Here is a 57671-nt window from a genome sequence, read left to right on the forward strand (position 1 = left end):
AGCGCTTCAGGCAGTTCAGGCAGCGGCCCGCGGGCCGCTGCCTGAGACGCGACGGTGCGTTTCTTTTTCATCGGCATATCCATGACCTTGATCCCCTCATGATATGCCCCGCCCACGAAATTACGGATAGGTCCCAGGTTTGTCGCGTTCCGGGCGCACGGCAGCTACGCATAAACCACCGACAACGCCCCGAGTTCTCTCATCAGCTCAGGTTTGCGTGACTCAATGACGTCCGCATGAATCTGATAAATGACCGACTTGATGACCTCCGTCTGACTCAAAGTCGTGTCGTGCATCAGCGTCTTCAGGTCTTCCACGATACGTGGCGTCACCTTCATGGAAAGCCGGCGGCGAGCCTCACCGCGGCGCTCCTTGAAGCGTTCCGACGTGGCGCGATGGGCCTTGATCAGCAGGGCTCGCGGGAACTCGCCGGAAGCAAACCGATGCAGATAAAGGATCATCAGGACCTTTCGGAATTCGGTTGAGCTGGTGCTGTCGACAATATAGGCGGCGAGGTCGAGCACATCCAGATAAATGGCCGGCAATTGCGCCTCGATCGGCCGGACTTCCTTGCGTCGCGCTTCCCGCACGGCCGGTGTGGATTGCGCCGGGACAGCCACCACGTTTCCGCACGCGTCGCACACCGCCGCGAGGATATTCTTCACCTCACCTTTGCCGTCGCTAAACGGTACGTCGCGCCGCGCAAAAGTTGTGCTCACGAGTTGTTTGCAATGGTGACAAACCGCCTTACTTTTCTCACCGTCCTCATACAGTTTCATCTTCATGGCTTCACTCACTGATGCACGCTGATAAACACGGTGTCTGGATCGCTCACAAAGTAAAACTTCACGTACCAGCCGCCTGATTCGATGACATGCACATCGATCGACGCAACGCTGTGGTGCGGTGACGAGCTGTACTGCGTGCCGTTGCTTCTGGCAACGAGCACCTCGACGAATTCGGCGGTCACTCGCCCCGTCGCCAGAAGGTTCTTTACGTTAATGCCGGAGCGCGCTTCGTGCTGGAACTGGCCGGATCGAAGCGCGGCAATAACCGTCCGCTTCACCTCCTTGTACTTGCTCGGAATCGACAACCGCACCTCCCATTATACGACAACTCTCGTAATAGATCCTTGATGGAGAGCGCTCACCATCTCGAGAAATTGTCGATGAATTTTTTTTTGGGAGAAGGTCCGGTAGACCAAAATCCGCAAGCTGGATGAACGGCAACTTACAATAAAAAACCCCGCCGAAGCGGGGTTTCCTTCACAACGTCAAAGCAGGCAAGTCTCTTATTTCCCACCCACGCTCTGCAACGTCGTCCACTTACCATCGACAACCTTGTACAGCGTGATACCGCCGTTCTTCAGGTCGCCCTTGCTGTCGTACGCGAGGTTCGCGGACGTCACCGCCGGCATCGACGTCTTCGCGAGCACCGGCAGGTACTTGGCCGGATCGGTCGAGTTCGCCTTCTTCATTGCATCGAACATGGCCATTGCGCCGTCGTAAGCGTACGGCGAGTACGTTTGCACGTCTTCGTTGAAACGCTTCTTGTACTTCGCGACGTAGTCCTTGCCGCCCGGCATTTCTTCCAGCGGCAGGCCGGCGAGCGATGCCACCGTGCCGTTCGCCGCGTCACCCGCGATCTGGATGAACGTCGGCGTGTGGACCATTTCGCCGCCCATCAGCGGCGCCTTGATGCCCAATGCCTTCATCTGCTTGACCATCGGTGCCGCTTGCGAATCCGCGCCGCCGTAATAGATCAGATCAGGTTGAACAGCCTTCAGCTTGGTCAGGATCGACTTGAAGTCGACTGCTTTGTCGTTCGTGTATTCACGATCGACGATCTGGCCACCCGCTGCCTTCGCTGCCTTTTCGAACTGATCGGCCAGACCTTGGCCATAAGCCGTGCGGTCGTCGACGATCACGATCTTCTTCATGCCCAGCGTCTTTACCGCGAACGTGCCGGCGACCGAACCTTGCTGCGTGTCGGACGTCATCATGCGGAACGTGGTCTTGAAACCTTGTTGCGTGTATTCCGGCGCCGTCGCCATGGCGATTTCGGGGATGCCCGCGTTCGCGTAAATGCGCGAAGCCGGAATCGTGGTGCCCGAGTTGAAGTGGCCGAGCATACCCTTGATGCCGTCATCCACCAGCTTCTGTGCAACCGTCGTACCGGTGCGCGGGTCGGCCTGGTCGTCGGCCGAGTCCAGCACGAAGCGGACTTGCTTGCCGCCGATCACCGGCTTGGTCGCGTTCATGTCTTCCACTGCCAGCGTAATGCCGTTCTGGAAGTCCTTGCCGTAGTGCGCCTGCGCGCCTGTCATCGGGCCGGCAAAGCCGACCTTCACATCTTCCGTCGATTGAGCATTGGCCGTCCCCGCCAGCGACATCGCTGCAACCAGTGCAGCGCCTGCCAGCTGTTTCATCTTGTGTTGCATAGCTTCTCCTTGGTACCAGGTGTGGATGGAGCGGTTTCGGGGTCGCCGTACCGCTTCCTTCTTTTTGAAAAGATCAATGAGGTTCGCTCAACCGATCGTCATCAAATTCGCATTACCGCCTGCTGCTGCCGTATTCACGCTGACCGAGCGTTCCGTCAACAGACGCTCGAGCGCGTAATCCTCGTCGCCGCTTTCCAGCGCGCCTGCCGCGACGCCCTGCACCGACACGATCGGGCCCGGACGCTTCGCGACTTCCTTCACCAGCGCCAGCAACTCGTCGCTATCGCCTTCGAACAGCACGGCGTCGAACGTTGCATCGGCGCTCTTCTTCACGCTCGCATGTGACTTCAACGACGCGGGCAACTGCGCCACCAGTTGTTCACCCGCCGCGCCTTCGAACAACGCGCGATTTCCCGTAGCCAGCGCCGCGGCAAACTGCACGCGCGCGCCGCTCGCCGTCGACGCAATACACAGCACCGTGCCGCGCGCGCCCAGCGTGTACGTGTTGCGCTCGCCAGTCGGTCCCGACAGTACCGCGGTGGCGCCCGCCGGCACATGCGACAGATAGCCGTCGCAGCGCGCGGCCAGCACCGGCTGTTGTTCGGCAATCAGCCAATCGCGATAAGCCGTCAATGCAGCGGACGGATTGTCGCTGTTTTCGGCTGCCTTCGGTACATCCACGACCAATGCCTGCGCGAGCGACTTCGGCAAACCGGGCGGACGCGTCGCCAGCAGACGCTGCAAATACAGCGCGCCGCCCGCTTTCGGACCCGTGCCCGACAAACCTTCGCCGCCGAACGGCTGCACACCCACCACGGCGCCGATCACATTGCGGTTCACATAAATGTTGCCGACGTGCGCGCGGCTGATCACGTGAGCGATGGTTTCATCGATCCGCGTATGGATGCCGAGCGTGAGGCCGTAGCCCGTCGTGCGAATCTGTTCGAGCAGCTTGTCGAGCTGGCTGCGGCGGTAACGCACCACATGCAGCACCGGACCGAACACTTCGCGCTTCAGTTCGTCGATGCTGTCGAGTTCGATCAGCGTGGGCGGAACGAAGGTGCCTTGCGCGCAACCGTCGGGCATCGGCAATTGCTCGACCTTGCGGCCTTTCTCGCGCATCGTCGCGACGTGCGCGTCGATACCGCGTTTCGCGTCGAGGTCGATCACCGGGCCCACGTCGATCGACAGACGGTCCGGATTGCCCACTGCCAGTTCGCGCATCGCGCCCGTTAGCATCTCCAGCGTGCGGTCGGCGACATCGTCTTGCAGACAGAGAACGCGCAGCGCGGAACAGCGTTGACCGGCGGAGTCGAAAGACGATTGCAGCACGTCCGCGACCACCTGCTCAGCGAGCGCCGACGAGTCGACGATCATCGCGTTCTGGCCGCCGGTTTCCGCGATCAGCGGAATCGGCTTGCCGTCCGGATCGAGGCGGCTCGAGAGCGTCTTGTTGATCAGGCGCGCGACTTCAGTCGAGCCGGTGAACATCACGGCGCGAGTGCGCGGATCGGCCACCAACGCGGCGCCGACCGTTTCACCATTGCCCGGCAGCAGTTGCACGGCCCCCGCCGGGACGCCGGCTTCGCGCAGAATGCGCACGGCCTGCGCGGCGATCAGCGGTGTCTGTTCGGCCGGCTTTGCGAGCACGGTGTTGCCGGCCGCCAGCGCCGCGGCCACTTGGCCCATGAAAATCGCCAGCGGGAAATTCCACGGGCTGATACAGACCACCGGACCGAGCGGGCGATGCGTGTCGTTGGAGAACTCGTCGCGAATCTGCGTGGAGTAGTAGCGCAGGAAGTCGATCGCTTCGCGGATTTCCGCGACGGCGTTGGCCAGCGACTTGCCGGCTTCACGCACCACCAGACCCATCAGCGTATGCATCTGCGCTTCGAGCAGATCGGCGGCACGCGCGAGGCAATCGGCGCGCGCTTCGACCGGCGTGGCTTGCCAGATCGGCGCCGCGGCGACCGCATGCGCCAACGCGGCGCTCACATGTTCCGGGGTCGCTTCAACGACCGTGCCGACGAGGTCACGATGATCCGCCGGATTGCGCACATCGCGCGCCACGCCCACGGCGATTTCGTTGTCCTCGAGCATCGGCGCGGCGCGCCACGGATGATGCGCGCTCGCCAGCAACGCCGACGACAACGACGCCAGACGATGCTCGTTCGACAGATCGAGGCCCATCGAATTGAGACGCTCGGCGCCGTAGAGATTGCGCGGCAGCGGAATCTTCGCGTGCGGCGCGCCGAGCGGCACGATCTTCGAGGCTTCGTCGACGGGGTCGGCGATCAGGTCCTTGATCGCGACGCTTTCATCGGCAATGCGATTCACGAACGACGTGTTCGCGCCGTTTTCCAGCAGACGGCGCACGAGGTACGCGAGCAGCGTTTCATGCGTGCCGACCGGCGCGTACACGCGGCACGGACGGTTCAGCTTGTCGCGGCCGGTGACTTCCTCGTACAGCGGCTCGCCCATGCCGTGCAGGCACTGGAACTCGTACTGGCCGGGGTAGTAGTTGTTGCCCGCGAGATGATAGATCGCCGAGAGCGTGTGCGCGTTGTGCGTGGCGAACTGCGGATAGACCGCATCCGGCGCGCTCAGCAGTTTCTTCGCACAAGCGACGTATGAGACGTCCGTATAGATCTTGCGCGTGTACACCGGATAGCCTTCGAGGCCGTCCACTTGCGCGCGCTTGATTTCGGTGTCCCAGTACGCGCCCTTCACGAGGCGCACCATGATGCGGTGACGGCTGCGGCGCGCCAGATCGATGATGTAGTCGATCACGAACGGGCAACGCTTCTGATATGCCTGCACCACGAAGCCGATGCCGTTCCAGCCGGCCAGGTCTGGATCGAAGCACAGCGCTTCGAGCAGATCGAGCGAGATTTCGAGGCGGTCGGCTTCTTCGGCGTCGATGTTCAGGCCGATGTCGTAGCGGCGCGCAAGGATCGCCAGCGAGCGCACGCGCGGCAGGAGTTCGCTCATTGTGCGTTCCTGCTGCGAACGCGAGTAGCGTGCGTGCAGCGCGGAGAGCTTGATCGAGATGCCAGGGCCTTCGTAAATGCCACGGCCGCCGGCAGCCTTGCCGATCGCGTGGATCGCCTGTTCGTACGACGCGTAGTAGCGCTGCGCGTCGGCTTCGGTGGTGGCCGCTTCGCCGAGCATGTCGTACGAGTAGCGGAAGCCGCGCGCTTCGTATTTGCGGCTGTTGGCCAGCGCCTCGGAGATGTTCTCGCCCGTCACGAACTGCTCGCCCATCAGGCGCATCGCCATATCGACGCCCTTGCGGATCAGCGGCTCGCCGCCCTTGCCGATCAAACGCGTCAGCGCCGACGAGAGGCTCGTTTCGCTATTGGTCGTCACCAGCTTGCCGGTGATCATCAAGCCCCAGGTCGCGGCGTTGACGAACATCGAGGGCGCCTGGCCCATGTGCGATTTCCAGTCGCCCTTGCTGATCTTGTCGCGAATCAGCGCGTCGCGCGTGGCGCGATCGGGAATGCGCAGCAGCGCTTCGGCGAGGCACATCAGCGCCACGCCTTCCTGGCTCGACAGCGAGAACTCGTGGATCAGACCTTCGACGCCACCGCCCTTGCTCTTGGTGCGCAGCGTTTCGACGAGCTTGCCGGCCATTGTCTGCACATCGCCCGCGAGGTTGGCCGGCAAGCGAGCCTGACCGACCAGGAACGGCAAGCATTCCGGCTCGGGACGACGGTAAGCGGCCGTGATCGCCGCGCGCAGCACCGACTGCGGTTGCACGTTTTGCGCGAACTCGAGGAATGGGTGCGACGCGCCGTCTTCTTCCTGCTCGACCGTGGCGCCGTCGGCGAGATCCGCCGAGCCCGTCACGCCCGACAGCTCGGGCGGCAACTGGCCGTGCTCGATCTTTTCGAGGTACGCGAAGATGGCCTGCTTGATGAGCCAGTGCGGAGTGCGTTCAAGACGGGTAGCGGCATCTTTCAGCCGTGAACGCAGGAGGTCGTCGACCTTGACGCCAAGGGTGGTGCTAGCCATGTTTCCTTCTTCGGATACCAAACGAATGCGCTGGGAAAGACTAAAAGTTGGGCGAATCGTACGCCTCCCAATAAAAAGGTGCAACCATGTTCAGCGCATGGTTGCACCCTGCTGGGAGCCTTGTGCGGCGAGGGTTTGCGCCAGATGGCGCTGGCCGCTGGCGCAGTGGTTGCGCTTAGTACTTTCCCTGGCGTGATTCTTTTTGCATTTACCCTTATCAGAACGGGTCGGCGCGCCGTTATACGGAACATAGCGGCACGCGGCCTCCGGGCACGCACAAAAAAACGGTACGGGGTTTTAGAAGACAGGCGAGGACAGGTGAAATGGAAAAGTGGCTGGTAGTACTGGGCATCTGGGCGATGTGCGCGACTTGCGCGGTGTTGTTCATGCGTGGCGCGACGAGTGGCCCAGGCAGGCGCGAGCCCGACGAGGAACACGTGCCCGCGGCGTCGCGCGCATCCGTGGGTGACGCGCGGACCGCGTTAAACGAGTGAACTGAACGGGTGAATGGGCGCGTCCGGCGTTCCGTGCGGGACAGAGCGACGACTATCTTCGGCTGACGCACTGGCGGAACGCTGACATCGCCGGGCTCGGCGCCGCGGCTGGCTTAGGCGCGCGTCAATGTTGACGAACCGGTTCGAAGCGCGCGCAACTGTCGCCAGGCGAGACGAGTTGGTCGTGCAACCGGCAGAGCCGGCTGTTCGCCACGCTCGCGCCGAATGCGGAACCAAACACGGCGAGACCCGGAATGCCCTGCTCCAACGAGCCCCGATTCTCAGCGCGATGCCGGCAGCCCGCGCAGCACGGCGCGTGCGTTTCATCGCGCGCCTGCGCCGCGCTGTCGAGGCGGACCGTGCGCCTCATCACGAGCCCTGCCCCAAGCTATTCCAGTACGGCGCGAACACGTGCGCGGACAGCGCGTAACCGATGGCGATATTGACCACCACGCCCACCGTGAATGCGAGGAACGGCTTCAGACCGGTTGCAGTGAGCGAGCGCAAGCGCGTGGTCAGCCCGATGCTCAGGAAGCAGAAAGTGAACGCCCACGTACGCAGCGCCGTGATCGGCGCGACGAATTCGGGCGTCACGACTTTGCGGTAATCGGCCAGCGAATAGTGGCTGGCGATCCACGTCACCAGCGCCGACGCGATCACGAAACCGATCACGAACTTCGGGAAGCGCGCCCAGATCTCGCCGGCGTTGGCCTTGGCCTTGACGCCGCTGTCCTGCGATTCCCAGCGCGTCGTCGCGACGATCGCCAGCACGAATGCCCAGATGCCGATCCAGATATCGCGGCCGACCACTTTCATCAGCGTGAACGCCTGCAACGACGCCTCCGGCGCGCCGGCAATCGCGCCGCCCGCGTGTTTCGCAAAGTCGCCGTAGGCTTGAGCGGCTGCGATGCCGGCGGCGTCGGCGAATTCAGACGTGCCGATCCAGGCGCCGGCGACCGCAGTCGACAGGCCGAGCGAGCGGGATGCGAACGGCAATACGAAGATCATCACGATCGCCCAAAGCACCACCAGCGTGATCGCCACCGAGGCCTGCTCGCGCTTGGCGCGCACTGCGCCGGCAATCGCGATGGCCGCCGAGACGCCGCACACCGCGCCGCCGACGCCGAGCACAGCGGCAAAACGCCGGTCGAGGCCGAAAGCTTTCGCGGCAAAGAAGATCACGAAGAACGTGACGAGCGAGACGATGGTGGCCTGCCCGACCGCGACCGGTCCCGCCCACACCAGCAACGTAAACGGTAACGTCGCGCCGAGCAGCACGATGCCGACCTTGATATAAAACTCGACGCGCAAGCCGGCCGAAAACCATTCAGGCAGCGTGAACACGTTCGAGATCAGCAGGCCCAGCGCCAGCGCGACGAGCGGCGGCTCGAGGTTGTACTTCGACGCGTTGACCCACGCGCCCAGCGTAAAAATCAGCGCCGACGCGATGAACAGAATCAGGAACGACGCCAGGAAGGCGCCGACCCGCTGCTTGAGCGCCGCCAGGCTTACGCCGAATAGAAGCGCGAACGCGATAAACAACGCGGCGTAGTTCGGCAAATGCTTGCCGACGTCCTGTGCGGCCAGCGCCACGCTCGACCATTTGGCCGGCGCTACCGCCAGCCATTTGATGCTGCTGCCCGACGCGAACAGCGCCCAGGCGACTACGATCACCAGCAGGCCGACCCACACCGCCCACCAGTCTTCAGTCGAAAAGAGCCCGCCACCTTGCGTGCCAGGCCGGTTCGTCGGCGCCGCGCCGGGTTGTAGTGCTGGGTTCGTATCGCTCATCGCCATACCCCGAGGAAATTGAGGTGCCTCGGCGCCGGAGAGTTGAAGTTTTGCCCGAAAGCGCGCCGATTCGGCGAAATATAGGCGAGCGGCGTTGCAAAACGAAACGACCATTCGCTCTAAGAATATGACCGAAAGAAGTAACGGCGGCGTCGCCCCGGCAATGCGACTTAGATGTGGAGCGGATCGACTTCCAGATTCCAGCGCAGCACACCTTTCAGGCCGCGCAGCAGCGGCTGCCACGCACGCAAGGTGGCCTGCAGGGCGGCCCGCGACGCGCTCTCGATCAGCAATTGCGCGCGGTGCACGTGCATCACTTTCACGATGGTGAGCGGCACGGCGTCGTAGACGGTTACACGTTCGGCAGCCGCAATGCCGGTCAACTCGGCCGCCGCCTGTTGCAGGAAGGCGAGCGCGGCTTCGAGCGTGCGGCCTTCGGCGCGCAGCAAAGCCTGATAGACGAACGGCGGCAAATGGGCGTCGCGTCGTTCGGCCAGCGTGGAGTTGGCGAAGCCGACGTAGTCGTGGCGGCCCAGCGCGTGATAAAGCGCGTGGCGCGGATAGCGCGTCTGCACCAGCACTTCGCCCGGCAAACCCGCACGGCCTGCGCGGCCGCTCACTTGCATCAGTTGCGCGAAAAGCCGTTCGCTCGCGCGGAAGTCGTGGGAAAACAACGCGGTGTCGGCGTTCAGCACGCCGACCAGCGACACGCGCTGAAAGTCGTGGCCTTTGGCGATCATCTGGGTGCCGACGAGGATGTCGACTTCGCCCGCGTGGACGTCGGAGAACAGCGCCTGCGCGCTGCCTTTACGACGCGTGCTGTCGGCGTCGATGCGCAAGATGCGGGCGCCGGGCACCGCGCTCGCCAGCGTCTCTTCGACACGCTGCGTGCCACGGCCCATCGGCGCGATATCGACGTTGCCGCACTCCGGGCACGAACGCGGGATGCGCGCTTCCCAGCCGCAGTGGTGACAGCGCAGCGCGCGCTCGGGCTTATGCAGCACGACATACGCGCTGCATCGTGGACAACCGGCGACCCAACCGCAGGCGTCGCAGGCAAGCTGCGGCGCATAACCGCGGCGGTTCAGGAATACGAGGCTTTGCTCGCCGCGTTCGAGCCGCGCCTTCAGCGCCGCGATCAGCGGCCCCGACAAACCTTCGACCGATGCCCGCCCGCGCCGCCGCTCCTCTTCCAGATCGATCAGTTTGACGGTAGGCAATACGGCCTCGGCGACAGCACGGCGCGACAGCGTGAGCCGCTTGTAGCGGCCCTGGTCGGCCTGCCACCAGCTCTCCAGCGACGGCGTGGCCGAACCCAGCACGACCGGCAGGCCGAGTTGTTTGGCGCGATAGATCGCCAGGTCGCGCGCCGAATAGCGCAGACCTTCCTGCTGCTTGTAGGCCGGATCGTGCTCCTCGTCGACAACAATGATCGCGAGCTTCGGCAGCGACGCCAGCACCGCCAGCCGCGTGCCGAGCACGATCCGCGCGCGGCCGGTGTGCGCGGCGAACCAGTTGCGGGCGCGCTCGCCTTCCGCGAGTCCGCTATGCAGCGTGACGATCGACGTGCCCTCGAGCGCGGCGAAACGCGCGCGGAAGGCCGCTTCGAACTGCGGCGTCAGATTGATTTCAGGGACGAGGACGAGCGCCTGGGCGTCGGGCTTCGCGGCCAGAATTTCGGCGAGCGCGCGCAAATAGACCTCCGTCTTGCCGCTGCCCGTCACGCCGTGCAGCAGGAACGGCGCGAAGCCGTCGGCATCGCGGATAGCTTCGACGGCGGCCGCCTGCTCGTCCGTGAGCGTGGGTAGCGTGGGCGCGGGCGCGCCAGGCGAAGCGACCGTGACCAACGCCGCCGCGGCCTCGACGATGTTCAGCGTGATCCAGCCTTCCGCCTGCCACGCGTCGAGCGTTGCCATTGCTTTGGGGTGCAGCGCGCGCGCATCGGCGGCAAGCACGAACTCGGTCCCGGCCAACGCCTGCGCCAGTTTCCGCAACGCGCTCGCCCGAGCCGGCAGAGCTTCGGGCAACGCGGCGCGGCCTGCGGGCGTGAGACTGTAGCGCTCTTCCGGCGCGAACAGGCGCGACCAGCGCGACGCATCGCGCAGCGCCTGCGGTAATGCGGGCAATGCGACCTCGCCGAGACCACGCTGGTAGTAGTCGGCGGCGAACGCGGCCAGCTTCAGCCATTCCGACGACACCGGCGGGCAAGCGGTGCACACGCCACTCACCGAGCGAAGACGATCGGCCGGCACGTCGCTGTGAGCGGTCACTTCGCAGACGAGCCCCACGACATGGCGTTTCCCGAACGGCACGCTAACCAGCCTGCCCGGCGCGACAGGCTCAGGCGTGTCGCAACGGTAGTCGAACAGAGTCGGCAGCGGATGGTCAAGCGCGACGCGGACGAACACGTCGCTCACGCGTCAGCAGCGGTCAGGGGAACGAGCGCGACACGATGCCACATCGCGAGGCCCATCGAGCAGACGGCGAATCCGTAGAAGTTAAAGTAAAACTTCAATTTCGGCGCTAAGTTTTGGATTCGGCTGAACAATTGCAATCGGTCCGCGTGCCTGTGGATAACTTTGTTGAGAACTTTGCCCGGACGGCCCGGGAACCGCGCCGCAGCGGCCTTCTGTGGGATTCCGCACAGTCTGTCCCGAACCCGGGAAACCCTTGCCAGACAAGGCTTAGATCAAATGCGCCTGCAAAGTGCAAGGGCCAGGACACGACTAAAGCTTCTACCGCGCCGCAGCGTGATGAATGTGCATAAGTCAAGTCTTGACTTTCGCAAGACCGCCATCTGACGGCCTGTTAGCTGCGAATTTGCCCTTAGACCGAGAGCCCAGTTCGCTGCAATGCAACAAAAAATGGTAACGATTACGGCTTCAGGCCGGTGCATGAGCGCCGCTGCGGATCGCCCGGCTATGACGGTGTACTTCGTCCACCAGCTCAGCGACATTCTCCGGCGGCGTGAATTGCGAAATACCGTGGCCGAGATTGAACACGTGGCCGGGATGATTACCGAAGCTGTCGAGCACCGCACGAGCTTCCATGCGGATCGAAGCCGGCGGCGCGAACAACACCGAGGGATCGATATTGCCCTGTAGCGCCACCTTCCCGCCCACACGCTCGCGTGCCTTGCTCAGGTTGACCGTCCAGTCGAGGCCGACCGCGTCCACACCGGTTTCGGCGATCTCGTCGAGCCACAGGCCGCCACCTTTCGTGAAGGTAATGACCGGGACTTTCTCGCCGTCGTGCTCGCGCCTCAGCTGATTCACGACCTGCTGGATGTAGTGCAGCGAGAAACGTTGATACACACCGTCTGCCAGCGCCCCGCCCCACGTGTCGAAAATCATCACGGCTTGCGCGCCGGCTTCGATCTGCGCGTTCAGATACGCCGCGACCGAGCGCGCGTTGATGTCGAGAATGCGATGCATCAGATCCGGACGGGCGTAAAGCATCGACTTGACCGTGCGGAAATCCGCCGACCCGCCGCCTTCCACCATGTAGCACGCGAGCGTCCACGGACTGCCCGAAAAGCCGATCAGCGGTACGCGTTGACGGCCTTGCGCGTCGGTCAGCGCCGTGCGAATTTCGCGCACGGCGTCGGTCACATAGCGCAGCGTGGCGTCGATGTCCGGCACAGCGAGCCGCGCGACGTCGTCTTCCGTGCGAACCGGGCGAACAAACTTGGGACCCTCGCCGGTCACGAACTCGAGGCCGAGACCCATGGCGTCGGGCACGGTGAGGATGTCCGAGAACAGGATCGCGGCGTCGAGCGGATAACGCTCGAGCGGCTGCAATGTGACTTCCGTCGCGAACGACGGGTTCTTCGCCAAACCGAGGAAACTGCCCGCGCGACCACGCGTGGCGTTGTATTCCGGCAGGTAGCGGCCGGCTTGCCGCATCAGCCAGATCGGCGTGTAGTCGGTCGGCTGGCGCAGCAGCGCGCGCAGGAAAGTGTCGTTCAGGAGTTTATGGGCCACGTTGCGTACGACTGAGGGCAAAGGGGCATTTTACCGGAGCCGGCTCGCCGCATCGTGCTTGATCCGGCCAATAACTGTCGGACACGTCGTTCGCGGCCGGTTTTCCGCGCGCTGGCCGCGGCGTCATGACTTGGCTGAACGGCCAATGTTCAAGCGCGAATTGCCGGGCTATCATCCAACGGACTTACCAGACAATTACATACAACCAAGGAGACTCGATGAACAAGGCAGCACTCGCACTGCTCGGCGCACTGGCCGGCGTTTTGATGCACGCAGGCGTGGCCGGGGCACAGGCCAGCGCCGCCACCGCAACGCCCTCGCGACTCGACGAAATTCTCGCGCGCGGCACGCTGCGCGCCTGCACGACGGGTGACTACAAGCCGTATTCGTTTTACAAGGCGGACGGGCAGTTTGAGGGCATCGATATCGACATGACCGAGTCGCTCGCCAAGTCGCTCGGCGTCAAGACGGAGTATGTCAAGACGTCGTGGTCGAATCTGATGAACGACTTTGTCGCCAAGTGCGACGTGGGAGTGGGCGGCGTGTCGCCGACCCTCGAGCGGCAGAAGCGCGCGTTTTTCACGGAGGCCTACATGGTCGACGGCAAGACGCCGATCGTTCGGTGCGACGACGTCAACAAATATCAAACCGTCGCCCAGATCGACCAACCGGCGACACGCGTGATCGTCAATCCCGGCGGCACCAACGAGCGCTTTGCGAAACAGTACTTTTCGCATGCGAACTTGACCGTCTATCCGGATAACGTGACGATCTTCAAGCAGATCCTCGCCGGCAAAGCGGACGTGATGGTGACGGACGCGTCGGAGACCCTGCTGCAGCAGAAGCTAAACCCCGGCCTTTGCTCGGTTCACCCGGACAAACCCTTCCAGTATGGTGAAAAGGCTTGGCTGCTGCCGCGTGGCGATGTGTCGTTTCAGCAATACGTCAACCAGTGGTTGCACCTTGCGCGAGCGACGGGCGAGTATCAAGCCATTTCAGACAAGTGGCTGAAGTAGCCTGAAGCGCTTCTTGGCCGCCCCTTTTTCACTGTAAAACAGCGGCGGTCGAGAAACGCCAAATGATCACGCTCGCGCGCCAATCATGTAACTTACGGGGCGCTTTTAAGTAAAACCTAAAAATAGTGCCATCGCAGCTGGCTGCGAACGCATTCTTTGCGCCCCAATTGCGTGTCCGGACGGATGCTGCAACGCAATGCGGCTGCGTACGTTGGATCGCAGAAGTTGGTGACTGCGGGCCAGCACCTGCAAAGCGGGGAATTATTCGTCTAAAAGATGAACGTGCAACCATTTCATGCGGCATCGACTTAACGGATTACGCCGCATTATGCTTCGCGAATAGCATCAATCATGCGTATGAAATTGCGACTGAGTCATCGGTAAAAATTGCGTTTAAATCGTCGCTTTTTGGCAATATATCCTGCAACGCCTTATCCGGCGGGCGTTACAACCTGAAACACTTTGTTACCGCGCTCGTAGATTAATTCGCCCACAATGCCCTCAACGGTTTCAACACGGATGTGGCTGTGTGCGTGGTGTGAGCGGATACGATGCACTTGCCGGTCGGCCTATGCCGAAGCCCTGTGAAGGGGCATCCCTGCTGGGGCCGTAGTCGACGTAGGGTCGTCGTCTCAGTCGGTTCCTTCTTTGGTCTCCTCGCGCTAACCCCGTAGCGTGTGGTTTTTAGCGGGCTCCAGGCCCGCTTTTTTTTCGTCTGGCCAAACGTTTGCGCGGCGCGGTAGCGCGCTGTTTCGGGCACGTTCGCGGGTTTTTAGCGACTTGCACGGCGAACGATTGGTTCCACTTGGTTTGCTCCTCGTGCCCTATCGGCTGATCCGGGTCGCGCAATGATTTTGCCGCGCGGACCAGCCGTTTAGTGTCACGCCGTCTTGTCTTCCCGCAGCTTCAACTCGCTGATCATCCGCTCGCGCATGATGAACTTCTGCACCTTGCCGGTTACCGTCATGGGCAGTTCGTCGACGAAACGGATGTACTTGGGCACCTTATAGTGCGCAATCTGCCCCTGACAGAACTGCTGGATCTCTTCGGCTGTCGCCTGCTCGCCGGCGCGCAATACGACCCACGCACACACCTCTTCGCCGTACTTCGTGTCGGGCACGCCGAACACCTGCACGCTCTGGATCTTCGGGTGGCGGAACAGAAACTCCTCGATTTCGCGCGGATAGATGTTCTCGCCGCCGCGAATCAGCATGTCCTTCAGACGGCCGACGATGTTGCAGTAGCCTTCTGCGTCGAGCGTCGCCAAGTCGCCCGTATGCATCCAGCCATCGACAATGCTTTCGCGCGTCTTCGCCTCGTCGCCCCAATACCCCTGCATCACTGAGTACCCGCGCGTGCAAAGCTCACCGGTTTCGCCCACCGGCACGATCTCGCCGAGAGGATCGACGATTTTCACTTCGAGATGCGGCTGGATGCGGCCCACCGTCGTCGTGCGCTTGTCGAGCGGATCGGTCGTCGAGCTTTGGAACGAGACCGGACTGGTTTCCGTCATGCCATAGGCGATGGTGATTTCGCTCAGATGCATTCTGGAAACGACCTTCTTCATCGTCTCGATCGGACAAGGCGAGCCCGCCATGATGCCGGTGCGTAGGCGCGAGAAGTCGTAGGTGGCGAAGTTCGGATGATCGAGTTCGGCGATGAACATGGTCGGCACGCCATGCAACGCAGTGCACTTCTCTTCCGCGACCGCGGCCAGCGTCGCGGCCGGGTCAAAGCCTTCGCCTGGAAATACCATATTGGCGCCGACCGACACGCACGCTAGCACGGCCAGCACCATGCCGAAGCAGTGGTACAGCGGCACCGGAATGCATAAGCCGTCCTGCTCGCTCAGCCGCATTGCCATGGCAATGTAGCGCGCGTTGTTCACCACGTTGCTGTGGGTCAGCGTCGCGCCCTTCGGGTTGCCTGTCGTGCCGCTGGTGAACTGGATATTGATCGGCTCATGGCACGAGAGCGTCGCGCCGATCGCGTCGAGCCTGGCCACGTCGAGCGACGCGCGTCCCTGCTCGATCACATCGGAAAAGGTCAGCATGCCAGGCGTTTCCGTGTCGCACATGCGAATCACGTAGCGCAACTCGGGCAACCTTGCCGCGTGAAGTTCACCGGGCGCCTGCGTGGCCAGTTCGGGCGCGAGCTCCTGCAACATCTCCAGGTACATGGATGCCTTGAAGCGCTCGGCGGCGATGATCGCCTTGCAGCCAACCTTATTCAGCGCGTACTCGAGCTCCGCGAGCCGATAGGCTGGATTGATGTTGACCAGTACGGCGCCGATTCGCGCAGTCGCAAATTGGGTCAGCAGCCACTCCACGCGATTCGGCGACCAGATGCCCACGCGGTCACCCTTCGCAATACCGAGTGTGAGCAGCCCTGCCGCCAAAATGTCGACTTCTTCAGCGAACTCCCTCCAGGTCCACCGAATGCGTTGCTCGCGAAACACCACGGCCGGACGGTCCGGAAAGCGTGTCGCGGTGTCGCACAGAAACCGGCCGACCGTCGCTTCGCTCAGCGGAATGTCGGTCGACCCGCGGACATACGACAGCCCGTCTTTGGGTTCGATCAGTGCACCTTCGCCTGACACATGCGTTGCCATGGTGTTGTCTCCGTGAGCTCAGCGGAAGCTCGTCTATTGAAATGAATTTGAAATCGATTGTGCCACCGGCGTATGTCGGTCCGGCATCAAGTGTTACCCGCACCGCATTGCCGAACCGGCCGGGCGAGGAGCCGATTGCCGCGACAACACAATTTTGCTTACCTTTCCGTTAACGTCAAGTCGAGGTCAAAAAAAAGCAGCCACGAAGGCTGCTTTCTCTCTGATACGTATTGCTTAGTTCTGACCGCGCAGCTTGCGCAGGCGCTGGATCGCAGCGAGCTGAGCCGTCGCGTACGCCAGCTCCGCTTGCGCGGTCGCGTATTCGAGGTTCGAACCCGTGTTCTGCAGCGCTTCTTCCGCACGCTTGCGTGCATCTTCAGCCTTGGCTTCGTCGAGATCCTTGCCGCGAATAGCCGTGTCGGCGAGAACCGTCACAGCGCCCGGCTGGATTTCGAGGATGCCGCCGGCGACGAAGACAAACTCTTCTTCACCGTTTTCAGCTTCGATGCGCACCGCACCCGGACGAATCCGCGTGATCAGCGGCGTGTGGCCCGGCAGAATGCCGAGTTCACCTGCTTCGCCCGGCAGCGCGACGAACTTCGCCTGGCCCGAGAAGATCTGCTCTTCCGCGCTGACGACGTCTACTTTAATGGTTGCCATATCGACTCCTGGTGAGCGTAACTCGAGGGCACCGACATTGGCCGGCGCCCGCTTCTATACACCCGACCTTTACTGGATCTTCTTGGCCTTTTCGAAGGCTTCGTCGATCGTGCCGACCATGTAGAACGCTTGTTCCGGCAGGTGGTCACACTCGCCGTCAACGATCATCTTGAAGCCACGGATCGTTTCCTTCAGCGGCACGTACTTGCCCGGCGAGCCCGTGAACACTTCAGCGACGTGGAACGGCTGCGACAGGAAACGCTGGATCTTACGAGCGCGCGCCACGGCGAGCTTGTCTTCCGGCGCCAGTTCGTCCATGCCCAGAATCGCGATAATGTCGCGCAGTTCCTTGTAGCGCTGCAGCGTTTGCTGCACGCCGCGCGTGATCGAGTAGTGCTCTTCGCCGATCACGTTCGGGTCGATCTGACGCGAGGTCGAATCGAGCGGGTCGACTGCCGGGTAGATACCCAGCGAAGCGATGTCACGGGACAACACAACCGTTGCGTCCAGGTGGCCGAAAGTCGTAGCCGGCGACGGGTCGGTCAAGTCATCCGCAGGGACGTACACGGCCTGAACCGACGTGATCGAGCCGGTCTTGGTCGACGTAATACGCTCTTGCAGCTTACCCATTTCTTCAGCCAGAGTAGGCTGATAGCCCACTGCCGACGGCATACGGCCGAGCAGCGCCGACACTTCCGTGCCTGCCAGCGTGAAACGGTAGATGTTGTCCACGAAGAACAGCACGTCGAGACCTTCGTCACGGAAGTGCTCAGCCATCGTCAGACCGGTCAGCGCGACGCGCAGACGGTTGCCCGGCGGCTCGTTCATCTGGCCGTACACCAGCGCGACCTTGTCGAGAACGTTCGAGTCCTTCATTTCGTGATAGAAGTCGTTCCCTTCACGGGTACGCTCGCCAACACCGGCGAACACGGAATAACCACCGTGTTCTTTAGCGATGTTGTTGATCAGTTCCATCATGTTCACGGTCTTGCCGACGCCGGCGCCACCGAACAGGCCCACCTTACCGCCCTTGGCGAACGGGCAGATCAAGTCGATAACCTTGATGCCGGTTTCGAGCAGTTCCGTCGACGGCGACAGCTCGTCGAACGCCGGAGCCTTCTGGTGAATACCGCGAACCACGTCCGAGTTGATCGGGCCAGCTTCGTCGATCGGACGACCCAGCACGTCCATGATACGGCCAAGGGTCGGCTTGCCGACCGGCACGCTGATCGGCTTGCCAGTGTTCTTCACCGTCGTACCGCGGCGCAGACCGTCCGATGCACCCAGACAGATGGTACGGACGACGCCGTCGCCCAGCTGTTGCTGGACTTCGAGGGTCAGTTCCGAACCTTCGAGAATGAGCGCGTCGTAAATCTTCGGCATCTGGTCGCGCGGAAATTCCACGTCGATCACCGCGCCGATGCACTGTACGATCTTGCCTTCTACCAAAGCAGTAGTACTCATCGCTTTTCCTTTAGATACTCAATTCTTCACTCGCGCAAAGGCGCAGTTTCGATGGGGTGCGCCGCGAAGGCGCACACGAAGCGGCGTGCCTGACCGTCAAGGTCAGACTGCCGCCGCGCCACCGACGATTTCCGACAGTTCTTTCGTGATCGCGGCCTGACGGCTTTTGTTGTACACGAGCTGCAGTTCGTTGATGACCGTCTTCGCGTTGTCCGAAGCGGCCTTCATCGCGACCATGCGTGCCGACTGTTCCGATGCCATGTTTTCCGCGACGGCCTGATAGACCAGCGCTTCGACATAACGCACCAGCAGTTCGTCCACCACTGCCTGCGCATCCGGCTCGTAGATGTAGTCCCACTGCGTGCTCGGCGTCGTGCCGTCCTCTTCCTTGCGCTCGAACTGGTCTGCCGACAGCGGCAGCAGTTGCTCGATCACCGGCTCCTGCTTCATCGTGTTGACGAAGCGCGTGTACGCGAGGTACACCGCCGAAACCTTGCCTTCGGAGTACAGGTCGAGCTGCACCTTCACCGCGCCAATCAGCTTTTCCAGATGCGGCGTGTCGCCCAGATGCACGACATTCGACACTACCTTGGCGCGCAAACGGTTCAGGAAACCCAGACCCTTGGTGCCGATCGCAGTTGCTTCGATCGTCTTGCCCTGGCCTTCCAGTTCCTTGAACTTCTGCAGCGACGCGCGCAGCACGTTGGTGTTCATACCGCCGCACAGACCTTTATCAGTCGTGACGAGGATGATGCCGGCCGCCTTCGCGCCTTCGTTCGACACCATGAACGGGTGACGATACTCCGGGTTCGCACGGCTCATGTGCGCAGCGATATCTCGGACCTTGTCGGCGTACGGGCGAGCAGCGCGCATGCGCTCCTGAGCGCGGCGCATCTTCGATGCGGCCACCATCTCCATCGCTTTCGTGATCTTGCGCGTGTTTTGCACGCTCTTGATCTTGCCGCGAATTTCCTTCATTCCAGCCATTGCTTGCTCCTTGTCGGCCCGAGTTAGCGCTTCAGCGCTTACTCGGGTCCCATGCAAAGCGATCGAAGCAGCGCGGGTTCAGTTGCCTGCGGCCCGCGCCGCTTCAAGGTCCGTTTATGCCTTGCGGGTCACTCGCGGATCAATAAGCGCCGGACTTCTTGAAGTCTTTGAGAGCCGTGTGCAGCAGGGCTTCGTCGTCCTTCGAGAGTTCCTTGGTGTCTTCGACGCGCTTGATCAGGTCAGCGTGCTTCGTCTTCAGGTAGTCGCGCAGGCCCTTTTCGAACGGCAGCACTTGCGCAACTTCCAGATCGTCGAGGTAGCCATTGTTCGCTGCGAACAGCGCGACAGCCAGTTCCCACACTTGCAGCGGCTGATATTGCGGCTGCTTCAGCAGTTCCGTCACGCGACGGCCGCGCTCCAGTTGCTTGCGGGTGGCTTCGTCGAGGTCCGACGCGAACTGCGCGAACGCAGCCAGTTCACGGTACTGCGCGAGGTCGGTACGGATACCGCCCGACAGCTTCTTCACGACCTTCGTCTGAGCCGCACCACCAACGCGCGACACCGACACGCCGGCGTTAATTGCCGGGCGGATACCTGCGTTGAAGAGGTCGGTTTCCAGGAAGATCTGGCCGTCGGTAATCGAGATCACGTTCGTCGGAACGAATGCGGTCACGTCGCCGGCTTGCGTTTCAATGACTGGCAGTGCCGTCAGCGAACCGCTCTTGCCCTTCACTTCGCCGTTGGTGAACTTCTCGACGTAGTCTTCCGACACGCGAGCAGCACGCTCCAGCAGACGCGAGTGCAGATAGAACACGTCGCCCGGATACGCTTCACGGCCCGGCGGGCGGCGCAGCAGCAGCGAGATCTGACGGTATGCCCAAGCTTGCTTGGTCAAATCGTCATAAACGATCAGTGCGTCTTGACCGCGGTCGCGGAAGTATTCGCCCATCGTGCAGCCGGCGTACGGTGCCAGATATTGCATGGCAGCCGATTCCGAAGCCGAAGCGGCCACGACGATCGTGTATTCCAGCGCGCCGGTCTCTTCCAGCTTGCGCACCACGTTCATGATCGACGAAGCCTTCTGGCCGATCGCGACGTAGATACAGAAGAGGTTCTTGCCCTTCTGGTTGATGATCGCGTCGACTGCAACTGCGGTCTTGCCGCACTGGCGGTCGCCGATGATCAGCTCGCGCTGGCCACGGCCAATCGGCACCATCGCGTCGATCGACTTCAGACCGGTTTGGACCGGTTCCGAAACCGACTTACGCCAGATCACGCCCGGAGCAATCTTTTCGATTGCGTCGGTCTTTTTCGCGTTGATCGGGCCCTTGCCGTCGATCGGGTTGCCGAGTGCGTCGACCACGCGGCCGAGCAGTTCCGGACCCACCGGCACTTCCAGAATGCGGCCCGTCGTCTTGACGATGTCGCCTTCCGAAATGTGTTCGTACTCACCCAGAATCACGGCGCCGACCGAGTCGCGCTCGAGGTTCAGTGCGAGACCGAAGGTGTTGCCCGGGAATTCGAGCATTTCGCCCTGCATCACTTCCGACAGGCCGTGAATACGCACGATACCGTCGGTCACGGAGATCACAGTGCCCTGGTTGCGAACGTCTGCGCTCGCTTCAAGGCCCTGGATCCGGCTCTTGATCAGCTCGCTGATCTCAGAGGGATTGAGTTGCATTATTCGCTCCTGATAGTCAATTCTGTTGCGTGCCAGCCGCTTCAGCGCATAAGGCGCTTCAGGCCGTCAGAGCCGTTTGCATGCTGGCAAGCCGCGCGCGGACCGAGGTATCGAGCACTTCATCGCCGACCGTCACGCGCACGCCGCCGATCAACGACGAATCGATCTCGACCGTCGGCTTCAGCTTGCGTTTGAACTTGCGTTCGAGACTTGCGACGAGGTCGTTCAACTGCGCGCCTTCGAGCGGGAATGCGCTGACGATCAGCACATCGGCCGCCCCTTCGCGGGCGTTCTTCAACTCTTCGAACTGCACAGCAATTTCCGGCAGCAATTGCAGACGATGGTTGTCCACCAGCATTTGCACCAGATTCTTCGCTTGGGCGTTGTCCTTGAGCGGCGACTTGACCGCGGCCAGCAGCAGTTCGCTGACCTGGGCGCGGCTTACTTTCGGGCTCGAGGCGATCGACAGCACTTCGGGCAGACGCGCAACCTGTGCCAGCTCCTGCACGAGCGTGGACCAGGCGGCGATGTCACCAGCTTCGGCCACGCCAAACAGCGCTTCTGCGTACGGACGGGCGATGGTTGCAAGTTCGGCCATGATCAGAGCTCGGCTTTCAGTTGATTCAGCAGGTCAGCGTGAGCTGCCTGGTCGACTTCGCGCTTCAGGATCTGTTCAGCGCCCTTCACAGCGAGTGCGGCGACTTCACCGCGCAGCGTTTCGCGCGCCTTCACGACTTGCTGGTCCGCGTCGGCCTTCGCTTGCGCGATGATGCGAGCGGCTTCAGCCTGTGCTTGAGCCTTGATTTCGTCAGCGACTGCCACAGCGCGCTTTTCTGCGTCAGCAATACGTTGCTGACCGTCGTTGCGTGCCTGAGCGAGTTCCTGGTCGACGCGCTTGTGAGCGGCTTCGAGTTCTGCCTTGCCCTTTTCAGCAGCCGACAAACCGTCAGCAATCTTCTTCGAGCGCTCGTCGAGGGCGTTGATCAGCGGCGGCCACACGAACTTCATCGTGAACCACGCGAGGATCAGGAACACGACCATTTGCGCAAACAGGGTTGCGTTGAGATTCACGGTGTTTCCTTAAACGTTGCTAGTTCGGAAAGTGAAACGGCAAGGCGCTCATCGATTCTGTTCGATCAGCGCCCGAGTGCCCGTTCCGCCCCGCGCCCTCACTAGTTATAGCTCAGGCGCAAACTTCCGAGGAACCTCAGCCTGCCAGCTTCGACAGCAGCGGGTTCGCGAACGCAAACAGCATTGCCACACCAACGCCAATCAGGAACGCCGCATCGATCAGACCAGCCAGCAGGAACATCTTGGTTTGCAGCGGGTTCATCAGTTCCGGCTGACGTGCACATGCTTCGATGTACTTGCCGCCCATCAGGCCGATACCGATACAGGCGCCGATTGCACCCAGGCCGATGATGATGCCGATACCGATGGCGGTCAGACCCTGGATGTTGGCGATGAAAGCTTGCATGATCACTCCTTTGTGAAAAGTCTTTTAGAACTGGTTGGAACTGGGATTTAAATGAAACGAAACTAAAACGTCGTTCGACAAGCCGCGATTAGTGGCTGTCGTGTGCCTGGCCGATGTACACCAGCGTCAGCATCATGAAAATAAATGCTTGCAGCAGAACGATCAGGATGTGGAAGATCGCCCAAACCGTGCCAGCGATGACGTGGCCGATGAAGCCGAGCACCGACGCGTCCGCGCCGAAACCCCACATGCTGCCGAGCAGGGCAATCAGCAGGAACAACAGTTCGCCCGCGTACATGTTGCCGAACAGCCGCATGCCGAGCGAGACCGTCTTTGCGACGAACTCGATGATGTTCAATGCAAGGTTCGGGATCCACAGGAGCGGATGCGCACCGAACGGAGCGGACAGCAATTCATGTACGAAGCCGCCTGCGCCCTTGATCTTGAAGTTGTAGTAAATCATCAGCGCGAACACGCCGAGTGCGATGCCGAGCGTGCCGTTCAGGTCGGCGGTCGGCACGATGCGGTGATGGGGGATGACTTCCGACAGACCCAGCCAACCGATCACGCGGCCCGGCAGATCGACGGGGATGAAGTCGAGCGAGTTCATGAGGGCAACCCAGACGAACACGGTCAACGCCAGCGGCGCGATGAAGGTGCGCGTGCCGTGGATCATCGACTTCGATTGGTCCTCGACCATTTCAACCAGCATTTCGATCGCGCACTGGAAACGGCCCGGCACGCCGGACGTTGCCTTGCGGGCAGCGAGATGCAGAATCAGGATCGTGGCCAGACCGCAAACGATCGACCAGAAAAGGGTGTCCAGATTCCAGACGTGAATGTCGAAAATCGACGTCTGGTGCGCGGTGGAAAAGTTCTGCAAGTGGTGCGCGATGTACTCGGACGGATCCAGAGCGCGCGTGCCTTCGCTAGCTGCCATATCGTTAATGCCACCCAAATTGTCGAAAATCGTCTTAGGCCGCTCCCGCAGCAATGCTGTATTGCGGGAACACGCCGGGTGCGGATCGTGTCATATCCGCACTCCTGATGCCGGCGCTGCGCGCCAGCCTGAATTTATTGCTGCTACTTTCGTTGCTGCTACCTTAGCGCCAGGCTAAGGCGATCCAGTACGTCTTGAGCGCGATGAGGTAGGTCACGAGCAGCGGAACCCAGCGTACGTCGTGATACCAGAAGGCGATGGCTACAAACATCGCGATCGTTGTCCCCATCTTGAGCGCTTCGCCGATCATCCAGCTCATTGCTGTTTCGGCGCCGCTCAGCGTTCTCAGTCGTGCCGCGAACAACGCGCTCGGCACCCAGCAGATCGCTCCCCCCAGGAACGCGGACAGCGCAGCAGCGCCCGGCGGCTTGTAGAACAGCCACCACACCAGCGTAGCACCCAGGGACAAAACCATTTGCGCTGCCACGACCTTGAAAGGCGTGACGCGCGATGGACGGCTCACAGTGGGACCAAATAGCTTTTCAGCTTCGGCCCGCGTGAGCGGAACGATATTGTTATCTTGCTGCTCGACATCCCACGCTTCGTCAGGTCTTGCTTGCTGACCGGTGGACGCAACGGAAGCCTTGCGTTCAGCGCGGTGTTCGTCGTGCCCATTCTTCGGCGCTTGATTCGACGTTTTGACCGCCATCGCAGTGTTCCGAAAGTCTTGTTCCAGCCCGCGAGCTTACGCTGCGCTTACGGGGTTCCCGTGCAATTAAATCCGGGCGATTGTAAGCGATAGTTGCAGGCAATTCAAGACTTTAGGCCGTTCAATAACCAGCGTGAAAAGGCTCCTCACCATGCGGGAGCGCCGGTTTCACCGGGCGAAACACGTCAAATGTAAGGCTGCCGGGCAGTGCCAAAACGCGCTGCCTAAGACGGAAGAATTTGTCCTCGCTGATGGCTCGTTTAAACGCCGCAGCAGACGTCTCGAAAATGCAACAAACGCCGATTTTTGCCTAAGCATATGGACATCGCGGGCGCTGGCGGGTAGGCGCGAACGGGAAGATCCCACGAGAAAGGGTTGTCGAGAAGTATCCCCGCGTTTGCGCTGAATCAATGTGCCGGCGAGGAGGCAGTGAAGTTTCAGCGTTTGCTTCGGACACGCCCTCCTCGCCAAAGTTGTCCCGAGGAGATTGCGGCCTGGCCGCTTCGCGGCTCCTGACACCAGTTGGGCTCAAATGCCCGTATCGCGACGCCGACGTGGCCGTTACGCGCGCCGACGGCCCCAATCCACGCGGCCAGCAAGCAGCCGTGAAATGACCGGATATATGAGTAATCCTGATTATCCCACGCCACTTTATTTAGGAATCCGTCGGACGTTGATATGGATCACTGGTAGGTCGCAAAATCCGATCAAAGAAGCCATGCGCCTTTTGCAAACCCGCCGCGTCAAATGATCCACGGTGAATCCAACAGCTTGCGATCGGCAGCAGGCCTTATCGCAAGCTATCAGGTGCCCTTGCCGGTCAACTCGTCAATCAGGCGGTGGCGTTACCACGCAACCGGACCAGAATGCCCTCCAACGCATCCAGATCGCCGAAGTCCACCAGTACCTGGCCGCGCCCGCGTCGGCCGAGTTTGATCTTGACCGTCGCCGCCAGCAAGTCCGACAGTTCTTCTTCCAGCCGGCGAGTATCGCGGCCGCCATCGCCATTCGCACGCGCCTTCACCGTCGGCGCGGCCTTTGTAGTCGCCGTCACAAGCTTTTCGGTTTCGCGCACCGACATGCGTTTGTTAACCACCTGGTTGGCCAACGTGATTTGCGTCGCGGCGTCGACGGCCAGCAGTGCGCGGGCGTGACCCATGTCGAGATCGCCGGCCAGCAGCATCGTTTGTACGGGAGTTGCCAGGTTAAGCAGACGCAGCAGATTCGATACCGCGCTGCGCGAGCGGCCGACCGACTCCGCTGCCTGTTCGTGCGTGAAATTGAACTCGTCGAGCAAGCGCTGGATCCCCTGCGCTTCTTCCAGCGGATTCAGATCTTCACGCTGAATGTTCTCGATCAGCGCCATCGCGGCGGCGGCCTGGTCCGGCACGTTCTTCACCAGCACCGGCACTTCTTCGAGGCCCGCTAGACGCGCCGCGCGAAACCGCCGTTCGCCGGCGATGATCTCGTACTTGTCCGCCGAGATAGGACGCACGAGAATTGGCTGCATCACCCCTTGCGCACGGATGCTGGCCGCCAAGTCCTGCAATGCGCCCTCGTCCATGCGCGTACGTGGCTGATATTTGCCCGCTTGCATCTTGCTAAGCGGTAGCACATTCGGCGCACCTTCAATCGTTACTGCCTCGGTAATGTCTGCCGTACCGCCCAGCAAGGCTTCCAGACCGCGGCCCAATCCCTTCTTTCTCGCTACTGCGTTCATCGTGCTTCCTCGATCCGCTTAGGATGCCTGGGGCGCGTCATTCAATGCGCGCACCCGCTCAATCATTTCCGCGCCGAACTGCACATACGCCTGCGCACCGCGCGATGCCCTGTCGAACACCACGCCCGGCAAACCGTAGCTCGGTGCCTCGGCGAGACGCACGTTGCGCGGGATCACCACGTCGAACACCTTGTCGCCGAAATGCTCTTTCAGCTGATCCGAGACTTGCTGCTGCAGCGTGATGCGCGGGTCGAACATCACGCGCAACAGACCGATCACCTTCAGGTCGCGGTTGAGGTTCGCGTGCACCTGTTTGATGGTGTTGACCAGATCGGACAGACCTTCGAGTGCGAAGTACTCGCACTGCATCGGGATCACGACGCCGTGCGCGGCGCACAGGCCATTGAGGGTCAGCAGCGACAAAGCCGGCGGGCAGTCGATCAGCACGAAATCATATTCGTTTTCGACTGCCGCGAGTGCAATCTTCAATTGACCCTCACGGTTCTGCACACTGACCAATTCGACTTCAGCGCCGGCGAGTTCGCGGTTCGCGGGCAGCACGTCATAACCGACAGCCTCCGGCCGCACTCGCGCATCGGCCACCGCAACACCGTCCACCAGCACTTCGTAGACGGTGTTTGCGCACGCAGCCTTATCGATGCCGCTGCCCATCGTGGCGTTGCCCTGCGGGTCCAGGTCGATGAGTAGGACTCGCTGTCCCTGCGCTGCCAAGCTCGCGGCCAGATTGACTGTGGTCGTCGTTTTGCCGACGCCGCCCTTCTGGTTCGCAACGCAGAAGATTTTTGCCATCGTTGGAGTGTCCCTTTTGCAGCTTGGATGAAGTAAAAATCGTGGGTGATGCCGGTGCGGCTAAGAGGCCGGTACGTGCCAGCCGCTAGTCTGCTAGCTGGCGACGTCCACCAAAACTTTGATCAGATGCCGCTCGGCATCGAGCGACGGCACGTTCAGCCGGATAACCCGTTCCACGTGGGCGCCCGCCGGCAAGCGTTCGATCTCGCCGTCCGGGCGCACCCCTTTCATGGCCCAGATCGCGCCCTGCTCCGCAACCAGATGACGGGCCAGTGTAACGAAATCCGCGAGCTCTGCGAATGCGCGCGAGACAATTACGTCGAACTTTGCCGGTACTTCGGCGCCTGGCTGCAAAGTCTCGACCCGGCCGGTCACCACGGAGAGATTCGCAAGGCCGAGTTCAGCCTTGGCCTGTGCCTGGAACGCCGTCTTTTTGTGAACGATGTCGTTCACGGTCACGGTCCATTCTGGCAGGACAATCGCCAGCACGATGCCCGGCAGACCGCCACCCGAGCCAACATCGAGTACTGAGGACGGGCCCAGCGGCGCGAGGTGCGGCACAATCGAAAGTGAATCCAGAATGTGCTGAACCAGCATCTGGCGCGGATCGCGGATCGCCGTGAGGTTATAGACGGCGTTCCATTTCGACAACAACGCGACATAGTCGAGCAGTTTGCCGAGTTGCGCGTCACTCAACTTGAGCCCGAGTTCGCGAACACCGGCCTCAAGCAACGGCGCCAACGCTTCCCGGCCACTCCCCTTCTGGCTCACCGTCATTGCGTCACCGGCGTGCTGTCTGTGCCAGGCTCGGCGGGTTTCGTCGGACGACGGCCCAGCCCGCGCTTCAGATGGACCATCAGCAAGGAAATCGCCGCCGGCGTGATACCCGAAATACGCGATGCCTGGCCAATGGTCTCAGGGCGGAATTGCGTCAGCTTCTGGCGTGCTTCGAATGACAACCCGCGAACTTCCGCATAGTCCAGCCCGTCAGGCAAGCGCGTGCTCTCGTGCGCCTCGTTTCGCTCGATTTCGCCGGCCTGGCGCTCGATATAGCCCTGATATTTGATGCCGATTTCAATCTGTTCCTTGATCTGGGCAAGCAGAACATCGTCTTCGGCCAAGGTCTCCGGCGCGGCGCAGGCGCCGGCGCGCAAGCCGCAAACGCCGTCGTAGGACACACCCGGTCGACGCAGCAGGTCCGCCAGGCTGTACTCATGGTCGATCGGCTTGCCCAGCAACGCAGTCGCCTCGTCCGCCGGTAAGGTCTTAGGATTAACCCACGTCGTGCGAAGACGCTCTGTTTCACGTGAAACAGCATCGCGCTTGCGGCTGAAAGCGTCCCAGCGGGTGTCGTCAACGACACCGAGTTCACGACCAATCTCCGTAAGGCGCATATCCGCATTGTCTTCGCGCAAGCTCAAGCGATATTCCGCGCGGCTTGTAAACATGCGGTACGGCTCGGACACGCCGCGCGTCACCAGATCGTCGACGAGCACACCAAGATAAGCTTCATCACGGCGCGGGCACCACGCTTCCTTGCCTTGCACAAACAGACCTGCATTGATGCCCGCCAGTAGACCCTGCGCCGCCGCCTCCTCATAGCCAGTCGTACCGTTGATCTGACCGGCGAAGAACAGACCATGGATCACCTTGGTTTCCAGCGATGACTTCAGCCCGCGCGGGTCGAAGTAGTCATACTCAATCGCATAACCCGGCCGCAGGATGTGTGCGTGCTCCAAGCCGCGCATCGAACGCACGAGTTCCAGTTGCACATCGAACGGCAGGCTTGTGGAAATCCCGTTGGGATAGAACTCGTTGGTCGTCAGGCCTTCCGGTTCGAGAAAGATCTGATGCGATTCCTTCGACGCGAATCGGTGAATCTTGTCTTCGATCGACGGGCAGTAGCGCGGCCCCACCCCTTCGATCACGCCGGTGTACATCGGCGAACGGTCGAGACCGCCGCGGATGATGTCGTGCGTGCGCTCGTTGGTGTGCGTCACCCAGCACGGCACTTGCCGCGGATGCTGCTCAACGCGCCCAAGAAACGAGAAGACCGGCACCGGATCCAGATCGCCCGGCTGCTCCTCGAGTTCGGAAAAATCGATCGTGCGGCCGTCGATTCGCGGCGGCGTCCCCGTCTTAAGGCGACCTTGTGGCAGCTTCAGTTCCTTCAGACGCGCGGACAACGACACCGCAGCCGGATCGCCGGCGCGGCCGCCGGTGTAGTTGTTCAAACCCACATGAATCTTGCCGTCAAGGAACGTCCCGGCCGTCAGGACCACCGCGCGCGCCCGAAAACGAATTCCCACCTGCGTCACGGCACCAACGACGCGATCGCCTTCCACCATCAGATCGTCGACTGCTTGCTGGAAAAGCCACAGGTTCGGCTGATTCTCCAGCCGATGCCGGATAGCCTGCTTATACAGCAGACGGTCAGCCTGGGCGCGCGTCGCACGAACGGCCGGACCCTTTGACGAATTAAGGATGCGGAACTGGATGCCGCCCTCGTCCGTCGCGGCCGCCATTGCGCCGCCGAGAGCATCCACCTCCTTCACGAGATGGCCCTTGCCGATTCCGCCGATCGACGGATTGCAGCTCATCTGGCCGAGGGTTTCGATATTGTGGGTCAACAGGAGAGTGGTATTACCCATGCGCGCCGAAGCTAAAGCGGCTTCGGTGCCGGCATGACCACCGCCGACGACGATTAAGTCAAATTCTGTGGGAAAGAGCATCGCGAGATCTCACGCCAGATCATCGCGTGAGCCTTCAAAAGGAAAGTATGAGCGAATTATAACGGGTTCGGTTTAGGCCCGAATTCGTCCGAATGGCCAATCTACAAAAAAGCGGCGTGTTTCACGTGAAACACGCCGCTTCGAACAAGCCGGAAACGCAAGCAAACCTAGTCGCTAAGCCACTTTCTTCGCCAGCCCAAGATAGGTTTCGATCACGCGCGGATTCTGCGCCAAGTCCGCCGCCGGTCCTTCGAGTGCAAGTTCACCGGTTTCCAGTACATAGCCGTAATCGGAGATTTGCAACGCGGCGCGCGCATTCTGTTCGATCAGCAATGTCGCAACGCCGGTCTGCCGCAGCGCGCTGATGATGTGGAAGATTTCTTTCACGATCAACGGTGCGAGACCGAGACTCGGCTCGTCCAGCATCAGCAGGTCCGGTTTGCCCATGAGCGCCCGGCCCACTGCGAGCATCTGCCGTTCGCCACCGGACAACGTTCCGGCAGCCTGCTTGCGCCGTTCTTTCAGCCGCGGGAACAGGGTAAAGACCGGTTCGAGTTGATCCAGGAAGTTGCGCTCCCGTGCCCGTTTGCGCCGATAGGCACCCAGGACGAGGTTGTCTTCCACTGTCATCGACGCAAACAACTCGCGCTTCTCCGGCACGAGACACATACCGCGCGACACGCGCTTCTCGACCGGCACGGCGCTAACGTCTTCGCCCTGGTACAGGACGGTGCCCTTCGCATGGCCCGTGGTCGGCAACGCGCCCATGATCGCGTTCAACAGCGTGGACTTGCCCGCACCGTTCGGGCCGATGACCGAGACAATCTGGCCGGCCCGCACCTTGATCGCCGCGCCGTGCAGCGCCTCCACCTTGCCATAGCGGACCGACAAACCGTCCACGTCGAGAATCGGGCCGGCAGCATTCATCGTGTTCTCCATCACTCCACCCCGCCGAGATAAGCTTCCAGCACTGCCGGGTCTTGTTGTACCTCTTGCGGCAGACCTTCGGCGATACGAGTCCCGAACTCCATGACCACCAGCCGATCGGTGAGATTCATCACGAAGTCCATATCGTGCTCCACCAGCAGCACGCTCATGCCTTCAGCCTTCAGGCGACGCAGCAGGTCGGCCAGTTGCAGCTTTTCCTGATAGCGCAGACCTGCGGCCGGCTCATCCAGCAGCAGCAGCGTCGGATCGCAACACAGCGCGCGAGCGATTTCGAGAATCCGTTGCTGTCCCAGCGCGAGGCTCCCGGCTTCGTCGTACATGTGCTGCTCGAGGCCGACGCGGCGAATCTGACGAGCCGCCTCGGCCATCAAGCGCGCTTCTTCCGCGCTGTTCAGGCGCACGACGCTGCGCCAGACACCGGCTTGCCCGCGCAGATGCGCACCAATCGCGACGTTCTCAAGCACCGTCATCCCCGGCAGCAGCTTGACGTGCTGGAACGTGCGGCCGATTCCGCGTTTGACGATTTCACGTGAACTCAGCGAATCGATGCGCTCGCCGCAGAACGTGATCTCACCGCTCGTCGCCTGCAACACGCCGGTCACCAGATTGAAGGTCGTCGACTTGCCGGCGCCATTCGGACCGATCAGGCCGATGATCTGCCCCGCCTTCACCTCGAAGCTGACATCGTTCACCGCGACCAGACCGCCGAATTGCTTGCGCGCTTTATTCACCGTCAACAAGTCTTCACCGGCCGCCGGCTTGCTGCGCTGCGCCAACGGCTCGGCGTGATCAGCGACGTGAGCGCGCGGGCCCTTCGGGAAAAATCGCGCGACGAACGGCCAAACGCCCTGCCGCGCGTATTGCAGCAGCAGCACCATCAAAATGCCGAACACGATCACTTCAAAGTTGCCGTTCTCGCCGAGCAGCTTCGGCAGCAAGGTTTGCAAATAATCTTGCAGCACCGTCAGGATCGCCGCGCCGAGCACCGCGCCCCAGACGTGCGAGACGCCGCCCACGACGGCCATGAACAGAAATTCGATGCCGTGATTCAGACCGAAAGGCGTCGGGTTCACCGCGCGCTGCAGGTGGGCGTAGAGGAAACCCGAGACGGAGGCCAGCACCGCCGCGTACACGAAGATCACCACGCGCATCCATCCGGTGTTGACGCCCATTGCCTCGGCCATCATGCCGCCGCCACGTAACGCGCGGATCGCCCGCCCCGGACGACTATTAAGCAGATTCTGAACAGAAATGACCGCACCGAGCACCACCAGCCAGATCAGGTAATAGATATGGCGGCCGGATTCGAGGTTGATGCCAAATACATTCAGCACCGGAATCCCGTTGATACCGTCGTATTTGCCCAGCATTTCAAGATTGCCGAACAGGTAGAACAGCGCGAGTCCCCAGGCAATCGTGCCCAGAGGCAGAAAGTGTCCCGACAACCGCATCGTCACCAAACCGAGCATCAACGCGATCAACGCCGTCACGATCACGCCGGCGATCAATGCGAGCCACGGCGAAACGCCATACCGCGTCGTCAGATAGGCGGTCGCATAAGCGCCGATCCCGACAAACGCGGCTTGCCCGAAGCTCGTCATCCCGCCGATTCCGGTCAGCAGCACAAGACCGATCGCGACGATCGAATACAGACCGATGTAGTTGAGCAGCGTCACCCAGTACTCAGGCACGTGAATCGGTTGCGGCAACACCGGCAGCGCGAACAGCACCACGAGGAACAACCAGAAGAACTTGTTTTGCATGATCCGTTTCATCGCGTCACTCCTCTTCCTCTTCGGCGTGCGGACTGGCGAGACTTCGCCAGAGCAACACGGGGATGATCAGCGTGAACACGATCACTTCCTTGTAAGCGCTCGCCCAGAACGACGAATACGACTCCAGCAGGCCGACCAGGATCGAGCCCGCGGCCGCCAGCGGATAGCTGACGAGCCCGCCGATAATCGCCCCCACGAAGCCCTTCAAACCGATCAGGAAGCCCGAGTCGTAGTAGATGGTGGTCAAGGGTGCGACGAGGATGCCGCACAGCGCGCCGAGGCCCGCCGCCAGCGTGAATGCGAGCCGCCCTGCTTGCGTCGTGCCGATGCCGACGAGCCGCGCGCCGAGCCGGTTCACCGACGTCGCGCGCAACGCCTTGCCCGAGATCGAGCGATCGAAGTAAAGATACAGCGCGCCGATCAACACCACCGCCGTGCCGACCACCCACAGGCTTTGTCCGGAAATCGTCAGTGTGCCGATGTTGAAGGTCGCATCGGAAAACGCTGTAGTGCGTGAACCTTCCGCGCCGAACATGACGAGACCCAGGCCGACCATCGCGAAGTGCACTGCCACCGCCACGATCAACAGCAGCAGCGTGCTTGCCTCCGCGATCGGCTCATACGCGAGACGGTACACATAAGGACCCATCGGAATCACGATCAGCAGCGTCAACGCGATCTGCGCGATCATCGGCAGCGTATGCATGAAAACGCCTTGTGTCAGCGCATAGACCGCGATCGGAAACAGCAGATATTTGCCGACCAGCATGACCAGCGTGCGCGCCGCATGCCGGCGCCGTTCGGGATGCCGCACCAGCCCCGCTATCTCGACGACGAAGCAGGCCGCGCCCATCGCCATCAGCAACCAGCAGGTGGCTGGAAATTTCTGCGTCTGCAGTGCGGCGAGCGTCAACGCGCCGTACGAAACAAACTCCCCCTGCGGGATGAAGATCACCCGCGTCACGGAGAACACCAGCACCAGCGCGAGCGCTAGCAGCGCGTAGATCGCGCCCGTGGTGATGCCGTCCTGCGCGAGGATCGCCGCAATTGATAGATCCATACTTCCTCGTCCTGAAGCGTCGAAATCGAAACCGGGAAACCGTCGTGGCGGCAGAACTCGTGGCCGTCCATCGACCCGCTATGCCCTGAAAAGGCGACCGCCGCGCCGGTACGCGGCGCGGCGGTCGATGCCATTGTCATCGAACAGAATGGCAATGCGGCGTCACGTGCCGCACGTTGCGCGAGAGGCGCGTACCGCTTTTGTCGTTAGTCGTTCTGCAACTTCCACTTGCCGTCGACGATCTGCACGATCACGCGTGCGCGCTTGTCGAGGCCGTTGTGGTCGGTCGTCGTGGTGTTCATGATGCCGTGCGAGACCGGCAGTTCCTTGATGTTCTCAAGCGCCCCACGCAGTGCCACGCGGAACTGTTCCGTGCCCGGCTGAGCGGTCTTCAGTGCGACCGGAATCGCTGCTTGCAGCATCTGACCGGCGTCCCATGCGTGCCCGCCGAACGTCGCCACCGAACCCGCGCCATACGCTTTCTCATACGCCGACTTATAAGCCAGCGACGACTTCTTCACCGGGTTCGAGTCAGGCAGTTGATCCGCCACGAGGATCGGTCCGGCCGGCAGGAATTCGCCTTCGCAGTCCTTGCCGCACACGCGCAGGAAGTCGTTGTTGGCGACGCCGTGAGTCTGATAGACCTTGCCCTTGTAGCCGCGCTCCTTGAGCGTCTTGGCCGGCAGCGCCGACGGCGTGCCCGCGCCCGCGATCAGCACCGCGTCGGGGTTCGCGCCCATCGTCTTCAGCACCTGGCCCGTCACCGATGCATCGGTGCGGTTAAAGCGCTCGTTCGAGACGATCTTCAGATTGTGTGCGGCGGCCGCCGCGGTGAAGACGTTGTTCCAGCCGTCGCCGTACGCATCCGCGAAGCCGATGAAGCCCACCGTCTTTACGCCGTGATGCTCCATGTAGTCGGCGATGGCGTCGGCCATCAGGCTGTCGTTCTGCGGCGGTTTGAAGGCCCATGCGCGCTTCGCGTCCATCGGCGAAATGATCGCCGCCGATGCCGCCAGCGAGATCACCGGCGTCTTGCCTTCGGCAGCGGCGTCGAGCATGGCGAGCGAATTCGGCGTGACGGTCGAGCCGATGATCGCGTCGACGTGGTCTTCATCGATCAGCTTGCGCGTGTTCTGCACGGCTTTGCCGGTATCGGACCCGTCGTCGAGAATGATGTACTGCACGGTCTTGCCGCCGATCTCTTTCGGCAACAGTGCAATCGTGTTCTTTTCAGGAATCCCGAGCGATGCGGCCGGCCCCGTGGTGGAAAGCGTCACGCCGATTTTCACCTGAGCGAACGCCGCGCCCGCACTGCACATCAACGCCATGGCAATGCCGGTGCGTACCCATTGCTTTGTCTTTTTCATTGCAAGTCTCCAAACGCTTTGAGGCGCGTATCTGAAATCCGACTCGTGGGCCGGGTGTCTGAATCTAGTTATAGGGTTCTGGCGTGCCAAGCATGGTTTTCCCTGCTCAGCGCGAATACCGTCGCCGCTTTGCTGCTACTTCACTGCGCATACCACGACTGCAAACTGCTGCGATATCCTGTGAACAAAACACTAACATGTTAGTAGTATTGCGTTCTGCATGATTGACGGTCAATAGACTGCAACCCAAATGCGGGTTTGTCCTGAAGCGGCGGAGCCACACTTTTTCACGCGATGCGGACAATAAAAAAGACGCGTCAACTGCACGCGTCTTTTGTTTATTGAAGGTCCATATCGCTTTGCCTTCGCTTAGTCGCCGGACAACTTCCACTTGCCGCCGACAATCTCCACCATCACGCGTGCCCGTTGGTCGAGACCAGCATGGTCGTTCGCGCTCATATTGAAGATGCCGTGCGACGCGGGCATGTCTTTGGTGCTTTCGAGTGCGGCCCGCAATGCTTCGCGGAATGCAGGCGTGCCCGGTTGACCCTTCTTCAACGCCAGCGGAATCGCGCGTTGCAGCAGCAGGCCCGCGTCCCACGCGTGGCCGCCGAAGGTCGACACCGAGCCGGCGCCGTAAGCGGTTTCGTACGCGCGCTTATAGGCAAGCGCACTCTTCTTCACCGGATTCGAATCAGGCAATTGCTCGGCAACGAGCAACGGACCCGCCGGCAGATAGGTGCCTTCGCAATCCTTGCCGCAAACGCGCAGGAAGTCGTTATTGGCGACGCCGTGTGTCTGATAGTACTTGCCTTTATAGCCACGCTCCTTGAGCGTTTTCTGCGGCAGCGCGGCCGGTGTGCCGGCACCCGCAATCAGCACCGCGTCTGGATTCTGCGACATGATCTTTAGCACCTGGCCGGTCACCGATGCGTCGTTGCGTGCGAAACGTTCGCTCGCGACGACCTTGATCTTCGCGAGATCGGCAGCCTTGCCGAATTCCTTGAACCAGCTCTCGCCGTAGGCGTCGGAGAAACCAATAAAGGCCACCGTCTTCACACCATGGTTCGACATGTGCTGCGCGATGGCCGTGGCCATGAGAATGTCGTTCTGCGGCGTCTTAAAGACCCACGCGCGCTTCGCGTCCATCGGCTCGACGATGCTCGCCGCGGCCGCCATGGAGATCATGGGCGTGGTGGTTTCGGCGGCGACGTCGATCATGGCAAGCGAGTTCGGCACGACGGTCGAGCCGATCAGCGCATCCACGTGATCTTCGCTCGTGAGCTTGCGTGCGTTCTTGACGGCCTGGGTGGAATCCGTGGCGTCGTCGAGCACGATGTAATCGATCTTCTGACCTGCCACCTCTTTAGGCAGCAGTGCGATCGTGTTCTTTTCCGGAATGCCGAGCGACGCGGCCGGGCCGGTTGCCGACACGGTCACGCCGATTTTCACGTCCGCGAATGCATGGCCGCTCCATGCTGCGCTCACTCCGGTGGCGACCAATGCCGCGCTGATCCAACGCAATGCCGACTTCATCCCGCTCCTCTATCAACCCCGTTATTCATTCGAATTTAAATGCACAGATTTAAATCCCGACCACGCGGTCGGTGAATAGCGAGTTTAGCGGACGAAAGCCACACGCGGCAAGCGTTTTGCAGGGTTGTGACGTGTGAAATAGAGACGTGTTCGGCGAATGAAAAAGGGTCACCGAATTAGCGGGGAATTGGAATGGCGAATAACCGGAAATACAAATAAAAAGCGCTGTTGGATATCAATCCAACAGCGCTTTCGTCTGGGCACTGAGTGCCTCATTGTCTCCTCGTTCTCCACCTGCAAAATTCGTGGTGCATCAGAACTGCATGAAGATTAAACGAGCACTCCGCGTACTACAACTAGCAATTACCCTAGTGGTGCACTGCGGCACCGAATTGGGGCACGTTGCGGGAGCCATACGGTGTATGCATTTCGACTCGATTGCCGCCCTTTTCAACCTGCCGCATCGAGACGGCTGGATTATATCGGATGCCGAAGCAATCGCCCATTTTACTGAGCGTCAGGCTCGCAGCGGCCGCACTCGCGCGATGATTTCGCCGACGATGCCACGCCGGAACGCCAGCACGCAGGCAATGAAAATCACGCCGGTGACAATGGTCACCGATTCGCCCAGCGAGCGGAACCACTCGACGCCCGTGGTCGTCGCCAGTGCCCCGCCGATATCGCCGAGTCGATCCTCGAGCGCGACGATCAGCGCCGCGCCGAGCAGCGGCCCGAACAACGTACCCATGCCGCCAACGAGCGTCATCAGGATCACGAGGCCGGACATGGTCCAATACGCGTCGCTCAAGGTCTCGAAGCCTTGCACCAACACCTTGAGCGAACCCGCGAGACCCGCAATTCCCGCCGACAGAATGAACGCGAGCAGCTTGAAGCGATCCGTATCGTAGCCGAGCGACACCGCGCGCGGCTCGTTCTCCTTGATGGCCACCAGCACCTGCCCGAACGGCGAATGCACGATCCGCACGATCAGCAGGAAGGCCAGCACCATCACGGCGAGCACGACGAAATACAGCGCCATGTCGGACGACAGATCCAGCACGCCGAACAGCTTGCCGCGCGGCACGCCTTGCAGACCATCCTCGCCATGCGTGAACGGCGCCTGCAGGAACACGAAGTAGACCATCTGCGCGAGCGCCAGCGTGACCATCGCGAAGTAGATGCCCTGGCGGCGAATTGCGAAGAGACCCACGATCAGGCCGAGCAAGGTTGCCGCCGCCGTGCCGGTCAGCACACCGAGTTCCGGCGAGAAGCCGAGCGACTGGATCGCATAGCCCGTCACATAGCCAGCCGAAGCGAGAAACATGGCGTGCCCAAACGACAGCAACCCGGTGTAGCCGATCAGCAAATTGAACGCCGCCGCGAACAGCGCGAAGCACAGCACCTTCATTACGAAGAGCGGATAGATGCCGAGCACGGGCACCGCGAGCAGCACGACCAGCAGCAGACCGTAGAGCACTTTTCTCTGCATCATTTTTCCTTGCCGAAGAGACCCGCCGGGCGCACCAGCAATACGAGCGCCATGATCACGAAGACGACGGTCGCCGACGCTTCCGGGTAAAACACGCGCGTCAGCCCTTCGATCACGCCGAGCAGCAAACCGGTCAGAATCGAGCCCATGATCGAACCCATGCCGCCGATCACGACAACCGCGAACACCGTGATGATCATCGGCTGGCCCATCAGCGGCGAGACCTGAATTACCGGTGCCGCGAGCACGCCCGCAAACGCCGCCAACGCGACGCCGAAGCCGTAGGTGAGCGTGATCATCAGCGGTACGTTGATGCCGAACGCTTCGACCAATTTCGGGTTTTCCGTACCGGCGCGCAGATAGGCGCCGAGACGCGTCTTCTCGATCACGAACCATGTCGCGAAGCACACCGCCAACGAAGCCACCACGACCCACGCGCGATAGTTCGGCAGGAACATGAAGCCGAGATTGGTTGCGCCGGAGAGCGCCGACGGCACGTCGTACGGCTGACCGGACGAACCATAGATGGAGCGGAACACGCCTTCCACCACGAGCGTGAGCCCGAATGTCAGCAAGAGCCCGTACAGATGATCGAGCTTGTAGAGCCAGCGCAGCATCGAGCGCTCGATCACGATGCCAAACAACCCGACGATCAGCGGTGCGAGCACCAGCATCAGCCAGTACGGCAGGCCGAAATACGAAAAGCCCATCCACGCGAGCATGGCACCCAGCATGAACAACGCGCCGTGAGCGAAATTGATCACGTTGAGCAAGCCGAAGATCACCGCCAGCCCGAGGCTCAATATTGCGTAGAACGAGCCGTTCACGAGCCCCAGCAACAGCTGGCTCAGCATCGCCGGTAGCGGAACGCCAAAGATTTCCATTGAAGCCTTAACCCATCGCCAAGGTGAGATCGGTCACGCACGATCCGGCCGGCGCGCGATCAGCGGCAACGACGCCAATCGCGCGCGGCATGTGAAACGCTCCGCCGTCAGCCTGTGTACCATCACGGCACCACGCCTCGCCCGTCAGGACGACCAGACAGACGACCATCTGGTTATGAACCAGCGATTACTTCCACAGCGCGCAGCGCGTTTCGGCCTTGGTCGTGAACGCCTGCTCGCCGGGGATCGTCGCCGTGATCTTGTAGTAGTCCCACGGCTCTTTGGATTCGGCCGGCGTCTTGACCTGCATCAGGTACATGTCGTGGATCATGCTGCCGTCCTGACGGATGTAGCCCTTCGCATAGAAATCGTCGATCTTGGTCTTTTTCAGTTGTGCCATCACCTTGTCGGAGTCGGTCGAACCCACCGCCTTCACTGCGTTCAGATAGGTCATGGTCGCCGAGTAGTCGGCAGCCTGCAGGCTCGACGGCATCTTCCTCATCTTGTCGAAGTAGCGCTGCGCCCACTTGCGGGTGGTGGCGTCCTTGTTCCAGTACCAACTGTCCGTCAGTACCAGACCTTGCGTGGTTTCGAGACCCAGGCTGTGCACGTCGTCGATGAACATCAGCAGCGCGGCGAGTTTCATCGTCTTGGTAATGCCGAACTCCTTGGCCGCCTTGATCGAGTTGATCGTGTCGCCGCCCGCGTTGGCGAGGCCGAGGATCTGCGCCTTCGACGCTTGCGCCTGCAACAGGAACGACGAGAAGTCCGACGCCGACAGCGGATGGCGCACCGTGCCCAGCACCTGGCCGCCATTCGCTTTCACCACATCCGACGTGTTCTTCTCCAGCGCCTTGCCGAACGCATAGTCGGCCGTCAGGAAGTACCACGTCTTGCCGCCCTGCTTCGTCACTGCCGAACCCGTGCCCTTGGCCAGCGCCGTGGTGTCGTACGCATAATGGATCGTGTACGGCGTGCATTGCTCATTGGTCAGCGTGTCCGCGCCCGCGCCGATGCTGATGTACACCTTCTTCTTTTCTCCGGCCACGGTGTTCATCGACAGACCGGTTGCCGAATTCGTGCCGCCGATCAGCAGATCGACGCCGTCACGGTCGAACCACTCACGCGCGCGCGACGCCGCGATGTCCGCCTTGTTCTGGTGGTCCGCATACACCACGGTGATCGGCTTGCCGTTGACCTTGCCGCCGAAATCCGCCACCGCCATGCGAATCGCTTCGAGTCCACCCTGCCCGTCGATGTCCGCATACAGACCGGACATGTCGGTGATGAAACCGATCTTCACCGCGTCGTCAGCCGCTTGCGCGCTGCTCATCGTCAAGGCGGCGCCGGCGGCGACCGCGAAACAGAGTGTGGCAAGCCGCGCGAGTGGGTTCTTTTTCATTCCTGTCTCCTGGTTTCTTCGCTTGTGGTTATCAGAGGCAATCGGGCGCTTTTATACGCCCAGTAGATCGTGCAGGACCGGCATCTTGCTTTCGAGCTCACTTGCCCCGAAGTGCTCGACAATCGCGCCGTGCTCCATCACATAGAAGCGGTCCGCCAGCGGCGCGGCAAAACGAAAGTTCTGTTCGACCATCACGACGGTGTAGCCCCGCGCCTTGAGTGTCATGATCATGCGCGCCAGCGCCTGCACGATGACAGGCGCGAGCCCTTCCGAGATTTCGTCGAGCAGCAGCAGGCTCGCGCCGGTGCGCAGAATACGCGCCACCGCCAGCATCTGCTGTTCGCCGCCGGATAGCCGCGTGCCTTGGCTGGCGCGGCGTTCCTGCAGATTCGGGAACATCGAATAGATTTCTTCGAGCGACATCATGTGCGCCTTGTCGCCGATGGGCGGCGGCAACAGCAGGTTTTCCTCGCACGAGAGGCTCGAAAAAATACCCCGTTCTTCCGGACAGTAACCTACGCCGCAATGCGCGATGCGATGCGTGGGCAGACTGATGGTTTCGCGTCCGCCAATGCGGATCGAACCGGTGCGCCGTCCGGTCAAGCCCATGATGGCGCGCAGCGTCGTGGTGCGTCCGGCGCCGTTGCGGCCCAGCAGCGTGACGACTTCGCCGCGGTTCACCGTCAGATCGACGCCATGCAGAATATGGGATTCCCCGTACCACGCCTGCAAACCCTTGATGTCCAGCGCGGGAACGGCGTTATCCGTCCCGCTTATGTCGAGGCTTTCTCGCTCGGCAATCGTATTCATGCGTGAGCTCCGGCAAGCGCCGCGTCGGCGCTGCCCATATAGGCTTGCATGACGAGCGGATTTTTCGACACTTCGGCGTAGCTGCCTTCGGCGAGCACTTCGCCTCGTTGCAGCACCGTAATCGTGTCGGAGATGCCGGCGATCACATTCATGTTGTGCTCGACCATCAGGATGGTGCGGCCGCTCGATACTTTTTTGATCAACGCCGTCACGCGATCGACGTCTTCATGGCCCATGCCTTGCGTCGGTTCGTCGAGCAACATGAGTTCCGGTTCCATGGCGAGCGTGGTAGCAATTTCCAGCGCGCGTTTGCGGCCATAGGAAAGTTCGACCGTCAACACATCGGCGAAATCGGTCAGTCCGACCTGGGTGAGCAGATCCATTGCGCGGTCATCGAGTTGACGCAGCGTGCGCTCGCTCTTCCAGAAATGAAATGCCGTGCCGAGCTGGCGCTGCAAACCGATGCGCACATTCTGCAATGCTGTCAGATGCGGAAACACCGCGGAAATCTGGAACGAACGAATAATGCCGCGCCGCGCAATCTGCGCCGGGCGTTCGCCGGTGATGTCGATGCCATTAAAAACGATCTGGCCCGCAGTAGGTTCCAGAAACTTGGTGAGCAGATTGAAGCAGGTGGTCTTGCCTGCCCCGTTCGGGCCGATCAACGCATGGATCGAGCCACGACGCACGCGCAGGTTCACACCGTTCACGGCGATGAAGCCTTTGAACTCACGAGTGAGGCCGCGCGTTTCGAGAATCGTATCGCCGAGAATCATGTTCCCTTCCATACGGAGTAAGGCGAAGCACTACGATCTTCCGCGCGAACCGCTGCGCGACTTTTTATGACGGCGGCACCCCGTGCCGCTCGTTGGCGTGCTGCACCAATCCGGACGGTAATCCATGGGGCGGCACGCAGCATGGCTGCCATTGTCGCGCCAATGATGCAGCGCATTCATTGGGATTTGCACTTAGTGGACGTGGATGACACCGGCCCCGAACGGGGCGCATACGTGCGAGAGGCCCGCCGCGCAGGTCGGACGGGCATCTCATGCCGCTCGTGGGCTAGCTGTCACACTGCGGACATGGAAGGCGTTGCGCTAGTCTGTGCCGCGAAGCTGCCGCCCACGTGCGCACGGCGATCTTCGCGGATCATGTCGCTGGCGCGCTCGGCGATCATCAGCGTGGGCGAATTGGTGTTGCCGGAAGTGATGGTCGGCATGACCGATGCATCGACCACGCGCAGTCCGTCAACACCGATAACCCGTAGCCTGTTGTCGACCACCGCGCCGGGATCGTCGGTCGTCCCCATGCGGCAAGTGCCGACTGGATGGAAGATGGTCGTGCCGACCGCGCCGGCCGCCTGTTGTAATTCCTCTTCGGTCTGGTACTGAATGCCAGGCAAAATCTCCTGCGGCCGGTAGCGTGCGAGCGCAGGCGCCGCCGCGATGCGGCGCGTAAGACGCAGCGCGTTGGCGGCAACGTGCCGGTCGTAGTCGGTGGAGAGATAGTTCGGCGCGATCAGGGGTGGCGCTGAAGCATCGGCGGATTCGATGTGAATGCTGCCGCGCGAAGTGGGCCGCAACTGGCACACCGACGCCGTGAATGCATTGAACCGATGCAGCGGCTCGCCGAAGCGATCGAGCGAAAGCGGCTGGACGTGATATTCGAGGTCGGGCCGCGTGAGCGTGCGATCGCCTGGATCGGATTTGGCGAACGCGCCGAGTTGCGACGGCGACATCGACATCGGGCCGCTTTGAAAAAACGCGTACTGCATGCCGATCAGCAACTTGCCCCACCAGTGCGCAGATGCCGTGTTGAGCGTACGCACGCCGTCGACTTTATAGGCCATGCGCAATTGCAAATGATCCTGCAGATTCTCGCCCACGCCGCGCAGATCGTTGACGACCTCGATACCCAGATTCTGCAGGCGCGCGCCATTGCCGATACCGGAGAGTTCAAGCAACTGCGGTGAATTCACCGCACCTGAACTGAGGATCACTTCACAGCGAGCCTTGGCCAGATAGTCCGTGTTGTCGCCGCGATATTCGACGCCTGTGCAACGGCGTCCTTCGAATACGACGCGTTGCGTGTGCGCGCCGGTGATCACGGTGAGATTCGGCCGCTTGAGTGCGGGACGCAAAAACGCCTTCGATGCATTCCAGCGAATGCCGCGTTTCTGATTCACGTCGAAGTAGCCGACACCGGTGTTGTCGCCGCGGTTGAAGTCGTCGGTGGCGGGAATGCCGGCCTCTTGCGCGGCACGCGAAAACTCCTCGAGAATTTTCCATTTCAACCGCTGTTTTTCGACCCGCCAAGGTCCGCCTGCGCCATGCGATTCGCTCGCGCCGGCATGGTGATCTTCGCTGCATTTGAAGATCGGCAACACCGAGTTCCACGACCAGGATGCGTCGTTCGTGACGCGCGCCCATTCATCGTAATCTTCGCGCTGGCCACGCATGTAGATCATGCCGTTGATGGAAGAACTCCCGCCCAACACGCGGCCGCGCGGATACGACAGCGCGCGGCCATTGAGGCCCGCTTCCGCCTGCGTTTTATAGAGCCAGTCCGTGCGCGGATTGCCGATGCAATAGAGGTAGCCGACCGGCACGTGAATCCAGTGATAGTCGTCTTTTCCCCCGGCTTCGAGCAGAAGCACTTGCACGTCGGGATCCTGGGTCAAGCGATTGGCCAGCACACAACCCGCTGTCCCCGCACCCACGATGATGTAGTCGAACTCGCCTTCGAGACGCCGGGCCGCGGACGTCGGATCGGTATGGCTCATTGTTCCGTCTCCTAAGCTTTTTTTGCCGACTAGCCGCATGGTTGTCATGCGACTGCGGCCTGGGCTCTATTTTTGTTTTCTGCCCTCGACAGGCCGCCAGAAGCGCAGCCTGCCGAAGGCAATCGCATCACATTACTTGGCCACCGGCATCGTGAACTCAGCACCCTTGGCAATACTGTCGGGCCAGCGCTGCATGATGCTCTTGTAGCGCGTATAAAACCGCACACCTTCTTCACCATACGCATGATGATCGCCGAACAGCGACTTCTTCCAGCCACCAAACGAATGCCACGCCATCGGCACGGGAATCGGCACATTGATGCCCACCATGCCGATCTGGATCTGCCGCGAAAACGCGCGAGCGACGCCGCCATCGGACGTAAACAACGACACGCCGTTAGCAAACTCGTTGGCGTTGATCAGTTCCACCGCGGAAGCAAAATCCGGCACGCGCACTACACAGAGCACGGGTCCGAATATCTCTTCGCGATAGATCTTCATTTCGGTCGAAACATTGTCGAACAGAGTGCCGCCCAGAAAGAAACCCTTCTCATGACCGCTGACCTGATGGCCGCGTCCGTCGACCACCAGCTTCGCGCCCGCTTCGATGCCCGAGTCGATATAGCCGACCACTTTCTCGCGATGCACCGACGTCACCAACGGTCCCATCTCGGCATCCGATTCCATGCCGTTGAGAATCTTCAAACTCTTCACGCGCGGTGTGAGCCGCTCGACCAGTTCATCGGCGATATGTCCCACCGCTACGGCCACCGAAATTGCCATGCAACGCTCGCCCGCGGAACCGTATGCCGCCCCGATCAAGGCATCGACGGCCTGGTCGAGATCCGCGTCCGGCATCACCACCAGATGATTCTTCGCTCCGCCCAAAGCCTGCACACGCTTGCCGTGCCTCGTGCCTTCCGTGTAGATGTATTCGGCAATCGGCGTCGAACCGACAAACGACAATGCGTTGACTTCCGGATGCACCAGCAACGCATCGACAGCGACCTTGTCGCCGTGCACGACGTTGAACACGCCGTCTGGCAAGCCGGCTTCCTTCAGCAATTCCGCGAGACGGCTCGAACAGGACGGATCGCGCTCCGATGGCTTCAATACAAACGTGTTGCCGCACGCAATCGCGACGGGAAACATCCAGCACGGCACCATCATCGGGAAATTGAACGGGGTGATGCCGGCGACCACGCCGAGCGGCTGACGCAGATTCCAGTTGTCGATGCCACCGCCGATCTGATCGGTGAAGTCGGTCTTCAACAGGCTCGGAATGCCGCACGCGAACTCGACGATCTCGATGCCGCGCATCACCTCCCCCTTCGCGTCCGAAAACACCTTGCCGTGCTCGCGCGTGATCAGTTCCGCGAGTTCGTCGTGGTGGCGGTCGAGCAGTTCCTTGAACTTGAACAGGACACGCGCGCGCTTGATCGGCGCGGTTTCACTCCACGCGGGAAACGCCGCCTTGGCGGCGGCGACGGCGGCATCCACTTCGGCGACGCTCGCCAGCGGGACGCGCGCGCTCACACTGCCTTGCGCGGGATTGAAGACGTCGCCGAAACGGCCGCTCGTGCCCTCGAACGTCTTGCCGTTGATGAAGTGGGTCAGCGCACGGGCGCTCGTCGCGCTACGCTGGGTTTCGTCCTGATATGTCTCGCTCATGATGTCCTCTTTCGTGTGAAGTCTTCCGCCCCGGCGTGCCCGGGGCGTGATAAAGCCGTGCTGAAAGTGAAGCGTACGGCGCTTCGGGACGGGAAATCCAATGAGTAATGCTCAACTGCGCTATAAGGCGCGTTAATATCAGGATATGGATCTGACTCTGCTCCGGGCGTTCGTCACCGTGGCGCGCGAGGGCAACCTCACGCGTGCCGCCGTGCAACTGCACCTGACCCAACCTGCCGTCAGCCTGCAAATCAAGCATTTGCAGGAGACGCTCGGCGTCACGCTGTTCACGCGGACCTCGCACGGGCTCTCGCTCACGCGTGACGGACAGGCGCTGCTGCCGCACGCCGAACGCGCGCTCGGCGCGGCGAACGACGTGCAGCGGGCGGCGCAATCGCTGCGTCACGAAGTGCGCGGACGATTGCGGATCGGCACGATCCTCGACCCGGCGTTTCTGCGCCTGGGCGGCTTTCTCAAGCAGCTCGTGGAAAGCTGGCCGCACATCGAGACGGCCTTGCGTCATGGCATGTCGGGCTGGGTGCTGGAGCAGGTTCGCGCGGGCGAGCTGGATGTCGGCTACTACATAGGCTTGCCGTCCGAAGACGAACCGCGCGACGGCCCCGCTTTCCATGCGGTCACGCTGACTCACTTCCAATACCGCGTGCTCGCGCCGGCCGGCTGGAAAGACCGCGTCAAGGGTGCGCGCGACTGGCGTGCGCTGGCGGCGCTGCCGTGGATCTGGACGCCGCCCGCGTCGGCGCATAACCGGCTGCTGACGCGCTGCTTTGACGAAGCCGGTGTGAAGCCGGTCAAGGTGGCGGAAGTGGACCAGGAGCCGTCGATGCTCGATCTGGTTAAATCAGGCGTCGGTCTCACGCTCGCACGTGACGCCACCGCGATCGCCGAAGCGCATGCGCACGCGTTGACCATCGTCGAAGGTGTTACCGTGCCGACCCAGCTCAGCTTTATTACGCTCGCTCAGCGCAAGGAGGAACCGGCAATCGCCGCGGCGTTGAAACTGATAGAGCAGCAATGGGCAACTTGAGGATCGCGCGAATGGCGCTTGCGTGGTGGGCACGAGAGCGCCAGCGAGTGTGCGATATGAGCCGCTCTCATGACAGCTGCAAGCCGTATGGTCCTATCGCTATAGATAACCGGCGCTATCTCCTAACGCATCAGCCGCCTGCGTGCGGGTCCAGCAACCCGCTCGCCCGCCGCGACCACTTGACCCTCGCCTGAAACCACACCGTCACGCAGTTTTTGTTAGATTGAGGGTTCGCGCACACGCGCCTGCTCGCCATCCTTTTCCGTTCCACCTGATTTGTCCTTCCCGGCAGCTCGCCTCGGCAACACCGGAAGCCGCCGATCAATCCATCCTTCAACAGGAACCTGACATGGCACGCAACATTGAAATCAAAGCCCGCGCCCAGCATTTCGAGCAACTCCGCGAACGCGCGGCGCAGCTCGCGCCGGACGCACCGCTGATCTTCCGCCAGCAGGACTTTTTCTACGACGTGCCGCGCGGCCGCCTGAAGCTGCGCCAATTCGACGACGGCACGCCGGCCGAGCTGATCTTCTACCAGCGCGACGACCGCGACGGTCCGAAGGCGTCGTACTACACGCGCAGCCCGGTGACCAATCCGGAGGCCATGCACGCGCTGCTCGCCACCGCGCTGACCACGCGCGGCATCGTCACCAAGGAACGGCACGTGTATCTGACCGGGCGCACGCGGATCCATCTGGACCGCGTCGACGGTCTGGGCGACTTCGTCGAACTGGAAGTGGTGCTCGCCCAGGACGACGATGAAGAAGGCGGCCACGCCGAAGCGCATGCGATGTTCGCCACGCTCGGCGTGCCGGAATCGGATCTGGTGGCGGTGGCCTACGTCGATTTGCTGAGCCCGGACAGCGCGCCGAAGCAAGCGGCATAAGCCTGTGGCAACCCAGGGCTGCAGGCGGAGTCAGCGCGGCCGGCGCCGCATCAAGGTGCGGCCGTCCCCGGCGACAGATGGCCCAGCGGCAACGGACCATTGCGTTTGAACGTGGTGAGCACGATATTCGAGCGCACGCTGTCGACGCCTGGCACACGCATCAGCTTCTTCATCACGAACGTCGACAGATAATTCAGATCGGGCGCGACAATACGCAGGAGATAGTCGGCGTCGCCCACCACGGCATGACATTCCAGCACTTCAGGCAGCACATCAATCTGCTGCTGAAACTGCTCGATGATCGAATCGCCGTGGTGCTTCAACTTCAGACTGGTAAACGCGGTGACACCGAGCCCGAGCCTTTCGGGCCGCAGCACGACGCGATAGCCATCCACCACGCCCACCTGCTCCAGCCGCTGCAGACGCCGTCCAATCTGCGACGGCGACAGCGGCACCTGCTCCGCCAGTTGCTGATGCGTTGCACGGCCGAAGCGCTGAAGCACGTCCAGCAGTGCAAGATCGAAGTGATCTAGTTCTAACATGTTGGATATCCGCATTGAATGGCTCATTTATGCATGATTATTGCATGATCAACTCATAAACCGCCATCATTGCGCCCATTCCGCATTGCCGCCGCTCTACACTTGCATCACCCATATATAAGCCGTCACCGTAGAGCGCAGCATCATGTCCACCGCCAATACCGCCAAACTGAAAGAGCAATTCGACGCCGGCCTCGAAACCCGCGCCGATTTCACCATCGACCAACCGATCGGGCGCTACGGCGCGGTCGACCATGCGGTATGGCAACAGCTTTACGCGCGCCAGACGGCGCTGCTCAAAGGGCGCGTCTGCGATGAGTTCCTGGCCGGCGTCGACACCATCGGTATGCCTGCCGACCGCATGCCCTCATTCGACGAAATCAACGCGAAGCTCACGCCCGCCACCGGCTGGCAGATCGTCGCCGTGCCCGGCCTCGTACCGGACCAGGTGTTCTTCGAGCATCTGGCGAATCGCCGCTTTCCCGTGACCTGGTGGATGCGCCGGCCGGACCAGCTCGATTATCTGCAGGAGCCGGACTGTTTTCACGATCTGTTCGGCCACGTGCCGCTGCTGATCAACCCCGTTTTCGCGGACTACATGCACGCGTACGGCCGCGCCGCGGTCGCCGCGCATGACGCCGGCGCCCTGCCGCTGCTCGCGCGTCTCTATTGGTACACAGTGGAGTTCGGGCTGATCCGGGACGCGGCCAGTCCGAACGGCGTGAAGATCTACGGCGCGGGGATCGTGTCGAGCAAGGGCGAAACGCTCTACAGCCAGCAAAGCGCCGCGCCGAACCGCCTCGGCTTCGATCTCGAACGGGTGATGCGCACGCGCTACCGCATCGACACGTTCCAGAAAACCTACTTTGTGATCGACGACTTCGCGCAGTTGCTCAACATCGCGCAAACCGATTTCGCGCCGCTGCTGGCAAGGCTTGCCGCCGAACCGCCCTTCGCGGCCGGCGACGTCCTCGAGCACGACCGCGTCATTACGCGCGGCTCTCAGGAAGGCTGGCCGGCCGACGGCGATATTTGAGAAGCAGGCCGGCCGCGGGCAGACGTCATCCGTGAAAAAATAGGGATGCGCACGCTCACCGGCGTGCCCGTTCAGATCCAATGAGGTAGCACCATGATTCAGAAACTGACTCCCGAAGAACGCGCCACGCAGCTCGCCGGCTTGCAGGGCTGGCAAGCGGTGGCGGACCGCGACGCGATCCAGCGCCAGTTCAAATTCGCCGACTTCAACGAAGCATTCGGCTTCATGACGCGCGTGGCGATCAAGGCGCAGGAAATGGATCACCACCCGGAATGGTTCAACGTCTACAACAAGGTGGAGATCACGCTGTCCACGCATGAGGCCGGTGGCTTGACCGAGCGCGACATCAAACTGGCGACGTTTATCGACAGTATTACGGCGTAATACAAAAAAGCTGGCGCGTCTCAGGCGTGTTTATGCGCCGACCATTGAGCAATTCGGCAGCAATGAAAGGGCATTGCAGGTAATCCCTTGCCCAAACCTTCAGTTCTACAGGCTATTCTTAAGGTGCACGTAAGAATCCCACGCTTGCCTGGCAATCCCGTCTAAACGATCCAGTGATAGCGTGTGCTGACGCTGTACAATCAGCAGCGCATACGGCTTGGAGAGCGCGCTTGCCTCCTTGCACAGAACGAGTTCGTCGCCGCTCGAAGGTGAGCGGGCGCGCCAGAAGTTGATTGCGGCTTCCAGTTCGTGAATGCTTATCTCGGACATGACTTCGTGATCGCTTTCAGGAAAACGCCGGGTTGTCCGAAGTTATCCTGGCCCTTCGGGAGACTGGTGCGATGTGACAGGTTGAGAAGCGCCCGGTTGGCGTTTCGAGGCCGCTCGATGCCTGCTTCGTGGCCGCTTCGTGCCAGTTCGGTACGGCCACGCCGCATGCTGCCTGTGCAGCAGGCGCCCCGGCGAACCGCTTGCCCAAACGCCTAACCCATTGTACTTGAGCGAAACTCATGCGACTCCTTCTGATCGAAGATGACCGCCCCATCGCACGCGGCATCCAAAGCAGTCTCGAACAAGCCGGCTTCACCGTCGACATGGTCCACGACGGCATTTTCGCCGAACAGGCCCTTACGCAAAATCGCCATGAGCTGGTGATCCTCGATCTGGGTCTGCCCGGCATCGACGGCATGACGCTGCTCTCGCGCTTCCGTCAGAGCAATCGTCACACGCCGGTGATCATCCTCACCGCGCGCGACGAGCTGAACGACCGCGTGCAAGGCCTGAATTCCGGCGCCGACGACTACATGCTGAAGCCGTTCGAGCCCACCGAGCTCGAAGCGCGCATCCGCGCGGTCATGCGCCGCAGCGGGCCGCACGGCGACATGCCGCGTCCGGAAGTGTCGCTGGGCGGTGTGCGCCTGTCGGGCGTCGATCGCCGCATTTTCAACGACGACAAGCCGCTCGAACTCTCGCCGCGCGAATTCGCTGTGCTTGAAATGCTGCTGCTGCGTCATGGCCGCGTGGTCAGCAAGGCACAGCTGCAAGACCATCTGACGCATTTCGGCGGCGATCTCGGCGACACCGCGATCGAGGTCTATGTGCACCGGGTTCGTAAAAAGCTCGAAAACTGCCGTGTCGAGATCGTCACGGTACGCGGCTTCGGTTATCTGTTGCAGGAAATCCGTCAGGCCGCATAATCGTCGTGAAGGCCGCACGCTACGTTGCGGCCTGACGACGCCAGGCCGGCGCCGCGCACTCGGTGCGCACTTCGCCGGCATCCGGCGATATTTCGCGGTGCTTGCGCCGTTGCTACTTTCCCGCGCGTTCGATCATGCCCCAGCCGGCCGCCAATAGTCTGCGCCGCACGCTGCTGCGGCGCCTCGCTGCTCCCCTTTCGCTGCTCGCGCTCATGAGCGGCCTGATCGCCTACTGGCTGGCGTGGCAGTACACGCAGCACGTGGTCGACCGTTCGCTCGCCGATCTCGCCACCGCGATTTCCAAGCAGATCCAGATTGCCGGCCCGGATGCACGCATCACGGTGCCGCCGCTCGCGCAGGCCATGTTCTCGGACCCAGTCGAGCACCTCGTCTACCGGATCAGCACCGGCGAAACGGAAATTGCCGGCGATCACAATCTTCCGCTGCAAGGCACGAGCGTGCGGCGCATGCATTACGCGTATGTATTCGAAACGCAGCATCAAGGCGTGACGGTGCGAGTGGCGCAGGTCCGGGTCGATCAGCCGACGGGTAATCCGATCGTCGTCGAAGTCGGTCAGCCGGTGCATCACCGGTTTCGCATTGCCGCCGAATTTCTGGTCGCGATCATGATGCCGCTGCTGTTGCTGCTGCTGGCGGGCTGGGTGATCGTATGGCGCGTGGTCAATCAGCAGCTCAATCCGCTTACCGATCTTGCCGATTCGCTGAACCGGCAAACTCACACGTCGCTCGAACCGGTCGATGAAACCTATGTGCCGGTCGAAATTCGCCCGCTGACCGGCGCGTTGAATGCGTTGCTCGGCCGCTTGAAAACGGCGCTCGACGGTCAGCGCAAGTTCATCGCCGACGCCGCGCATCAACTCCGCACGCCGCTCACCGCCGTCAAGCTGCATGCGGAGCAGGCGGCCATCGCGCGCGATCCGCAGCAAACCCTGGCCGCCGTGCGTGAACTGCGCGCCGCGGCTGATCGCGCCGTGCGGCTGTCCAATCAACTGCTCTCGCTCGCACGTGCCGAGCCGGGCGAACAGGCGGCTCGCTTCGTCAACGTGGACATGGCCGCGCTCGCGTTCGACACAGGCGCCGAATGGGTGCCGCGTGCGTTGACGTTCCACGTCGACCTCGGTTTCCAGCGTCTGGACGACCCGAGCAACGGCCATCCGCTGATGGCGCGCGGCAATCCCGTGCTGCTGCACGAAGTACTCGCCAATCTGCTGGATAACGCGCTCAAATACGTGCCGCCGTCGCGCTTCGACGGCGGCCGCATCACGGTGACGGTGTCGCAAACGGTAATCGACGAATTGCGCATGGCGGAGATCATCGTCGAAGACAACGGACCGGGCGTGCCGCGCAACCAGCAGGCCGATCTCTTCAAGCGGTTCTTCCGCGGCGACGGTCAGACCGACGCCGGCGTGGATGGCGGCGCCGGTCTCGGCCTCGCGATCGTCCACGACATCATGGTGCTGCATCACGGCAGCGTGCATTACGAGGATGCCCCAGAAGGCGGCGCACGTTTCATCGTGCGCATTCCGCTAGTGCCGATCACTGTTCAGAGCGATGTAGAGGTGGTTGAACCGAGGCGCCCGGCAAAAAAATCGGCGCACTCGGCGCCGTTGGATATCTGACTGTCTGCAAGCTCGACGGGCGTCTGAATCGATCGCCAACGTGATCGATCAGACAGCCCAAACATCATTTCTTCTTCGCTTTCTTCGCCGACGTTTTGCCCTTGGCCGCCGACTTCCCGGACTTGCCCTTCTCCTTCTCCGGCGCCGCCAGCATCGTGCCGCGGCACTTGCGCGCGCCGCAACGGCATTCGTATTCCTTCTTGAGCTTCTTGGTCTGACGCGCGTCGATCACGAGGCCGTAATCGTAAAAGACCTCCTCACCTTCCGCGATATCGCGCAATGCGTGCACGTATACGTGACCGTCGATTTCTTCGGCTTCGCAGTTCGGCGCGCAGGAATGGTTGATCCAGCGCGCGCTATTGCCGTTCACTTTGCCGTCGATGACCTTGCCGCTGTCGAGTGCGAAATAGAACGTGTGATTCGGTTCGGCCGGATTATGCGGATGACGGCGCAGCGCTTCTTTCCAGGAGATCCGCTCGCCTTTGTATTCGATCAGGCGCTCGCCGGCCGCAATCGGTTCGAGGGCAAACACGCCTTTGCCGTGCACACCCGAACGGCGCACGGCGATCCTGCGTGAACTCATTGAATGAATCCTTGTGAAGAACTGGGGGTGAAGTTTGGCAGCCGTCGATGCCCGCGTCTCGCGCGCTGCTTTTTTCTGCCGCGGATAGCAAACGCGGCGCCTTGCGAGCGCCGCGTCGACCTGCGACGCACGTGCGCCACAACCGGCATCCTACACGCTGAAGACGGCTTCGTTCAACCGTCAAAAAGACGCGCGCCGTTGACGGCTGGCCAACTTCACCGTTGTCCGAACGAAATGTCGCCGAACAATGCCTTTTGCTCGCGCGGTTGCGAACGCCAGTACTGCGGCGGCGCTTCGACCGTCGCACCGAGCTGCGCCGCGGCGTGCCACGGCCAACGCGGGTTGTACAGCAACGCGCGGGCCATCGCGATCAGGTCGGCGTCGCCGTCTTCGATCAGTTGTTCGGCGTGCAACGGGTCGGTGATGAGGCCCACGCCGATGGTCGTGAGGCCGGTTGCTTCCCTAACCGCCTTGGCAAAGGGGATTTGATAACCGGGTTCAAGCGGAATCTTCTGCAACGGCGAGACACCGCCGGACGACACGTCGATCCAGTCGCAGCCGCGCTTTTTCAGCTCCTGGGCGAACGCGATGGTGTCTTCCAGCGTCCAGCCGCCTTCGACCCAGTCCGTCGCGGAGACACGCACGCCGACCGGTTTGTCGGCGGGAAAGGCAGCGCGCACGATATCGAAGATTTCAAGCGGAAAGCGCATGCGATTTTCCAGCGAGCCGCCGTAGTCGTCGTCGCGCTGATTGGCGATCGGCGAGAGGAACTGATGCAGCAGATAGCCGTGCGCCGCGTGCACTTCCAGTCCATCGACACCGAGCCGCGCGGCACGGCGAGCCGAGGCCGCGAATGCTTCGCGGATGCGGTTCAGCGCAGGCGTGTCGAGCGCCAGCGGCGGTTCTTCGCCGGCCTTGTGCGGCAACGCGGACGGCGCGAGCGGCAGCCATCCGCCTTGCGACACTGGAATCAGCTGGCCGCCTTCCCACGGTGCGTGGCTCGACGCCTTGCGCCCGGCGTGCGACAGCTGCATCGTGACCTTGATGTGCGAATGCTTGCGGATCGCGGCCAGCACGGGCACGAGCGCGGCTTCGGTGACGTCGTCCCACAGGCCGAGATCGCCTGGTGTGATGCGACCGTCCGGCTCGACCGAGGTCGCCTCGATGCACAGCATGCCGGCACCGGATAACGCCATGCTGCCGAGATGGATCATGTGCCACGCGGTTGCCTCGCCACGGTCGGCGGAATACTGGCACATCGGGGACACGACGATACGATTGGGAAGCGTCACGCTACGCAGCGTGAGCGGAGAAAAAAGCGCGCTCATGGATTACGCCCAGTAGAAACCCGAGAGCGATCGAGCATAGCACCGCAAGTGATTTAGTGCTGGCCCATAGCCATTCAGGGTTTCGCCTCGACCTGATCGAGCCACTCGCCGAACATCCGGCACGCGGCGGCTTCGAGCGCGGGACCGAATTTCGCGGTCTCGGCCCGCAACTGGCGCGCGTCGATGCCGTGGCCAACCAGTTCGCCCGCGTTGCCGATCAGCCAGGGCTCGAAGCGATCCGTCCGGATCTCCGGATGACACTGCAGGCCCAGCACATGATTGCCCCAGGCGAACGCCTGGTTTTCGCAAGCCGGCGTCGACGCAAGCCGCGTTGCCTTGTCAGGCAGATCGAAGGTGTCGCCGTGCCAATGCAGCATGGAGGTCTGCGCGCCGTCCAGATGACGGACCGGCGAAGCGCGGCCGGCGTCGGTCAGCGTAAGCGGCGACCAGCCGAGTTCGGTTCGACCCGCGGGATAGACGCGAGCGCCAAGAGCACGCGCGATCAATTGAGCGCCGAGGCAGATGCCGAGAGTCGGCAAACCCGCAGCGATGCGTTTCTCGATCATGGACAGCAACGGCACGAGCGTCGGATAAAGCGCGTCGTCGGTTGCGCTGATCGGGCCGCCGAGCACCACCATCAGCGACGCGGAAACCGGGTTCGGCGCTTCGATGCGGGCGAAGCCCACGTCGAGATAGCGGACCGGGCGCCCGCGCTCGCCGAGCACCAGCTCAAGACTGCCCAGATCCTCGAAGTGCACGTGGCGAATGGCCAGAACTTCGCGATTCATCGGCCTGTCCCACCTTCAGGTTGACTAAAGACTTGCCGCCACGCGGCACCAGTCGGCTGACGGGCGGCAAACGCCGCCCGCTGAAGCCGGCTTGGCAGTGTAGCGGATTGTCCCGGAAGAAGCCGCCTTATTGGGCGAAGATCTTCCAGGTCTTCTTCTGGGTGGCGACGTCGGCCATCTCATACACCGAGCAGTCGAGGCGCAGATCCGTATCCGACATGTTCAGGTCGAGCAACGCGCAATGATGCGGCGTCTTCTTCGGGTTCTTGCTCGGCTCGAAATGCGTGCAGCTCAGACACATGCGGTGCGGCGGAATCGTGCCTTGCGCTTCCAGCTGATGAACGGTCTTGAGCAGCGTGCGATAGAACACAGCCTGCTCGTCCTCACGCAGCGTGCCGACCGCCTTGGCCAGGAAGTCCGGCCATTGCGCCGCGCGCTTCGCAGCCGTACGGCCACGAGCCGTCAGGCGGACCGCGAGGGCACGGCCGTCGTCGAGGGCACGGCGCTTTTCGACCAGCCCTTTGGTTTCGAGCGTGCTGACTGCATCACTTGTCGTCGCGGCGGTGAGCGCCGTTTCGCGGGCAATTTCGCCGAGACGCATCGGGCCTTTGCGCTGCATCAGCAAGACCAGAATTTCGCCCTGGGTGGGTGTCAGGCCAGCGCCCTCCGCCCATTCCCAAGCCTGGCTCCGCATCGCCGTGCTCAATCGCAATAGGCTGTGGGTCACCCGCCCGGTCGCCTGTTCTCCGTATACGCCTTCGCTCATAATCTTCGATTGGTTTATTTACAGCTTTCGTACGACGCCGGCGAACTGCTTGCCGACCGCGCCCGTAGCCTGTGTGGGGTAGCCTCGCCCAACTGCGGACAAGACGGTTTTCTACTATCTCAAAAATTTACCGCCTTGCAAGGCAAAGCAGCGGAAACGACATTCTATGCGAGAGCGGCGAATCGTACAGCTAAGTTATTCAACACAAGTTGTGGATAACCACGGGAAAACTCAGGGATGGCTTGTGCGCCGATTCTTGATAAGCACCCAAGCCTGATCAGCCTGTCACAAAGTTGTCCTCGTATACCGGCGCCGATGCACCCTCGATCAGCTCAGTTACGGTTTACGCAGCGCGTTGACTTTGCAGGGAATTATTCAGTTGTCCACAGGCAGATGCAATGCTTGTTAACTACTACTACGTTTGTATACATTAACGGTATAAAAACCTAAGGCACGCCGAGCTGGAAAATTAATTTATTGAAAAAAACCCGCTCGAGGCGGGTTTCCTTACGATTTCACGCAGGCCATCAAGCCTGCGGTTAGGCCCGCCACTGCAAACACTGCTGCCTGACGGCTTCATGCAGAGACTTTTCCCGTTCGACGACACCGCGTAACCAGGTTGCATCATTCACCTGACCGCGAGCGATCGCGCCGATCTCGGCAAGCGCATTGCCCGAACCCAACGCTTCGGCGTGCGGAGCAATCAGATCCAATGTTTCGAGGATGTCTTCGGAAATCGTCTTGCGCTCGCCCGTTTGCGGATTGATGCAGGTGCCGGCCAGGCCGAAGCGGCATGCTTCGAAACGATTGAACGTGTAGACCAGGTAATCGTCTTCTTGCGGCGTGATCGGTTTGTCGAGCAGCAGATGCCGGGCAAGCGTCTGGATGTAGCAGGCAATCGCCGCCGCGCGATCCACGGACAACGGCGTGTCCATCACACGAACTTCGATCGTGCCGAAACCCGGCTTCGGCCGGATGTCCCAGTAGAAATCTTTCATGCTGTTGACGACGCCGGTGTGGACCATCTTCGAGAAATATTCCTCGAAACTGTCCCACGTCAGGACGAACGGCGCGCGGCCCGACAGCGGGAACGCGAACACGGAATTCAGTCGTGCCGAATGAAAACCGGTATCGACACCCTGCACGAACGGCGACGACGCGGACAACGCAATGAAATGCGGAATGAAGCGCGACATGGAATGCAGCAGATAGAGCGCACTGTTCGGATCCGGGCAGCCGATATGCACGTGCTGGCCGAACACCGTGAATTGCTTGGCAAGATAGCCGTACAACTCGGAGAGATACTGAAAACGCGGCGTATCGACGATCTGCCGCTCGCTCCATTGCTGGAACGCATGCGTGCCGCCGCCGCACAAACCGACGTTCAGATGATCCGCCGCGGAAACCAGCGTGTCGCGAATCTTGCGCAAGTCGGCGACGGCCTGCTCGTGCGTCGTGCAAATGCCGGTCGACAACTCGATCATGCTTTCGGTGATTTCCGGCGTGATGTTGCCGGGGATCTTTTCGTCCTTGATGAGGCGCAGCAGATCCGAGCCGGCTTTGGTCAGATCATAGTCATGCGTATTGACGATCTGCATCTCGAGTTCGACACCGAAGGTGAACGGTTTCGAATCGATGAAGGGTTCGAGTGACATGGCGTCCCCTGAGTCAGGTCGGCCGGGCGTGCGTCACATGCCCGGCCGTTTTTGAATCGAATATAAGTTGCAAAAAGCGTATGAAACATCGGGCTTCGAGCAGCACAACGCGCTCTTTGCCTCGCGCTTGCTATTCGCGCCGTTCAGCGACCAACGCCAGGCTGCGATAGACGAGCCACGGCCCGAGAATTTGCAGCACGAAAATGGAACACATCACGATCGCGCGCAGTTGCGGATCGAAATTCGGATACAGGTTGTAGGTGTCGTCGACCAGCAGATACGCGAGCGCCGACATCGGCGATAAGGACAGACCGAGCGCCATCCCCTGCTTCCAGTTCAAGCCGCTCGGCTTGGCGAACGCCAGCACGCCCACCAGTTTCGCCACGAGGCGCGCAACAATCAGACCCAGCGCCGCGACGCCGCCGAGCGCGATGTCTTTCCATTCGAACGAAGTCAGCGTCAGCACGAACAGAATCACGGTCAGCAACCAGCCGGCCGTGCCGAAG

General features: G+C 61.5%; 50 protein-coding genes (1 of these 50 running past the window's edge). 8 read left to right on the forward strand and 42 right to left on the reverse strand.

Translation table 11 applies throughout. From position 1 onward, the window contains the following. Nucleotides 1–164: 164 nt before the first annotated feature. From B0G73_RS30365 to putA, 4 genes are all read right to left on the reverse strand, one after another. Nucleotides 165–785: a hypothetical protein gene (locus B0G73_RS30365; protein ID WP_106284860.1), complete on the reverse strand. Its 621-nt coding sequence runs from the start codon at nucleotides 783–785 to the stop codon at nucleotides 165–167. A gap of 8 nt (nucleotides 786–793) precedes the next feature. Beyond that, nucleotides 794–1093 carry a hypothetical protein gene (locus B0G73_RS30370; RefSeq protein ID WP_106284861.1) on the reverse strand — a complete coding sequence of 100 codons (300 nt, stop codon included), beginning with the start codon at nucleotides 1091–1093 and terminating at the stop codon, nucleotides 794–796. A gap of 198 nt (nucleotides 1094–1291) precedes the next feature. Next, entirely contained in the window at nucleotides 1292–2440 is a 1149-nt protein-coding gene (locus B0G73_RS30375) for a branched-chain amino acid ABC transporter substrate-binding protein (protein WP_106284862.1), read from the reverse strand. 87 nt (nucleotides 2441–2527) lie between these two features. Continuing rightward, nucleotides 2528–6457 (reverse strand): trifunctional transcriptional regulator/proline dehydrogenase/L-glutamate gamma-semialdehyde dehydrogenase, encoded by a 3930-nt coding sequence (gene putA, locus B0G73_RS30380; RefSeq protein WP_106284863.1) that lies wholly within the window; start codon nucleotides 6455–6457, stop codon nucleotides 2528–2530. 323 nt (nucleotides 6458–6780) lie between these two features. Between putA and B0G73_RS40705 the strand changes: the two genes are divergently transcribed. Next, complete coding sequence (locus tag B0G73_RS40705; protein WP_181196673.1) at nucleotides 6781–6951, forward strand: hypothetical protein; 171 nt, start codon at nucleotides 6781–6783, stop codon at nucleotides 6949–6951. Between the two features lie 124 nt (nucleotides 6952–7075). Here B0G73_RS40705 and B0G73_RS30385 read toward each other — a convergent pair whose 3' ends face one another. The 4 genes from B0G73_RS30385 to hemE form a co-directional block, all read right to left on the reverse strand. Further along, on the reverse strand, nucleotides 7076–7321 hold the full coding sequence (locus tag B0G73_RS30385; protein ID WP_106284864.1) for a hypothetical protein: 246 nt from the start codon (nucleotides 7319–7321) through the stop codon (nucleotides 7076–7078). Further along, complete coding sequence (locus B0G73_RS30390) at nucleotides 7321–8742, reverse strand: YeiH family protein (RefSeq protein WP_106284946.1); 1422 nt, start codon at nucleotides 8740–8742, stop codon at nucleotides 7321–7323. Before B0G73_RS30390 ends, B0G73_RS30385 begins: the two co-directional genes overlap by 1 nt. A 170-nt stretch (nucleotides 8743–8912) precedes the next feature. Further along, on the reverse strand, nucleotides 8913–11159 hold the full coding sequence (locus B0G73_RS30395) for a primosomal protein N' (RefSeq protein ID WP_181196674.1): 2247 nt from the start codon (nucleotides 11157–11159) through the stop codon (nucleotides 8913–8915). A gap of 465 nt (nucleotides 11160–11624) precedes the next feature. Further along, nucleotides 11625–12725 (reverse strand): uroporphyrinogen decarboxylase, encoded by a 1101-nt coding sequence (gene hemE / locus B0G73_RS30400; protein ID WP_106284865.1) that lies wholly within the window; start codon nucleotides 12723–12725, stop codon nucleotides 11625–11627. Nucleotides 12726–12943: 218 nt separating this feature from the next. Here hemE and B0G73_RS30405 point away from each other — a divergent pair, with 218 nt between their 5' ends. Further along, complete coding sequence (locus B0G73_RS30405) at nucleotides 12944–13741, forward strand: transporter substrate-binding domain-containing protein (RefSeq protein ID WP_106284866.1); 798 nt, start codon at nucleotides 12944–12946, stop codon at nucleotides 13739–13741. Nucleotides 13742–14621: 880 nt separating this feature from the next. On the opposite strand, the gene B0G73_RS30410 is transcribed toward B0G73_RS30405, so the two are convergent. From B0G73_RS30410 to B0G73_RS30535, 26 genes are all read right to left on the reverse strand, one after another. Next, on the reverse strand, nucleotides 14622–16352 hold the full coding sequence (locus tag B0G73_RS30410) for an AMP-binding protein (protein WP_106284867.1): 1731 nt from the start codon (nucleotides 16350–16352) through the stop codon (nucleotides 14622–14624). Between the two features lie 234 nt (nucleotides 16353–16586). Beyond that, nucleotides 16587–17012: a F0F1 ATP synthase subunit epsilon gene (locus tag B0G73_RS30415; protein ID WP_012434800.1), complete on the reverse strand. Its 426-nt coding sequence runs from the start codon at nucleotides 17010–17012 to the stop codon at nucleotides 16587–16589. 69 nt (nucleotides 17013–17081) lie between these two features. Next, nucleotides 17082–18476 carry a F0F1 ATP synthase subunit beta gene (gene atpD / locus B0G73_RS30420; RefSeq protein ID WP_012434801.1) on the reverse strand — a complete coding sequence of 465 codons (1395 nt, stop codon included), beginning with the start codon at nucleotides 18474–18476 and terminating at the stop codon, nucleotides 17082–17084. 102 nt (nucleotides 18477–18578) lie between these two features. Next, nucleotides 18579–19463 carry a F0F1 ATP synthase subunit gamma gene (gene atpG, locus B0G73_RS30425; RefSeq protein ID WP_106284868.1) on the reverse strand — a complete coding sequence of 295 codons (885 nt, stop codon included), beginning with the start codon at nucleotides 19461–19463 and terminating at the stop codon, nucleotides 18579–18581. A 139-nt stretch (nucleotides 19464–19602) separates the two neighbouring features. After that, nucleotides 19603–21144: a F0F1 ATP synthase subunit alpha gene (atpA, locus tag B0G73_RS30430; protein ID WP_106284869.1), complete on the reverse strand. Its 1542-nt coding sequence runs from the start codon at nucleotides 21142–21144 to the stop codon at nucleotides 19603–19605. Nucleotides 21145–21202: 58 nt separating this feature from the next. After that, complete coding sequence (locus B0G73_RS30435) at nucleotides 21203–21742, reverse strand: F0F1 ATP synthase subunit delta (protein WP_006050846.1); 540 nt, start codon at nucleotides 21740–21742, stop codon at nucleotides 21203–21205. A gap of 2 nt (nucleotides 21743–21744) precedes the next feature. Further along, a complete protein-coding gene (locus B0G73_RS30440; protein WP_106284870.1) occupies nucleotides 21745–22215 on the reverse strand; it encodes a F0F1 ATP synthase subunit B in 471 nt (156 codons plus the stop codon). A gap of 136 nt (nucleotides 22216–22351) precedes the next feature. Beyond that, complete coding sequence (gene atpE / locus B0G73_RS30445) at nucleotides 22352–22621, reverse strand: F0F1 ATP synthase subunit C (RefSeq protein WP_007180033.1); 270 nt, start codon at nucleotides 22619–22621, stop codon at nucleotides 22352–22354. Nucleotides 22622–22709: 88 nt separating this feature from the next. Beyond that, on the reverse strand, nucleotides 22710–23561 hold the full coding sequence (gene atpB, locus B0G73_RS30450; RefSeq protein ID WP_106284871.1) for a F0F1 ATP synthase subunit A: 852 nt from the start codon (nucleotides 23559–23561) through the stop codon (nucleotides 22710–22712). A 163-nt stretch (nucleotides 23562–23724) separates the two neighbouring features. After that, nucleotides 23725–24270 carry an ATP synthase subunit I gene (locus B0G73_RS30455; protein WP_106284872.1) on the reverse strand — a complete coding sequence of 182 codons (546 nt, stop codon included), beginning with the start codon at nucleotides 24268–24270 and terminating at the stop codon, nucleotides 23725–23727. Between the two features lie 832 nt (nucleotides 24271–25102). Continuing rightward, a complete protein-coding gene (locus B0G73_RS30460; RefSeq protein WP_106284873.1) occupies nucleotides 25103–25990 on the reverse strand; it encodes a ParB/RepB/Spo0J family partition protein in 888 nt (295 codons plus the stop codon). Between the two features lie 18 nt (nucleotides 25991–26008). Next, the gene (locus tag B0G73_RS30465) at nucleotides 26009–26800 is read right to left on the reverse strand and encodes a ParA family protein (RefSeq protein WP_106284874.1); all 792 of its coding nucleotides are present in this window, start codon (nucleotides 26798–26800) and stop codon (nucleotides 26009–26011) included. Nucleotides 26801–26893: 93 nt separating this feature from the next. Beyond that, on the reverse strand, nucleotides 26894–27577 hold the full coding sequence (gene rsmG, locus B0G73_RS30470) for a 16S rRNA (guanine(527)-N(7))-methyltransferase RsmG (RefSeq protein ID WP_106284875.1): 684 nt from the start codon (nucleotides 27575–27577) through the stop codon (nucleotides 26894–26896). Next, on the reverse strand, nucleotides 27574–29532 hold the full coding sequence (gene mnmG, locus B0G73_RS30475) for a tRNA uridine-5-carboxymethylaminomethyl(34) synthesis enzyme MnmG (protein WP_106284876.1): 1959 nt from the start codon (nucleotides 29530–29532) through the stop codon (nucleotides 27574–27576). The genes rsmG and mnmG overlap by 4 nt, the downstream gene beginning before the upstream one ends. A 174-nt stretch (nucleotides 29533–29706) precedes the next feature. Continuing rightward, nucleotides 29707–30459: an ABC transporter ATP-binding protein gene (locus B0G73_RS30480; RefSeq protein ID WP_181196675.1), complete on the reverse strand. Its 753-nt coding sequence runs from the start codon at nucleotides 30457–30459 to the stop codon at nucleotides 29707–29709. An 11-nt stretch (nucleotides 30460–30470) separates the two neighbouring features. Beyond that, on the reverse strand, nucleotides 30471–32255 hold the full coding sequence (locus B0G73_RS30485; protein ID WP_106284878.1) for an ATP-binding cassette domain-containing protein: 1785 nt from the start codon (nucleotides 32253–32255) through the stop codon (nucleotides 30471–30473). Between the two features lie 4 nt (nucleotides 32256–32259). Continuing rightward, nucleotides 32260–33315, reverse strand: coding sequence for a branched-chain amino acid ABC transporter permease (locus tag B0G73_RS30490; RefSeq protein ID WP_106284879.1), 1056 nt, complete (start codon nucleotides 33313–33315; stop codon nucleotides 32260–32262). A gap of 206 nt (nucleotides 33316–33521) precedes the next feature. Continuing rightward, on the reverse strand, nucleotides 33522–34682 hold the full coding sequence (locus tag B0G73_RS30495) for an ABC transporter substrate-binding protein (RefSeq protein WP_106284880.1): 1161 nt from the start codon (nucleotides 34680–34682) through the stop codon (nucleotides 33522–33524). A gap of 369 nt (nucleotides 34683–35051) precedes the next feature. Continuing rightward, on the reverse strand, nucleotides 35052–36218 hold the full coding sequence (locus B0G73_RS30500) for an ABC transporter substrate-binding protein (protein WP_106284881.1): 1167 nt from the start codon (nucleotides 36216–36218) through the stop codon (nucleotides 35052–35054). Between the two features lie 517 nt (nucleotides 36219–36735). Beyond that, nucleotides 36736–37707, reverse strand: a complete 972-nt coding sequence (locus tag B0G73_RS30505) for a branched-chain amino acid ABC transporter permease (RefSeq protein WP_181196678.1) — start codon at nucleotides 37705–37707, stop codon at nucleotides 36736–36738. Further along, nucleotides 37707–38591 carry a branched-chain amino acid ABC transporter permease gene (locus B0G73_RS30510; RefSeq protein ID WP_106284883.1) on the reverse strand — a complete coding sequence of 295 codons (885 nt, stop codon included), beginning with the start codon at nucleotides 38589–38591 and terminating at the stop codon, nucleotides 37707–37709. Before B0G73_RS30510 ends, B0G73_RS30505 begins: the two co-directional genes overlap by 1 nt. A 187-nt stretch (nucleotides 38592–38778) precedes the next feature. Then, nucleotides 38779–39993, reverse strand: a complete 1215-nt coding sequence (locus tag B0G73_RS30515) for an ABC transporter substrate-binding protein (protein ID WP_106284884.1) — start codon at nucleotides 39991–39993, stop codon at nucleotides 38779–38781. Nucleotides 39994–40044: 51 nt separating this feature from the next. After that, nucleotides 40045–40803: an ABC transporter ATP-binding protein gene (locus B0G73_RS30520; protein WP_106284885.1), complete on the reverse strand. Its 759-nt coding sequence runs from the start codon at nucleotides 40801–40803 to the stop codon at nucleotides 40045–40047. Continuing rightward, nucleotides 40800–41579, reverse strand: a complete 780-nt coding sequence (locus B0G73_RS30525) for an ABC transporter ATP-binding protein (protein WP_007180049.1) — start codon at nucleotides 41577–41579, stop codon at nucleotides 40800–40802. Before B0G73_RS30525 ends, B0G73_RS30520 begins: the two co-directional genes overlap by 4 nt. Nucleotides 41580–41872: 293 nt before the next feature. Then, nucleotides 41873–43585, reverse strand: coding sequence for a GMC family oxidoreductase (locus B0G73_RS30530; RefSeq protein WP_106284886.1), 1713 nt, complete (start codon nucleotides 43583–43585; stop codon nucleotides 41873–41875). Nucleotides 43586–43717: 132 nt separating this feature from the next. After that, nucleotides 43718–45256, reverse strand: coding sequence for a CoA-acylating methylmalonate-semialdehyde dehydrogenase (locus tag B0G73_RS30535; protein WP_106284887.1), 1539 nt, complete (start codon nucleotides 45254–45256; stop codon nucleotides 43718–43720). A gap of 145 nt (nucleotides 45257–45401) precedes the next feature. On the opposite strand from B0G73_RS30535, the gene B0G73_RS30540 reads away from it, so the two are divergent. After that, nucleotides 45402–46301 (forward strand): LysR family transcriptional regulator, encoded by a 900-nt coding sequence (locus B0G73_RS30540; protein WP_106284888.1) that lies wholly within the window; start codon nucleotides 45402–45404, stop codon nucleotides 46299–46301. 349 nt (nucleotides 46302–46650) lie between these two features. Then, entirely contained in the window at nucleotides 46651–47187 is a 537-nt protein-coding gene (locus tag B0G73_RS30545) for a class IV adenylate cyclase (RefSeq protein WP_106284889.1), read from the forward strand. A gap of 50 nt (nucleotides 47188–47237) precedes the next feature. On the opposite strand, the gene B0G73_RS30550 is transcribed toward B0G73_RS30545, so the two are convergent. Next, nucleotides 47238–47729: an Lrp/AsnC family transcriptional regulator gene (locus B0G73_RS30550; RefSeq protein WP_106284948.1), complete on the reverse strand. Its 492-nt coding sequence runs from the start codon at nucleotides 47727–47729 to the stop codon at nucleotides 47238–47240. Between the two features lie 145 nt (nucleotides 47730–47874). On the opposite strand from B0G73_RS30550, the gene phhA reads away from it, so the two are divergent. Continuing rightward, nucleotides 47875–48765, forward strand: coding sequence for a phenylalanine 4-monooxygenase (gene phhA / locus B0G73_RS30555; RefSeq protein WP_106284890.1), 891 nt, complete (start codon nucleotides 47875–47877; stop codon nucleotides 48763–48765). Between the two features lie 93 nt (nucleotides 48766–48858). Beyond that, the gene (locus B0G73_RS30560) at nucleotides 48859–49149 is read left to right on the forward strand and encodes a 4a-hydroxytetrahydrobiopterin dehydratase (RefSeq protein WP_106284891.1); all 291 of its coding nucleotides are present in this window, start codon (nucleotides 48859–48861) and stop codon (nucleotides 49147–49149) included. A gap of 105 nt (nucleotides 49150–49254) precedes the next feature. On the opposite strand, the gene B0G73_RS30565 is transcribed toward B0G73_RS30560, so the two are convergent. After that, nucleotides 49255–49479, reverse strand: coding sequence for a DUF3717 domain-containing protein (locus tag B0G73_RS30565; protein WP_106284892.1), 225 nt, complete (start codon nucleotides 49477–49479; stop codon nucleotides 49255–49257). 239 nt (nucleotides 49480–49718) lie between these two features. On the opposite strand from B0G73_RS30565, the gene B0G73_RS30570 reads away from it, so the two are divergent. Both B0G73_RS30570 and B0G73_RS30575 read left to right on the forward strand, forming a co-directional pair. Next, nucleotides 49719–50405: a response regulator transcription factor gene (locus tag B0G73_RS30570; RefSeq protein WP_013590077.1), complete on the forward strand. Its 687-nt coding sequence runs from the start codon at nucleotides 49719–49721 to the stop codon at nucleotides 50403–50405. A gap of 134 nt (nucleotides 50406–50539) precedes the next feature. Then, a complete protein-coding gene (locus tag B0G73_RS30575) occupies nucleotides 50540–52045 on the forward strand; it encodes a sensor histidine kinase (RefSeq protein ID WP_106284949.1) in 1506 nt (501 codons plus the stop codon). 64 nt (nucleotides 52046–52109) lie between these two features. Here B0G73_RS30575 and B0G73_RS30580 read toward each other — a convergent pair whose 3' ends face one another. The 6 genes from B0G73_RS30580 to B0G73_RS30605 all read right to left on the reverse strand — a co-directional run. Continuing rightward, nucleotides 52110–52628, reverse strand: coding sequence for an SET domain-containing protein (locus tag B0G73_RS30580; protein WP_106284893.1), 519 nt, complete (start codon nucleotides 52626–52628; stop codon nucleotides 52110–52112). Nucleotides 52629–52843: 215 nt separating this feature from the next. Then, nucleotides 52844–53956, reverse strand: coding sequence for an NADH:flavin oxidoreductase/NADH oxidase (locus B0G73_RS30585; protein WP_106284894.1), 1113 nt, complete (start codon nucleotides 53954–53956; stop codon nucleotides 52844–52846). Between the two features lie 74 nt (nucleotides 53957–54030). Beyond that, nucleotides 54031–54744, reverse strand: coding sequence for a glutamine amidotransferase (locus B0G73_RS30590; protein WP_106284895.1), 714 nt, complete (start codon nucleotides 54742–54744; stop codon nucleotides 54031–54033). A gap of 127 nt (nucleotides 54745–54871) precedes the next feature. Then, entirely contained in the window at nucleotides 54872–55510 is a 639-nt protein-coding gene (locus B0G73_RS30595) for a MarR family winged helix-turn-helix transcriptional regulator (protein ID WP_106284896.1), read from the reverse strand. 539 nt (nucleotides 55511–56049) lie between these two features. Beyond that, nucleotides 56050–57165 carry a YbdK family carboxylate-amine ligase gene (locus B0G73_RS30600; RefSeq protein WP_106284897.1) on the reverse strand — a complete coding sequence of 372 codons (1116 nt, stop codon included), beginning with the start codon at nucleotides 57163–57165 and terminating at the stop codon, nucleotides 56050–56052. A 130-nt stretch (nucleotides 57166–57295) separates the two neighbouring features. Further along, nucleotides 57296–57671 carry the final stretch of a cation:proton antiporter gene (locus B0G73_RS30605; RefSeq protein ID WP_106284898.1) on the reverse strand. The gene runs 827 nt beyond the window's last position, so the window shows 376 of its 1203 coding nt (coding positions 828–1203); the start codon falls outside the window, past its right edge — the gene reads right to left on this strand; the stop codon is at nucleotides 57296–57298.

It is taken from the genome of Paraburkholderia sp. BL25I1N1 (genome assembly GCF_003002025.1).
In the GTDB taxonomy this organism is placed as follows: Bacteria; Pseudomonadota; Gammaproteobacteria; order Burkholderiales; family Burkholderiaceae; genus Paraburkholderia.

Excerpts from the sequence above, each read along its gene's own strand:
- B0G73_RS30365 (WP_106284860.1), bottom strand. The coding sequence starts at position 785 with ATGAAGATGAAACTGTATGAGGACGGTGAGAAAAGTAAGGCGGTTTGT.
- B0G73_RS30375 (WP_106284862.1), bottom strand. The coding sequence starts at position 2,440 with ATGCAACACAAGATGAAACAGCTGGCAGGCGCTGCACTGGTTGCAGCG.
- putA (WP_106284863.1), bottom strand. The coding sequence starts at position 6,457 with ATGGCTAGCACCACCCTTGGCGTCAAGGTCGACGACCTCCTGCGTTCA.
- B0G73_RS40705 (WP_181196673.1), top strand. The coding sequence starts at position 6,781 with ATGGAAAAGTGGCTGGTAGTACTGGGCATCTGGGCGATGTGCGCGACT.
- B0G73_RS30385 (WP_106284864.1), bottom strand. The coding sequence starts at position 7,321 with ATGAGGCGCACGGTCCGCCTCGACAGCGCGGCGCAGGCGCGCGATGAA.
- B0G73_RS30390 (WP_106284946.1), bottom strand. The coding sequence starts at position 8,742 with ATGAGCGATACGAACCCAGCACTACAACCCGGCGCGGCGCCGACGAAC.
- B0G73_RS30405 (WP_106284866.1), top strand. The coding sequence starts at position 12,944 with ATGAACAAGGCAGCACTCGCACTGCTCGGCGCACTGGCCGGCGTTTTG.
- B0G73_RS30410 (WP_106284867.1), bottom strand. The coding sequence starts at position 16,352 with ATGGCAACGCATGTGTCAGGCGAAGGTGCACTGATCGAACCCAAAGAC.
- B0G73_RS30415 (WP_012434800.1), bottom strand. The coding sequence starts at position 17,012 with ATGGCAACCATTAAAGTAGACGTCGTCAGCGCGGAAGAGCAGATCTTC.
- atpD (WP_012434801.1), bottom strand. The coding sequence starts at position 18,476 with ATGAGTACTACTGCTTTGGTAGAAGGCAAGATCGTACAGTGCATCGGC.
- atpG (WP_106284868.1), bottom strand. The coding sequence starts at position 19,463 with ATGGCTGGAATGAAGGAAATTCGCGGCAAGATCAAGAGCGTGCAAAAC.
- atpA (WP_106284869.1), bottom strand. The coding sequence starts at position 21,144 with ATGCAACTCAATCCCTCTGAGATCAGCGAGCTGATCAAGAGCCGGATC.
- B0G73_RS30435 (WP_006050846.1), bottom strand. The coding sequence starts at position 21,742 with ATGGCCGAACTTGCAACCATCGCCCGTCCGTACGCAGAAGCGCTGTTT.
- atpE (WP_007180033.1), bottom strand. The coding sequence starts at position 22,621 with ATGCAAGCTTTCATCGCCAACATCCAGGGTCTGACCGCCATCGGTATC.
- atpB (WP_106284871.1), bottom strand. The coding sequence starts at position 23,561 with ATGGCAGCTAGCGAAGGCACGCGCGCTCTGGATCCGTCCGAGTACATC.
- B0G73_RS30455 (WP_106284872.1), bottom strand. The coding sequence starts at position 24,270 with ATGGCGGTCAAAACGTCGAATCAAGCGCCGAAGAATGGGCACGACGAA.
- B0G73_RS30460 (WP_106284873.1), bottom strand. The coding sequence starts at position 25,990 with ATGAACGCAGTAGCGAGAAAGAAGGGATTGGGCCGCGGTCTGGAAGCC.
- B0G73_RS30465 (WP_106284874.1), bottom strand. The coding sequence starts at position 26,800 with ATGGCAAAAATCTTCTGCGTTGCGAACCAGAAGGGCGGCGTCGGCAAA.
- rsmG (WP_106284875.1), bottom strand. The coding sequence starts at position 27,577 with ATGACGGTGAGCCAGAAGGGGAGTGGCCGGGAAGCGTTGGCGCCGTTG.
- mnmG (WP_106284876.1), bottom strand. The coding sequence starts at position 29,532 with ATGCTCTTTCCCACAGAATTTGACTTAATCGTCGTCGGCGGTGGTCAT.
- B0G73_RS30480 (WP_181196675.1), bottom strand. The coding sequence starts at position 30,459 with ATGAATGCTGCCGGCCCGATTCTCGACGTGGACGGTTTGTCGGTCCGC.
- B0G73_RS30485 (WP_106284878.1), bottom strand. The coding sequence starts at position 32,255 with ATGAAACGGATCATGCAAAACAAGTTCTTCTGGTTGTTCCTCGTGGTG.
- B0G73_RS30490 (WP_106284879.1), bottom strand. The coding sequence starts at position 33,315 with ATGGATCTATCAATTGCGGCGATCCTCGCGCAGGACGGCATCACCACG.
- B0G73_RS30495 (WP_106284880.1), bottom strand. The coding sequence starts at position 34,682 with ATGAAAAAGACAAAGCAATGGGTACGCACCGGCATTGCCATGGCGTTG.
- B0G73_RS30500 (WP_106284881.1), bottom strand. The coding sequence starts at position 36,218 with ATGAAGTCGGCATTGCGTTGGATCAGCGCGGCATTGGTCGCCACCGGA.
- B0G73_RS30505 (WP_181196678.1), bottom strand. The coding sequence starts at position 37,707 with ATGCAGAGAAAAGTGCTCTACGGTCTGCTGCTGGTCGTGCTGCTCGCG.
- B0G73_RS30510 (WP_106284883.1), bottom strand. The coding sequence starts at position 38,591 with ATGGAAATCTTTGGCGTTCCGCTACCGGCGATGCTGAGCCAGCTGTTG.
- B0G73_RS30515 (WP_106284884.1), bottom strand. The coding sequence starts at position 39,993 with ATGAAAAAGAACCCACTCGCGCGGCTTGCCACACTCTGTTTCGCGGTC.
- B0G73_RS30520 (WP_106284885.1), bottom strand. The coding sequence starts at position 40,803 with ATGAATACGATTGCCGAGCGAGAAAGCCTCGACATAAGCGGGACGGAT.
- B0G73_RS30525 (WP_007180049.1), bottom strand. The coding sequence starts at position 41,579 with ATGATTCTCGGCGATACGATTCTCGAAACGCGCGGCCTCACTCGTGAG.
- B0G73_RS30530 (WP_106284886.1), bottom strand. The coding sequence starts at position 43,585 with ATGAGCCATACCGATCCGACGTCCGCGGCCCGGCGTCTCGAAGGCGAG.
- B0G73_RS30535 (WP_106284887.1), bottom strand. The coding sequence starts at position 45,256 with ATGAGCGAGACATATCAGGACGAAACCCAGCGTAGCGCGACGAGCGCC.
- B0G73_RS30540 (WP_106284888.1), top strand. The coding sequence starts at position 45,402 with ATGGATCTGACTCTGCTCCGGGCGTTCGTCACCGTGGCGCGCGAGGGC.
- B0G73_RS30545 (WP_106284889.1), top strand. The coding sequence starts at position 46,651 with ATGGCACGCAACATTGAAATCAAAGCCCGCGCCCAGCATTTCGAGCAA.
- B0G73_RS30550 (WP_106284948.1), bottom strand. The coding sequence starts at position 47,729 with ATGTTAGAACTAGATCACTTCGATCTTGCACTGCTGGACGTGCTTCAG.
- phhA (WP_106284890.1), top strand. The coding sequence starts at position 47,875 with ATGTCCACCGCCAATACCGCCAAACTGAAAGAGCAATTCGACGCCGGC.
- B0G73_RS30560 (WP_106284891.1), top strand. The coding sequence starts at position 48,859 with ATGATTCAGAAACTGACTCCCGAAGAACGCGCCACGCAGCTCGCCGGC.
- B0G73_RS30565 (WP_106284892.1), bottom strand. The coding sequence starts at position 49,479 with ATGTCCGAGATAAGCATTCACGAACTGGAAGCCGCAATCAACTTCTGG.
- B0G73_RS30570 (WP_013590077.1), top strand. The coding sequence starts at position 49,719 with ATGCGACTCCTTCTGATCGAAGATGACCGCCCCATCGCACGCGGCATC.
- B0G73_RS30575 (WP_106284949.1), top strand. The coding sequence starts at position 50,540 with ATGCCCCAGCCGGCCGCCAATAGTCTGCGCCGCACGCTGCTGCGGCGC.
- B0G73_RS30580 (WP_106284893.1), bottom strand. The coding sequence starts at position 52,628 with ATGAGTTCACGCAGGATCGCCGTGCGCCGTTCGGGTGTGCACGGCAAA.
- B0G73_RS30585 (WP_106284894.1), bottom strand. The coding sequence starts at position 53,956 with ATGAGCGCGCTTTTTTCTCCGCTCACGCTGCGTAGCGTGACGCTTCCC.
- B0G73_RS30590 (WP_106284895.1), bottom strand. The coding sequence starts at position 54,744 with ATGAATCGCGAAGTTCTGGCCATTCGCCACGTGCACTTCGAGGATCTG.
- B0G73_RS30595 (WP_106284896.1), bottom strand. The coding sequence starts at position 55,510 with ATGAGCGAAGGCGTATACGGAGAACAGGCGACCGGGCGGGTGACCCAC.
- B0G73_RS30600 (WP_106284897.1), bottom strand. The coding sequence starts at position 57,165 with ATGTCACTCGAACCCTTCATCGATTCGAAACCGTTCACCTTCGGTGTC.